The 57,488-nt window shown below is 50.1% G+C and carries 53 protein-coding genes, 1 other RNA gene and 2 pseudogenes (2 of these 56 cut by a window edge); 32 read left to right on the top strand and 24 right to left on the bottom strand.

Annotated features, from left to right (window positions below; all coding sequences use genetic code 11):
- Positions 1-1,056, top strand: the 3' portion of a protein-coding gene (locus B5F34_RS08055; RefSeq protein ID WP_087337100.1) for a nucleotide sugar dehydrogenase. 198 nt of this gene lie to the left of the window's left edge; 1,056 of the gene's 1,254 nt are visible here — the last part of the coding sequence; its start codon lies beyond the left edge, outside the window; its stop codon occupies positions 1,054-1,056.
- Between the two features lie 178 nt (positions 1,057-1,234).
- On the opposite strand, the gene B5F34_RS08060 is transcribed toward B5F34_RS08055, so the two are convergent.
- The 5 genes and pseudogenes from B5F34_RS08060 to B5F34_RS08080 form a co-directional block, all read right to left on the bottom strand.
- On the bottom strand, positions 1,235-2,383 hold the full coding sequence (locus B5F34_RS08060; protein WP_087337268.1) for a carboxymuconolactone decarboxylase family protein: 1,149 nt from the start codon (positions 2,381-2,383) through the stop codon (positions 1,235-1,237).
- A gap of 16 nt (positions 2,384-2,399) precedes the next feature.
- Positions 2,400-3,053 carry a flavodoxin family protein gene (locus B5F34_RS08065; protein WP_239448871.1) on the bottom strand — a complete coding sequence of 218 codons (654 nt, stop codon included), beginning with the start codon at positions 3,051-3,053 and terminating at the stop codon, positions 2,400-2,402.
- 12 nt (positions 3,054-3,065) lie between these two features.
- Entirely contained in the window at positions 3,066-4,073 is a 1,008-nt protein-coding gene (locus tag B5F34_RS08070) for an aldo/keto reductase (protein WP_087337103.1), read from the bottom strand.
- 33 nt (positions 4,074-4,106) lie between these two features.
- Positions 4,107-4,700: pseudogene (locus tag B5F34_RS08075) on the bottom strand (flavin reductase family protein); the annotation flags it as partial.
- 78 nt (positions 4,701-4,778) lie between these two features.
- Complete coding sequence (locus tag B5F34_RS08080; RefSeq protein WP_087337109.1) at positions 4,779-4,997, bottom strand: hypothetical protein; 219 nt, start codon at positions 4,995-4,997, stop codon at positions 4,779-4,781.
- A 158-nt stretch (positions 4,998-5,155) separates the two neighbouring features.
- Here B5F34_RS08080 and B5F34_RS08085 point away from each other — a divergent pair, with 158 nt between their 5' ends.
- Positions 5,156-6,055 (top strand): helix-turn-helix domain-containing protein, encoded by a 900-nt coding sequence (locus B5F34_RS08085; RefSeq protein ID WP_087337112.1) that lies wholly within the window; start codon positions 5,156-5,158, stop codon positions 6,053-6,055.
- Here the strand turns inward: B5F34_RS08085 and B5F34_RS17550 are convergent.
- The 5 genes from B5F34_RS17550 to B5F34_RS08110 all read right to left on the bottom strand — a co-directional run bounded on the left by B5F34_RS17550 (position 6,018) and on the right by B5F34_RS08110 (position 10,545).
- Positions 6,018-6,218, bottom strand: coding sequence for a hypothetical protein (locus tag B5F34_RS17550; RefSeq protein WP_087337115.1), 201 nt, complete (start codon positions 6,216-6,218; stop codon positions 6,018-6,020). The genes B5F34_RS08085 and B5F34_RS17550 overlap by 38 nt on opposite strands.
- An 89-nt stretch (positions 6,219-6,307) precedes the next feature.
- On the bottom strand, positions 6,308-6,673 hold the full coding sequence (locus B5F34_RS08095) for a cyclophilin-like fold protein (protein ID WP_239448873.1): 366 nt from the start codon (positions 6,671-6,673) through the stop codon (positions 6,308-6,310).
- Between the two features lie 420 nt (positions 6,674-7,093).
- Positions 7,094-8,383 carry an aldo/keto reductase gene (locus B5F34_RS08100; protein ID WP_087337118.1) on the bottom strand — a complete coding sequence of 430 codons (1,290 nt, stop codon included), beginning with the start codon at positions 8,381-8,383 and terminating at the stop codon, positions 7,094-7,096.
- Positions 8,384-8,400: 17 nt separating this feature from the next.
- On the bottom strand, positions 8,401-9,399 hold the full coding sequence (locus tag B5F34_RS08105) for a DUF6282 family protein (RefSeq protein ID WP_087337122.1): 999 nt from the start codon (positions 9,397-9,399) through the stop codon (positions 8,401-8,403).
- Positions 9,400-9,672: 273 nt separating this feature from the next.
- A complete protein-coding gene (locus tag B5F34_RS08110) occupies positions 9,673-10,545 on the bottom strand; it encodes a helix-turn-helix domain-containing protein (RefSeq protein ID WP_087337124.1) in 873 nt (290 codons plus the stop codon).
- 157 nt (positions 10,546-10,702) lie between these two features.
- On the opposite strand from B5F34_RS08110, the gene B5F34_RS08115 reads away from it, so the two are divergent.
- The 5 genes from B5F34_RS08115 to B5F34_RS08135 all read left to right on the top strand — a co-directional run bounded on the left by B5F34_RS08115 (position 10,703) and on the right by B5F34_RS08135 (position 14,279).
- Positions 10,703-11,362 carry an outer membrane beta-barrel protein gene (locus B5F34_RS08115; protein WP_087337130.1) on the top strand — a complete coding sequence of 220 codons (660 nt, stop codon included), beginning with the start codon at positions 10,703-10,705 and terminating at the stop codon, positions 11,360-11,362.
- Between the two features lie 17 nt (positions 11,363-11,379).
- Positions 11,380-12,516 (top strand): BamA/TamA family outer membrane protein, encoded by a 1,137-nt coding sequence (locus B5F34_RS08120; RefSeq protein WP_087337133.1) that lies wholly within the window; start codon positions 11,380-11,382, stop codon positions 12,514-12,516.
- 98 nt (positions 12,517-12,614) lie between these two features.
- Positions 12,615-13,622, top strand: coding sequence for a DUF6268 family outer membrane beta-barrel protein (locus B5F34_RS08125; RefSeq protein WP_087337136.1), 1,008 nt, complete (start codon positions 12,615-12,617; stop codon positions 13,620-13,622).
- A 77-nt stretch (positions 13,623-13,699) separates the two neighbouring features.
- Complete coding sequence (locus tag B5F34_RS08130) at positions 13,700-13,939, top strand: surface protein (RefSeq protein WP_087337139.1); 240 nt, start codon at positions 13,700-13,702, stop codon at positions 13,937-13,939.
- Positions 13,929-14,279, top strand: a complete 351-nt coding sequence (locus B5F34_RS08135) for a type II toxin-antitoxin system RelE/ParE family toxin (protein WP_087337143.1) — start codon at positions 13,929-13,931, stop codon at positions 14,277-14,279. The genes B5F34_RS08130 and B5F34_RS08135 overlap by 11 nt, the downstream gene beginning before the upstream one ends.
- A 63-nt stretch (positions 14,280-14,342) precedes the next feature.
- Here the strand turns inward: B5F34_RS08135 and B5F34_RS08140 are convergent, their stop codons facing one another.
- Complete coding sequence (locus B5F34_RS08140; RefSeq protein WP_087337145.1) at positions 14,343-15,497, bottom strand: iron-containing alcohol dehydrogenase; 1,155 nt, start codon at positions 15,495-15,497, stop codon at positions 14,343-14,345.
- Positions 15,498-15,787: 290 nt separating this feature from the next.
- Entirely contained in the window at positions 15,788-16,615 is an 828-nt protein-coding gene (locus B5F34_RS08145; RefSeq protein WP_087337148.1) for a hypothetical protein, read from the bottom strand.
- 88 nt (positions 16,616-16,703) lie between these two features.
- On the opposite strand from B5F34_RS08145, the gene B5F34_RS08150 reads away from it, so the two are divergent.
- The 14 genes and pseudogenes from B5F34_RS08150 (at position 16,704) to B5F34_RS08210 (ending at position 36,768) form a co-directional block, all read left to right on the top strand.
- The gene (locus tag B5F34_RS08150) at positions 16,704-18,146 is read left to right on the top strand and encodes an HD domain-containing protein (RefSeq protein WP_087337151.1); all 1,443 of its coding nucleotides are present in this window, start codon (positions 16,704-16,706) and stop codon (positions 18,144-18,146) included.
- A 148-nt stretch (positions 18,147-18,294) separates the two neighbouring features.
- Positions 18,295-20,502, top strand: coding sequence for a WD40 repeat domain-containing protein (locus B5F34_RS08155; RefSeq protein WP_087337276.1), 2,208 nt, complete (start codon positions 18,295-18,297; stop codon positions 20,500-20,502).
- Between the two features lie 194 nt (positions 20,503-20,696).
- Entirely contained in the window at positions 20,697-23,504 is a 2,808-nt protein-coding gene (locus B5F34_RS08160; protein ID WP_087337154.1) for a caspase family protein, read from the top strand.
- Between the two features lie 336 nt (positions 23,505-23,840).
- A pseudogene (locus B5F34_RS17880) lies at positions 23,841-23,954 on the top strand (pantothenate kinase); the annotation flags it as partial.
- A 33-nt stretch (positions 23,955-23,987) separates the two neighbouring features.
- Entirely contained in the window at positions 23,988-25,247 is a 1,260-nt protein-coding gene (locus B5F34_RS08165) for a hypothetical protein (RefSeq protein ID WP_087337157.1), read from the top strand.
- The gene (locus tag B5F34_RS08170; protein WP_140392982.1) at positions 25,244-25,894 is read left to right on the top strand and encodes a hypothetical protein; all 651 of its coding nucleotides are present in this window, start codon (positions 25,244-25,246) and stop codon (positions 25,892-25,894) included. The genes B5F34_RS08165 and B5F34_RS08170 overlap by 4 nt, the downstream gene beginning before the upstream one ends.
- A gap of 44 nt (positions 25,895-25,938) precedes the next feature.
- Positions 25,939-26,613, top strand: coding sequence for an LPS export ABC transporter periplasmic protein LptC (lptC, locus tag B5F34_RS08175; RefSeq protein WP_239448883.1), 675 nt, complete (start codon positions 25,939-25,941; stop codon positions 26,611-26,613).
- Positions 26,613-27,869 carry a hemolysin family protein gene (locus tag B5F34_RS08180; RefSeq protein WP_087337163.1) on the top strand — a complete coding sequence of 419 codons (1,257 nt, stop codon included), beginning with the start codon at positions 26,613-26,615 and terminating at the stop codon, positions 27,867-27,869. Before lptC ends, B5F34_RS08180 begins: the two co-directional genes overlap by 1 nt.
- A 138-nt stretch (positions 27,870-28,007) precedes the next feature.
- A complete protein-coding gene (locus tag B5F34_RS08185) occupies positions 28,008-30,146 on the top strand; it encodes a peptidylprolyl isomerase (RefSeq protein ID WP_087337166.1) in 2,139 nt (712 codons plus the stop codon).
- A gap of 454 nt (positions 30,147-30,600) precedes the next feature.
- Complete coding sequence (locus B5F34_RS08190; protein ID WP_087337282.1) at positions 30,601-31,713, top strand: isochorismate synthase; 1,113 nt, start codon at positions 30,601-30,603, stop codon at positions 31,711-31,713.
- 18 nt (positions 31,714-31,731) lie between these two features.
- The gene (gene menD, locus B5F34_RS08195) at positions 31,732-33,372 is read left to right on the top strand and encodes a 2-succinyl-5-enolpyruvyl-6-hydroxy-3-cyclohexene-1-carboxylic-acid synthase (RefSeq protein ID WP_087337169.1); all 1,641 of its coding nucleotides are present in this window, start codon (positions 31,732-31,734) and stop codon (positions 33,370-33,372) included.
- A gap of 5 nt (positions 33,373-33,377) precedes the next feature.
- A complete protein-coding gene (gene menB / locus B5F34_RS08200) occupies positions 33,378-34,202 on the top strand; it encodes a 1,4-dihydroxy-2-naphthoyl-CoA synthase (RefSeq protein ID WP_087337173.1) in 825 nt (274 codons plus the stop codon).
- A 417-nt stretch (positions 34,203-34,619) separates the two neighbouring features.
- Positions 34,620-35,696, top strand: a complete 1,077-nt coding sequence (locus tag B5F34_RS08205; RefSeq protein ID WP_087337176.1) for an o-succinylbenzoate synthase — start codon at positions 34,620-34,622, stop codon at positions 35,694-35,696.
- Positions 35,689-36,768: an AMP-binding protein gene (locus B5F34_RS08210; RefSeq protein WP_087337179.1), complete on the top strand. Its 1,080-nt coding sequence runs from the start codon at positions 35,689-35,691 to the stop codon at positions 36,766-36,768. Before B5F34_RS08205 ends, B5F34_RS08210 begins: the two co-directional genes overlap by 8 nt.
- A gap of 17 nt (positions 36,769-36,785) precedes the next feature.
- Here the strand turns inward: B5F34_RS08210 and B5F34_RS08215 are convergent, their stop codons facing one another.
- Together B5F34_RS08215 and B5F34_RS08220 are read right to left on the bottom strand one after the other, a co-directional pair.
- Positions 36,786-37,607 (bottom strand): aldo/keto reductase, encoded by an 822-nt coding sequence (locus B5F34_RS08215; protein WP_087337182.1) that lies wholly within the window; start codon positions 37,605-37,607, stop codon positions 36,786-36,788.
- A 22-nt stretch (positions 37,608-37,629) separates the two neighbouring features.
- A complete protein-coding gene (locus B5F34_RS08220; protein WP_087337185.1) occupies positions 37,630-38,166 on the bottom strand; it encodes a flavodoxin family protein in 537 nt (178 codons plus the stop codon).
- A gap of 356 nt (positions 38,167-38,522) precedes the next feature.
- Between B5F34_RS08220 and rlmN the strand changes: the two genes are divergently transcribed.
- The 9 genes from rlmN to B5F34_RS08270 all read left to right on the top strand — a co-directional run bounded on the left by rlmN (position 38,523) and on the right by B5F34_RS08270 (position 46,554).
- Positions 38,523-39,560, top strand: coding sequence for a 23S rRNA (adenine(2503)-C(2))-methyltransferase RlmN (rlmN, locus tag B5F34_RS08230; RefSeq protein ID WP_087337192.1), 1,038 nt, complete (start codon positions 38,523-38,525; stop codon positions 39,558-39,560).
- Positions 39,561-39,635: 75 nt separating this feature from the next.
- On the top strand, positions 39,636-40,664 hold the full coding sequence (locus B5F34_RS08235; protein ID WP_087337194.1) for a DUF4837 family protein: 1,029 nt from the start codon (positions 39,636-39,638) through the stop codon (positions 40,662-40,664).
- A gap of 5 nt (positions 40,665-40,669) precedes the next feature.
- Positions 40,670-41,767 (top strand): 4-hydroxythreonine-4-phosphate dehydrogenase PdxA, encoded by a 1,098-nt coding sequence (pdxA, locus tag B5F34_RS08240; protein WP_087337197.1) that lies wholly within the window; start codon positions 40,670-40,672, stop codon positions 41,765-41,767.
- A gap of 2 nt (positions 41,768-41,769) precedes the next feature.
- Positions 41,770-43,026 carry a sigma-54 dependent transcriptional regulator gene (locus B5F34_RS08245; protein WP_087337200.1) on the top strand — a complete coding sequence of 419 codons (1,257 nt, stop codon included), beginning with the start codon at positions 41,770-41,772 and terminating at the stop codon, positions 43,024-43,026.
- Positions 43,013-43,543, top strand: coding sequence for an LptE family protein (locus B5F34_RS08250; RefSeq protein WP_087337202.1), 531 nt, complete (start codon positions 43,013-43,015; stop codon positions 43,541-43,543). Before B5F34_RS08245 ends, B5F34_RS08250 begins: the two co-directional genes overlap by 14 nt.
- A gap of 8 nt (positions 43,544-43,551) precedes the next feature.
- Complete coding sequence (locus B5F34_RS08255) at positions 43,552-44,313, top strand: hypothetical protein (protein WP_087337284.1); 762 nt, start codon at positions 43,552-43,554, stop codon at positions 44,311-44,313.
- A 5-nt stretch (positions 44,314-44,318) separates the two neighbouring features.
- Positions 44,319-44,681 (top strand): preprotein translocase subunit SecG, encoded by a 363-nt coding sequence (gene secG / locus B5F34_RS08260; protein WP_087337205.1) that lies wholly within the window; start codon positions 44,319-44,321, stop codon positions 44,679-44,681.
- A 115-nt stretch (positions 44,682-44,796) separates the two neighbouring features.
- Positions 44,797-46,188, top strand: a complete 1,392-nt coding sequence (locus tag B5F34_RS08265) for an MFS transporter (protein WP_087337208.1) — start codon at positions 44,797-44,799, stop codon at positions 46,186-46,188.
- Between the two features lie 21 nt (positions 46,189-46,209).
- The gene (locus B5F34_RS08270; protein WP_087337211.1) at positions 46,210-46,554 is read left to right on the top strand and encodes a PqqD family protein; all 345 of its coding nucleotides are present in this window, start codon (positions 46,210-46,212) and stop codon (positions 46,552-46,554) included.
- A 388-nt stretch (positions 46,555-46,942) separates the two neighbouring features.
- On the opposite strand, the gene B5F34_RS08275 is transcribed toward B5F34_RS08270, so the two are convergent.
- Positions 46,943-47,992, bottom strand: a complete 1,050-nt coding sequence (locus tag B5F34_RS08275) for a DUF4831 family protein (RefSeq protein ID WP_087337287.1) — start codon at positions 47,990-47,992, stop codon at positions 46,943-46,945.
- A gap of 105 nt (positions 47,993-48,097) precedes the next feature.
- Positions 48,098-49,213, bottom strand: coding sequence for a lactonase family protein (locus B5F34_RS08280; protein ID WP_087337291.1), 1,116 nt, complete (start codon positions 49,211-49,213; stop codon positions 48,098-48,100).
- A 282-nt stretch (positions 49,214-49,495) separates the two neighbouring features.
- On the opposite strand from B5F34_RS08280, the gene ssrA reads away from it, so the two are divergent.
- Positions 49,496-49,894: a transfer-messenger RNA gene (gene ssrA, locus B5F34_RS08285) on the top strand.
- 235 nt (positions 49,895-50,129) lie between these two features.
- Here ssrA and B5F34_RS08290 read toward each other — a convergent pair.
- The 6 genes from B5F34_RS08290 to B5F34_RS08315 form a co-directional block, all read right to left on the bottom strand.
- Entirely contained in the window at positions 50,130-50,357 is a 228-nt protein-coding gene (locus B5F34_RS08290; protein ID WP_087337214.1) for a hypothetical protein, read from the bottom strand.
- Positions 50,354-50,527, bottom strand: a complete 174-nt coding sequence (locus B5F34_RS17885) for a hypothetical protein (protein ID WP_239448875.1) — start codon at positions 50,525-50,527, stop codon at positions 50,354-50,356. Before B5F34_RS17885 ends, B5F34_RS08290 begins: the two co-directional genes overlap by 4 nt.
- Positions 50,528-50,576: 49 nt before the next feature.
- Positions 50,577-51,293, bottom strand: coding sequence for a hypothetical protein (locus B5F34_RS08300; protein ID WP_239448877.1), 717 nt, complete (start codon positions 51,291-51,293; stop codon positions 50,577-50,579).
- A complete protein-coding gene (locus B5F34_RS08305; protein WP_087337220.1) occupies positions 51,294-51,839 on the bottom strand; it encodes a hypothetical protein in 546 nt (181 codons plus the stop codon).
- Positions 51,840-51,973: 134 nt separating this feature from the next.
- The gene (locus B5F34_RS08310) at positions 51,974-52,396 is read right to left on the bottom strand and encodes a DUF2442 domain-containing protein (RefSeq protein WP_239448879.1); all 423 of its coding nucleotides are present in this window, start codon (positions 52,394-52,396) and stop codon (positions 51,974-51,976) included.
- 43 nt (positions 52,397-52,439) lie between these two features.
- On the bottom strand, positions 52,440-52,676 hold the full coding sequence (locus tag B5F34_RS08315; RefSeq protein WP_087337224.1) for a DUF4160 domain-containing protein: 237 nt from the start codon (positions 52,674-52,676) through the stop codon (positions 52,440-52,442).
- A gap of 998 nt (positions 52,677-53,674) precedes the next feature.
- Here B5F34_RS08315 and B5F34_RS08325 point away from each other — a divergent pair.
- Positions 53,675-53,977, top strand: a complete 303-nt coding sequence (locus tag B5F34_RS08325; protein ID WP_140392983.1) for a hypothetical protein — start codon at positions 53,675-53,677, stop codon at positions 53,975-53,977.
- 335 nt (positions 53,978-54,312) lie between these two features.
- Here B5F34_RS08325 and B5F34_RS08330 read toward each other — a convergent pair whose 3' ends face one another.
- On the bottom strand, positions 54,313-55,293 hold the full coding sequence (locus tag B5F34_RS08330; RefSeq protein WP_087337230.1) for an HlyD family secretion protein: 981 nt from the start codon (positions 55,291-55,293) through the stop codon (positions 54,313-54,315).
- Between the two features lie 6 nt (positions 55,294-55,299).
- A protein-coding gene (locus tag B5F34_RS08335) for a peptidase domain-containing ABC transporter (protein ID WP_087337233.1) crosses the window boundary here: on the bottom strand, positions 55,300-57,488 show its 3' portion. Its footprint extends 28 nt past the window's final position; the window shows 2,189 of its 2,217 coding nt (coding positions 29-2,217); its start codon lies off the right edge, out of view; its stop codon occupies positions 55,300-55,302.

Genomic DNA, 57,488 nt, shown 5'->3' on the forward strand with positions numbered 1-57,488 from the left:
ACCGCCACATTAGACGGGGCAAAGGCTTACAGTGATGCAGATTTTGTAGTCATAGCTGCTCCTACGAACTATGACCCTGTAAAAAACTATTTCGATACGAGCCATGTGGAAGAGGTGATTGCACTGGTGAAAAGTGTCAATCCGAATGCCATTATGGTTGTCAAGAGCACTGTCCCTGTGGGATATACAGAAAGCATCCGTCAGAAAATAGGCACGGACAATGTTATTTTCTCTCCGGAATTCCTGCGTGAAAGCAAAGCCTTATACGACAACCTCTACCCCAGCCGTATCATTGTAGGTCGTCCGGAAGGGGATGCACGTTTGGACGAAGCAGCCCACGTGTTTGCCGCTTTGTTGCAGGAAGGAGCTGTCAAGGAGCATATTGACACGCTGTTTATGGGGCTGACGGAGGCAGAAGCAGTGAAACTCTTTGCCAATACCTATTTGGCTTTGCGCGTCTCTTATTTCAACGAGCTGGATACCTACGCCGAGATGAAGGGACTGAATTCCCAGGACATTATCAACGGCGTTTGTTTGGACCCCCGCATCGGTACCCACTACAACAATCCTTCATTCGGCTATGGGGGCTATTGCCTGCCCAAGGATACCAAGCAGCTGCTGGCCAATTATGCCGATGTGCCCGAAAATCTGATACAAGCCATTGTAGAAAGCAACCGTACGCGTAAGGATTTTATTGCCGACCGTGTGCTTCATAAGGCGGGATATTATGATTATTATAACCGGGGTGATTTCAATCCGCGTGATGAGCGGCATTGTGTCATTGGCGTGTACCGGCTGACCATGAAGTCGAACAGTGATAATTTCCGCCAGTCGAGCATACAAGGGGTGATGAAACGTATCAAGGCAAAAGGGGCGGAGGTAATTATCTATGAACCTACCCTGCCGGACGGCAGCACATTCTTTGGCAGTAAAATAGTGAATGACCTCGCCGAGTTCAAGCGGTTGAGCCAGGCGATTATCGCCAACCGGTATGATACCTGCCTGGATGATGTGAAAGATAGGGTTTATACGAGGGATATTTTCAAACGGGACTGAGAAGCTGCATTGAATTTACTCCTTTAAAAGGTTATTCGGCTTTTCTGAAGTCTTTTTCGGTCTTTTCCTCTTTTCTTATGCCGTCACATAGCCTGCTATGCTCCTTATAAGAAAAGAGGGGAAGGCCGAATTTGTTTTTTCAGGATATTGCCGGAATAAATTCAAAGCAGCCTTTTGCTTATTTGATTTTTAATCCCGGGATAAGCGGAGTGGTATCTATCAGCTCCAGATTTTCGACCATCTTCAGCGTGTCTTGCTTGTATTTCCGGAAGTGAGGTGTTTTCAGGTGGTTCTCGTATGCGGTACGGTCGGCATAGATTTCGAGAATAGTAATCTTGTTGGGTACCTCCTTTTCGGCCACGGCATAAAGAGTGAGTACGCCCGGTTCAATCCGCAGGGAGGCTTCAATCTCTTCTTTCAGACAAGCGTTGTAAGCTTTCAACTGGGTAGGGTCGACGGTAATCTTTGAGAGGCGCACCAGGTTGTTCTCGGCAGGGACGCTTCCTGTGTACGCCTGTTTGATGATGCGCAACGCTTTGATGGCAGCAGGGAAACCGATATAGGGCAGGCACTGGATGACTGCGGCGGTCAGCACTTCAGGGGTGTTGCCCGCATTGATGTTGCCGTAATAGTGTGACTGTAGCTGGCTTTCGGCCTCCAAGGTTGTCAGTACACAATATCCGAGCAGTTCGCGCGTTTTCAGGTCGAGCGCCCCGCGACTGTAGATTTCGCCAAAGAAATAATCCGTGAGAAACTGTTCTACGTCCTCTCCCAGATTGCCGGGAATGCCTGCCATAACCCCCGATATGCCTCCGGGATAGAGCGTGTCCTGAATGGTCTTGCCTGTCTCGTGGCGGGTTTCTTCCGTCACCATGCCCTGTTTTTCCAACGGCAGGGAAATTCCCCGTTCCTTAAATACTTCATTCACCGTGCCCACGGCATTTAACATCTTGGGGAAGCCGATGAACGGAGCAGTGAGATATATCACCTCGCGTAGTTCTTCAGGAGTGACGCCCACGTTGAGTGCAGCTCCGGCATGGGCTTTCAGCTGCGGGAGGGTCTGCATCGTAGCCAGGGTGATGCAGGTAATCATTTCGCGTTGCTTCAGGGTAAGTTCCCCGGTTTGAAACACTTCGCCGAAGATAAACTTCTGGAGGATATCCATCATCTCCGGGTCTGTTCCCTGTCCGGTAAGGGCTTCACCGCCAAACAGGGTATGATAATTCTGTTTACATACTTCAATTCTATCCATATTATGGGTTGTCTGTGCCATAGCAGACAGACTGCCTGCCAGTATGATGGCGATTATTCCGATTGCTTTTTTCATTTGTCTGATCATTGGCTTATAAACTCTTGCCCATCCGATAGGCCTGTTGCGGATAATCTGTATTGCGGACACTTCCTGCTGTCCATACTCCCGAAGCCACTACTTCGCCCACGCTTGTCCAGCCGAGATAATCCATCAGCGTATGGTAATGCACCAGCATTGGCTCCGCTTCTGTACGGGAGGTGTCGGCGTAGGTCATCAGGAAAGCTGCTTTCTTCGGTGCTCCCTTTATCTGACCGTTGATGGCATAGAAGCGGTCTATCACCCGTTTCATCTGCGCCGAGATGCCGAAGTAATACATCGGTGTGGCGAATACTACCATATCGGCTTCAATAAGATGCGGACGGAGCTTCAGGAAATCATCTTGGAATATACAAGGTCCGTTCATGCCGCAACGGTTGCAGGCGCGGCACGGCTCTACTTGGTTAAAAGCGCAGTCGAAACGGAACACTTCGTGCCCTTGCTCTTCCGCTCCTTTTATAAACTGTTCTGCCAGATACGTGGAGTTCCCGTTTTTGCGGGGGCTTCCGGTCAATACTACTATTTTCATCTTGTTCGTTTTTGATTTGTCATTGCTGATATGGTTGAAAGCCTGCATTAACCCCGTGCCTGCGATGGCAGAGCCCAGGGCGGTCCATACAGACTTACGCAGAAATTCTCGTCGTTCCATCAGGTCATCTGGTTAAAGTCCGGTCATTTTCTCCTGATCTTCAGGATAGCGCCCGCCCAAGATTTCAAGGCTGTCCAGGTGGTGACGGATGTCGGCAAGTTCTTCGGTCGTGAAACAGATGTCCGCTCCACCCATGTTTTCCTCGATACGTTCGATGCGTTTTGTTCCAGGAATAGGTACAATCCACGGTTTCTGTGCCAGCAGCCAGCCAATGGCGATGCGTGCCGGGGTGGTTCCCTTTTGCTTAGCCAATGCTTTCACATAATCCACCAATTCCATATTGTGCTTCAGATTGTCGCCCTGGAAGCGAGGGATGGCAGAGCGGAAGTCGGTCTTGTCGAACTTGGTGTCACGGTCGAAACGGCCTGTCAGCATCGCTTTGCCCAACGGGCTGAAGGGCACAAAGCCGATGCCTAATTCTTCCAGCGTGGGCAGCATCTCGGCTTCAGGGTTCCGGTACCACAAGGAGTATTCGCACTGCACGGCGGTCAGCGGGCATACGGCATGTGCCCGGCGGACGGTGGAGGGGGCGGCTTCGGACAGTCCCCAATGCAGCACTTTGCCTTCTTTAATCAGTTCGCCTATTGTCTCTGCCACGGTTTCGATAGGCACATTCGGGTCTACACGGTGCTGATAATACAAGTCGATGTGGTCGGTGCGCAGACGACGCAGCGAACCTTCTACTGCCTTGCGGATAGTTTCCGGGCGGCTGGAAAGCGATACGGGACGTGCCGATGTGGTAAGGTCGGGCATTTCTGACAAGTCGTAGCCGAATTTGGTGGCAATGACTACCTTGTCACGCACCGGCTGCAGGGCTTCGCCTATCAAGTCTTCATTCTTGCCGTAACTGTAAACTTCGGCGGTATCGAAGAATGTAATGCCCAAATCCACCGCCCTACGTAAGGTCTCTATTGCATCCTTGCGGTCGGGATAAGGTGGATAGCTTTGCGTGAATCCCATACAGCCCAGCCCCACGGCTGATACTTTCAGTCCGTCTTTTCCTAATGTTCTTGTTTTCATCTCTTATTTCTCCTTTCTGTATTCTTTCCCGAAAGAGGTGCATTTACCGATGGTTTCGCCTGTGCGCAGATAGGTATAGTTCGGCATCTCAAAGAGCACCGGTTTCAGCTTGTCATAATCGGGCTTCCCTTTCCCGTTCAGGCAGTCTTCGTCTACGTAGGTATTCGTTATCTTGCAGATGAAATTGTCGAAAGTCTCCGTTTCGTAGTTGTCCACTACTTCGCATTCCATGACCAGCGGACTTTCGTCGATGACGGGTGTTCCGGCTTCGCCCCGATGGAACACGAACACATCCGACTTGTCTGTCTTGGCACCGCTTGTACAACCCACATAGTCGGCACGTTCCAGCATCGCCTCGTTCACCATATTGACGGACACTTTGCCCGACTGCTTCACCCCTTCATTGGTGTAGTGTTTCTTGAACATACTGAGCATGATTTGGTCGTGCCCGATGATGCCCACATGGGCGACAAGCAACCAATTCACTTTTCCTTTCACTTCCGTACCCACTACCACGGCAGGGGTGGGGTACAAAGCCAATACATTTCCGATATTCTTTTTCATTGTTAAGTAAATGTGTAAGATTTGAGTGATACTAAACACAGAGTCGTTTCTTCGACAGAACATTACGGAACTTTGTGTCTCTGTGTTTCACATCAATTAAATCTGATTGATAACTTATCTTGATTTTATATCTCATTCAGTTTAATCTTTGACGGCTTCATACAGTCCTTTCAGTATTTCTATTTCATTGGATTTCAACGGTATGGTAGTCTGAACCGGCAGTTTCAAGACTTCGGTGGAAGTCTTCCCGGAAAGGAAATAATGCAAAAGCTGTTGTGGTGTGACGCTGTAACGGTCTGCTATGAAGCACACCGCCTCGTCCGCGTACAGCTCTTCTGGTAATTCTGTTTTCTGTTCCATTATCTTCTTGTTTTATCTGATGCAAAGTTACACCGGAACGATGGAGTCTTTTGTAACCATACGTAGGCAAACTGTACCATTTTTACAGAATTTGCGTATCCGCATAAGTCATTGTCCGTTAAATGCTTTATCTTTGTATCGGTTTAATGGAGAGAACGATGAGCAAGATTCTGAAAGTTAGGAATGTCAATGACTATGGCCGTTACCTCGGATGTGCCGAGCGGCATCCGCTGGTCAGCGTCATAGATTATGCCGAGGTGTCACCCATCCGCCACAGTCTGAACAATTATAGCGTGTACGGGCTGTTCCTGCGGGATGATGCCGAGGTGGAACTCGACTACGGTTGCGGCAAATACGATTACAACAAAGGCACGCTGCTTTGTGTGGCTCCGGGACAGGTGGGCGGCAAGGAGGACAACGGCGAGCGGGTGGCAATTACGGGCTGGGTGTTGCTGTTCCATCCCGACCTGCTGCACGGATTTCCGCTGGAAAGACGCATCCGGGATTATTCTTTCTTCGATTACCGCGTGAACGAAGCTTTGCACATGACCGATGAGGAACACGATATTCTTGTTTCGCTGTTCCGCCAGATACGCGAAGAGTTGGACAAGAAACCAGACGGACTTCAGAACGCCATCCTCATGAGCTACATCGAACTGACTCTCAACTTTTGCCAACGTTTCTACAACCGCCAGTTCGTTACCCGAAAGATAGAAAACTCAGACATCCTTGTCCGCTTCGACCATCTGCTTCGCGATTATTTCGAGGATAAACTTCAACTGACCCTCGGCCTGCCCACTGTGCAGTATTGTGCCGACAAGCTCTGTATGTCATCCAATTACTTTGGTGATGTCATCAAAAAGACCACGGGCGATACGGCAAGCAACCACATCCGTCGCTTCGTTATCCAGCTTGCCAAGAATTGTCTTGCCGCCGGGGAAACTGTCACCCAAGTGTCCGACCGTCTCGGTTTTGAGTACTCCCAGCATTTCAGCCGAATGTTTAAGAAACAGGAGGGCATCACTCCGTCGGAATACTGCCAAAGGCTGCATTCCTGATGAACAGACGTTCGGCATTCTTCCACAAAAACAAGTCGGCATATTGGACAAGTTCTTTATCGGAGGCGAGTGTCTGTTTCAGTCTTTGCAGGTTGGCGTTCAGTACGGCATCGGGCAGGTAAGGATAATCACTATTCGGGTACGATGATGTGGCTGTGCACATCTATCGTCTGCTGGGCTTTTGCAGAAAGTGCCAGGGCTACCAGCAGCGGGCCTGTAATCCATTGCTTCTTCATTCCCACTTCCTTTGGTTTATTTCAGTGAGAGCGTTACCTTTACATCGCCTTTGCCCAATGCAGCCTTCAGTTCTGCCTGCGTGGCGTTGTCAATCTTTCCTATACGGGTGAAATTCCAAGAATTGGTGTCGTAGTAAATGACGAGATGATTCCCCAGATAGAGGATGATGTCACCCGGACCGGTCGTAGTCTGCCGGTCGTTGCGTGGCAGACTGAATCCGAGCGATCCGACTTTTTCCATCTGGGCATAGTCTTCCATTTCCACGGTCACATTGCCTACGGCGAGCCGTTCCAGCAGGGCTTGGGTAGAAGAGTTGTTTACCAAGGTGGCAGTGAATGTCTTGCCGCCTTCAATTGTCAGTTTGATAGTGTTACTTTCCATATTTACTTTCGTTTGATTGTCTAATGCTTTTTGTTGTGCCTGAACTGTTACCGTAAAAGTGGACAGTATCAGGAAAGTGGTTATAATCAGTCTGTTCATAAATCCTTTCATTTATAGTGATGTTTTACGCCATGTTCCGTACTGAGGCCTTGTGTGTATAAGACAGCCCCTGTCAAGGGCTTCTTAAATTGTAGCCAAGCGCTAAGCAGCCTACTGCCAAGCGATAAGCAACACCTTAGTAATATATTAGAAGTAGCATGCTGGTTATCAGCGTAATATGTAATAAGCTGTTTTCAAACCGATAATTTTACATCCCTTCCAAGTAAGCGTTCTGCATCCGTATCTGTGCAGACGTCTGGATACCGAGGTGCGGCGTGTTACATTTACCTGTCCCGGCGTAGAACCGGAGCGCCCGGAGGCTTATTTGCCCATCGTTTCCTTTACTTTGGCCAATAAGTCCGGTATATCCAGATGCTGTGGGCATTTGGCTAAACATTCTCCACAGTTTACACAGGACGAGGCCGGGTCGCCACGCTGCACAGGCGACATGGAGACGGTGTAGTCTGCCATGGCCCGCTCCTTGTTTCGGTGGAGGAGGTAGTTGTTGTACACGTAGGCGAAAATGTAGCCGATGGCCACATTGTGCGGACAGGGGATGCACTGGTAGCAGCCCGTGCAGTCGATGTGCCCCGGTGCATGACGGTAGGCATATATGGCTGCTCCCAAAGCCTCCCGTTCGGCAGGTGTGAGCATATTGGGTTGGGCCTTGGTTGCATATTTCAAGTTTTCTTCCACCTCAGCCATGCTTCCCATGCCGCTGACTGCCACACTGACCTCCGGAATATCCCACAGATAGTCCAGCGCCCATTCCGCATCCGGCTTATGGATGCCGGTGGAAGCAAGGGCTTCCTTCATGCTTTGCGGCAGATGGGCAAGAAAACCTGTGCGGACGGGCTTCATGACAGCCAGTCCCATGCCATTGGCAGCAGCATATTTCGGACCGAGCGCACCGGCCTCATATTCATAATCCAGATAGTTGTGCTGGATAAGACAGAAATCCCATGCCGGTGTGTATTCTACTACCTTTTTGAAAAGCTGCAGGCTGTCGTGGAACGAGAATCCCATGAAGCGTATTTTCCCCTGTGCCTTCAGGTTCTCCATCTTTTCGATAAGCCTGTAGGGCAGTACATAGTCTTTCCAGGCCCGGTGCATAATCATGTGGATATGGTAGAAGTCTATTACGTCCGTGCCGATGGCCCGTCGGGACTGGTCGAAGAACTTCTCGAAATCGTCCGCGCTTTGCATCTCCCACCACGGCATCTTGGAGGTTACATATACCCGGTCGCGCCAGCCGCCGGCGAGGGCCTTGCCAACAGCCTGCTCGCTCTCTCCGCCGAGATAGACACGCCCCGTGTCGATGTAGTTCACTCCGCCCTCAATGGCACGGCGCACCATCGGGGTGGTCTGGTCGAAGTCAACATGCCCGTTCTTCATAGGCAGGCGCAGCAAACCGAAGCCCAATGCCGACACGTTTACCCCTGTGCGTCCCATGGGGCGGTATCGCATTTGCGGATTATAGTTGAGGATGTCTTTTGCCTGTTGTTCCTTCATCGCTCGATTCTCGGCTTCCTGCGCAATGGCTTTCGGCCCTTTTATGGCTCCTACGGCTGCGGCAAGAAGCCCACTTTTGATAAAATCCCGTCTTTCCATATTCTGAATGTTCTACCTTATTTATCCAAACCTATTAGCCATGCAGGATTGCTGCGCACCAATAAGTCAATGTCGCTTTGAGGGATGCCTTCTGCCTGCAATTTCAGGATGCAATCCCTCATGCCCTCGATGGGGTGCGGCATGACAGCCTGCCCTAAGTCGGTGGAGATGAAACTCCGCGTGGGGGCAATGCAGACCAATGAGGTAAACTTCTCAATACTTTGCCGTTCGTATTGAGGCATCTTGCTTCCTTCTCCCCAAAGACAAGGCAAGTAACAGTATTCGATGTATGCACCCAAGTCGATGCATCTCCTGATCTGGTCGGGAGTCATTGTCCATATTGATGAATTGGCGTGGGTAATGACTACTTTCTTCACGCCTACCTCTTGCGCTTTGCGTGCAAGGATAATGCTTTCTTCGGGTGATGAATGCCCGGTGGCAAAGATGATATTCGCATCGGCACATATCTCCATTACCTTCACTACTTCCGGAAGCACCCGGCCGGCATTGTCTAATACGGGAATCCCTTTTCCTTTTCGTTTCTCATATTGATATTGATAGGCGGCATCCAACGTCGGCATCCAGATGCAGCGGCACAGCCCTCCACTGGTTTCAACGGCTTTCTGTGCGGCAAACGGGTTTACCTTGTCTCCATGCACCTTGTTCATGCAGAAACTACCGAAGCACTCTGCGCCCGGCAATGCTTGTCTGATGATATACGCCCTGTCGTGGCAACTGAAATCATTGGATTTGAACATTACGCCACGGTATCCGGCACGCATCGCATCTTGCATGAAACTGTATTCGTCCACCGAACGCTCGCGTGAATCCGGGTGACAGTGTAGATGGATGTCGCACACACCCTTCAATAACCCGTCATCGGCAAGGTCTGCACCGTCCATTGAAGCTTGCAGCCGATTTATTGCTTGGGTGGGAATGGCAGTGGAAGCAAGCCATGTGCTTCCCGCTACAAAGGATGTTTTGATGAAATCTCTTCTGTTTATTTTTCCGTTCATGACAACTCCCTGTTTTTTTATGCAAAGGTAGGAGGGGTTTGCGTGAATGGGCGTAACAAATTCACGGAGATTTGTAATCCTTTTACTGATTTATTGGGGGCAGTTGCCTTGGGCGTATCATTCTGCTGTTCACCTCTGAAAGAAAACTCTTGTGCCTGTCTTTCGTCTGGTAGTAGGAGGGTGTCCGTTGGTCGCTTATTTCAGCCATTTTCTCTTGCTCATTCTCTTTCTCTTTTGCATTCGCCTTATGGAATTTATACCTTATCTTTTTCTTCAGCGTAGCTTTTCCCCCTCCCGGTATTCTTTGGGCGACAGGCCCACCAAGCGTTTGAAGTACTTTCCGAAGAACGACTGCGAGGGAAAGTTCAGTTCGTGTGCTATCTGTTGCACTGTCAAGGTAGAGGACTTCAGCAGCACTTTGGCCTCCATCACCACGAAATCGTTTATCCAGTCGGAAGGTGATTTCCCGCTGACGCGATGCACCAGGGTAGCAAGGTAACCGGTCGTGATATGCAGCCGTTCGGCGTAGTAGATAACCCTGCGTTCCTGCTTGTAGTGCGTGCGGACTTCGGCAAGGAAGCGTTGCATCAGCAACTCGTCATTGGACAAGCGGCGGCTTTCGGCCATGCTATAGAGATAGGTGCCCAATCCGTAGGCATAGGCGCAAGTGAGGTGGCGCAGCGTCTCCGCCTGGTAAGGGCGTTTCTTCTCGAGAAGGCTGCGGGTCATGTCGCAGTAGTTTCGTATGGCATTCAGTTCGCCGGGCTTCAGGGTAAGGATAGGATTTTCGCGTATGCCGATGGCCAGACTGAAGTTATAGGGCAAGCCCAGGCTGTCGACGAAGCGTTGCGTCATCACTTGGCTGATTCCGCGGAAGTCGTTGCTGACGAAGGTGCGGGTGATGAGTTGCCCCGGCACGTTGACTGCCATCATGCCGGCACGCAATTCGTAGGGCATCAGGTCGATGGTTCCTTGTGTGCTTCCCTCCAAGCAAAGGAAGAAGCCGTAGGTATCCATTTTGAACGGGCGGTCGGGCACTGTGGGATGATTGACGTCGAAAAGAAAGAAGTCGTCCTCAAAGCACAGCGCGTCGGGGCGTGCAGACTTTATCCGTTCACTTAGGCTCAGGAGTTTTACGTTTTCCATTTTATAGAGTCTATTGTATATATTGCCCACAAATATAGCCTATTTCTCATTTCCTTTGACATCGCAGTCGATAAATCGTCCAATACCGTCAAAGAAACGACCTTTCCGTGCATGAGGGCAATGCCTACTTTTGCACCCGAATACAAACTGTACATTTATGAAGAAATATTCCATTATCCTCACGGCTTTTCTGTTGGCTGTTTCTTCGGTCGTGTATGCCCAGACAGCGGATGCACCTCAGACGGAACAACGTCTTACGCTTTCGGGCGGTCCCGTACTTGAAAGTAATCTTTCCGGTTTCTTCCACTCCGGCGTAGATGGAGGCTGTAGCCGGATGCGGGCGGGTGTGTCTGCGGGCGGTTTCCTAGATTTAGGTATCCGGCCGGCCTTTTCGGTGCAGGGCACACTGCTGTTTCACGTCAAACGCAGCGACTTCGAATGGGACGGACAGACGGGCGAGTTCCGGTACGTCGGCGCTGAGTTTGCCGTCCATGCCCTCTATCACTTCCACTTGCGGAGCGGGGCACAGTTCACCGTTGGCCTCGGTCCTTACACGGAGTTCGGCTTCGATGCCACGCTGAAACGCAACGGAGTGAAAAGCAACCTGTATGAAAAGGACACAGACACGGGTCTGCCCATCCTGCGCGACTCGAACACGGGCTTCGCTGTGAAGGTAGGTTACGAGTTGGCTTGCGGCTTGCAACTGAATGCCACGTACAAGGCGAGCGTCACCAACCTGCTGGACGCCAACAGCAACACGGTCAAGATGTACCCACACGCCGTCAGCGTGGGCGTGGCTTATCGTTTTGGTAAATAATCCTTATCCGCAGAGATATGAATAAAAGAAACATCATCCTAAGCATTCTAACACTCATCATAGCCCTTCCCCTCGCGGCGCAGGCGGACTCCACGCGGACAAGCGGACTGAAACGCTATTGGAACAGCTTGGTGCATGGCAACGTAGACCGTACCTTCGAGCGGCAGATGGACTTGAGTTTCATCATCGCTCCCAGCTATACGCGTGAGGGCAGTTTCGGCATCGGTGGAGCGGCCATAGGGCTGTACCGCTTAGACCGGCGGGACTCGCTGATGCAGCCGTCGGACATCTTCCTGTCGGGCAACGCCTCGGTCAACGGCTTCTACACACTGACCGTGAAGGGCAACAACCACTTCCGGGGTAACCGTTCGCGGTTGTCGTACCGGCTGCAATTCCAGAATAAGAACCTGGACTTCTGGGGCGTATCGTATGATGCCTGCCGGGTGAATCCGGTGTCGGGTTACCGCCGCCAAATGGTGCGCTGGGAGTCGGACTACGTCTATAAGCTGACGCCAGACTTCCATGTGGGTGCCGCTCTCAACTTGAACTATACACGGGCAACGCGGCTGACACGTCCGGAATACCTCGCCGGACAACGCTCGTCGTATTTCTTTACCGGCGTGGGGTTATCCCTGCAATACGACACGCGCGACTTCATCCTCAATCCGAAGCGGGGTATCTACTTCCTTGTCCGTGAAGTGTTCTATCCCCATTGGCTGAGCAGCCACGACCGGAACATCTTTGCCACCACCCTCACTTTCGATGCCTTCGTGCCTGTCTGGCGAGGCGGTGTCCTTGCCTTCGACCTCTACGGCCAGTTGAACGGTGACGACGTGCCCTGGACACTGCGCGAAGAATTGGGCGCAGGCACCAGCCGGATGCGTGGCTATTACGCCGGACGTTACATCGACAACAACCAACTGTCTGCCCAAATGGAGTTACGCCAGCACATTTACGGTCGTGTAGGCTGTGTAGCGTGGGCAGGTGGCGGCACGGTATTCCCCAAACCGAGCGGGCTGCGCATGAAAGACGTGCTGCCCAACTATGGGTTGGGCTTGCGTGTGGAGTTCAAGCACAACGTGAATATCCGTATCGACTACGGCTTCGGCAAGGACACGGGCGGGTTTGTGTTTCAGTTTGCGGAAGCGTTTTAAATGAAGAATGAAGAACGAAGAATTTGGCTCTGTCCAGCCAAGGCAATGCCAATGTCCATAGGTGGTAAAGGCTTCGTCCGGAGATAAAAACAGAAAGAATGAAGAAGAGTGTTGTATTGACAATCCTGCTGATATTTTGCGGTGCAATGGCAAGCTATGCACAAGTCATCAGCGACTCACTGGCCAGTGATTTCCGCACGTTCATGGCGAAGAATTTTTCCCGTTACCGTACGGTCAACCTCTATTGGGAGACCAAGTGGGCGCACGACTACACGTTCAGCCTCGACGGACAGGAGGTGGAGAAGATGCGGAAGAAAAACCTGCATACCCTGAAGGCTTCTACCATGATTCCGCTGCTGAAGTTGAGAAAGGTCTCGCTCTACGCCAACCTGGCATACAGCCGCTACCAGTTTGAAGTGTACGACAAGCAGAGCGGGCAGCTGTCGGAGGTCTTCCAACAGTCTGCCTACGACTATTACGAGGGTGGGTTGAACGGCTCGTACTACTTCGGGTTGTTCAACAAACCCATGATTGTCTCGGCCGCGCTGTCCGTGGACGGGTGGAATAAAGGGTTCGGCATGTTCGATGGGACGTTTTCTGCCGTCATGCTGCTGAAGAATACCGAGCGCACCAGCTTCAGCCTGGGCGTTATGGCGCGGACGCTGTTCAGCAGTATGCCCGTCATGCCCGTTGTCACGTGGTGGCACCGCTTCCGCAATCCGCGCCTCAGCGTAGACATCACCATGCCCAGCCAGTTCTACTTGCGTTACGAACTGGAGAAACAGCGCATCTCAGCCGGAGCCTCGATGAGCAGCGAAAACTTCTACCTGCGCACCACGCTGGAAGGCGCCCCGTCCACAGCCTACTACTCCGACGCCGTGCTGAAACCTGAGATTCATTATGAGTACATCCTCAACCACCGTCTCTACTTTTCCGTCCATGCCGGCGTGTCAATGGTAATGAAAAGCGGACTGTATAAGAAGAACCGAAAGGGCATCAAGGTGAAAGATGAGGAAGGAAAGACCGAGGTGGAGCCAGTGGTGAAACAGGACCGCTCGCCAATACCGTTCTTTAATGTGGGGGTGTCATATAGCTTATTCAAGTGATTTCTCTCCTATGCACTTGGATATTGGTCACAAATCCATTATCTTTGCAAAGTCCAATCAATAAAGGAGATATAACAATGAGAGCAACTATTTCGTTAGACAGCCTTTGGCAAACCATTCAAAGTTTATCGCTCAACAATCAGGAGTGGCTGCTGGACAAACTGCAAGAAAACATCCGTGAACAAAAGGAAGAAGAAACGGAATATATCAGCAAGGAAGAAATCCTGGCAGGCATTGACGCAGGGCTGAAAGATCTGAAAGCAGGGAGAATGATACCGGCGGAAGAACTTCTTAAAGAGTTACGGCATGGAATGTAAGATTACCGCCTCCAAGTCGTTTAACAAAGAACTCAAACGGCTAGGGAAGCGTTATGCCTCCTTGGCCGATGATTATGAAACCTTACTTCATGACCTCAAGCAAAATCCTGCCCTCGGCACAGACTTGGGCAGGGGCCTCCGCAAAGTCAGGATGCGTATCTCCTCCAAAGGAAAGGGAAAGAGCGGTGGAGCACGGGTCATTACGTTCACCGTCATTGCCAGCATAGACGAGACCACCATCAACCTCCTCTATATTTACGATAAGTCCGAACGAGAAAATATCTCGCCAAAAGAAATAGATGCGTTGCTAATTGCCAACGGATTCATCGCCCAACCGTAGGCTGTTATACTTGCATTGGATGGCAAGGCAATGAATCCGTCGGCAGGTCGGAGTGAGCCTTTGTTATAGTCTTTCCCTCAGCACCTCAAACAACTCGTCCCTTGTGAACTGCTTGCAGCAGCCGGGCATCAGCAGGCAGGTGTCGGCAGCGGCACGCAGGACTGTCTCGTCCGTAATGCCCATCTTGCTCCAGCGGGTGGGCAAGCCGATTTCCCGGATAAAGGCTTCGAGGGCATCAATGCCGAGAGCGGCGGTCTGTTCCGTCGTATCACCTTTCACGTTCCACACCCGTTCTGCCATGCGTGCCAGCTTCTCCTTACCCTCGGCGAGGAGGTGGCGGTAGAGGGTGGGGTGGATGACGGCCAGTCCCTGCCCGTGGTTACAATCGGTGTAAGCTCCTACGGCATGTTCCAGCATGTGACATTGGAAATCGGTCTGCTTGCCCAGTTTCAGCAGGCTGTTTTCGGCGAGGGCAGAATCCCACATCAGTTCGCCGCGGGCAAAGTCATCGTCGGGATTGGCGATGAGGGCACGCAGGTTTTTGATGACATTGCGCATTACAGCCTCGTTGATTTCGTCGGAAAGATTGTCTCCTTGCGGACGGCCCATATACGTTTCCATGCAATGGCTCAGTGTGTCGAAGGCTCCGCTGACGACTTGCTTCATCGGCAAAGTCTTCGTCAGGTCGCTGTCGAGTATGGCGAAAGTGTGGTAAGCACCGACGAGCGGTTGTTTCAGTTTCTTCGCGGTGTGGGTGATGACCGCTCCGTTGTTCTGTTCGGCTCCCGTGCCCGATGCGGTGACTACGGCTCCCATTGGCACAAACTTCGTGGGGAACTGATGCCGTGTGTACTGCATGTCCCAGATGTCCTCGTCCAGTCGTGCCTGTGCCGATACTATCTTGCAGCAGTCGATGACCGATCCGCCGCCCACGGCCAGGATGAAGTCGATGCCGTATTTGCGCACCAGTTGCGCTCCTTCCTGCACCTTGTCGTAGGTGGGATTGGGCATAATGCCGCCGAAGTCCACCACGTTCTTGCCGCACTCGTGCAGCCATTCCATCAGCGTGTCATACAGCCTCGTGCGTTTCAGCGAGCCGCCGCCGTAGGCCAGCAACACATTCTTGCCCACAAGGGTCATTTCTTCCTTGATTGCACTCTCTGCGCACCCCTTGCCGAAGTGTTGTCGGACGGGGTATTGATAAGTGAATAGGTCCATAACATTCAGATTTTATTGATTAGGGCGCAAAGTTAGGAAGCGGATTAGTGTGTGTCTATACACGGATTACGGATTGAAGCACCAATATCAACGATGCCGAAGAAAAATCTCAGATTAGTCTGCCGACTGATGCGCACAAAGTTAAGGAGGCATCCCCTATGCGGAAAAGCCTCCTCTGCGAATTTTCTCTATACTTTTGAAGTCTGTTTCTTATACCTTGCGGACGTGCTTCTTATACTTTACAGTCCTGCTTCTTGTACCTTTGAAGTAGGACGCTGAGTGTCAGAAGGTTATTCTTTTGTCTTTCTCCGTTTCATGTTCTCTTGGATGAAACGGATTTTCTGGTTGGCCTCTTCGGTCTGTTCTTGGATGTGGGTAAGGGCAGCAAGAACTTGCGACAAAGAAGTTATCAGGCTGGCCGCCTGGCGGTCGGCACTGGTCAGGGTTGTGCTGAAGGTACGGTCGCCCAGATATTCTACTTTCAGATTCTGGTCTTTGTGCGTACTGATGAAAGCGATGACTCCTCCATCTTCGCCTTGTTTGTAGTCGGCTTTTTCTATTTTCTCCCCCAAGTCTTCGGTTTCATAGCTGTCTTTGGAGGGAGGAGTTTGGGCAAAACTGCCGTCAGGCGCAATGACTTTTACTGCCGTGTGATGGATGGAGCGGTTGCCGCAGTAGATAGATGTGAAACTGAGCCCCCCCCGTTCGTCTGTCTGGAAACGGAGAAAAGAGCGGTGAAGGTTCTTTTCAATTACTTGCGAAGGAACCAGGTAGCGGCCGGTTTGCTGGTAGGCCGTATCTTTTTCAAGTACAAAACGAGGCTTCAGCTCTTCCAACTGTTGGCTGGTGGCCTGGAAGCAGCTGTCTAAGTAGGCCAAAGTCTTCTGCTGTTCGGCCAATTCCACATCCTGCAGCAGGTAGATGCCTGCCCGTCGCGTGTCGTAGGCTTTCGGATAAAGTATTTTGATACTGTCTATATGCAGCTTGGCCTCGTTGTATAGACCGGCTTCATAGGCCTGGCGGGCCAGTTCGAGCCGCGTGGCGGCCTTTTTTTCTATATCCTGGCAGGCTGTCAGCGCGCAGCAAAGCCCTGCCAGAAGAAAGACGGACTGTTTCATAATGAGTTGTTCTTCTGTTGACGGCGGCAAAAATAGAAATAATTCCGTATCTTTGCGGTCATTTAGTGAAGAAAAAACAGAAAAATATATGCTGGAACTTACGACAGAAGAACTGAAACGGTGTTTTGAGGGCGAGATATTCCGACAGATTTCTGCCACAGCAGATGAGTTGGGATTGGAGTGTTACGTGGTAGGAGGATATGTGCGCGACATCTTCTTGCAGCGCCCTTCGAAAGATATTGATGTGGTGGTAGTGGGCAGTGGCATTGCCATGGCCGAGGCTTTGGGCAGGCGGCTTGGCAAGGGTGCCCACGTGTCGGTGTTCAAGAATTTCGGGACTGCCCAGTTGAAGTACCGGGGCACGGAAGTGGAGTTCGTAGGGGCGAGGAAAGAGTCGTATTCGCATGATTCACGGAAGCCCATTGTTGAGGATGGCACGCTGGAGGATGACCAGAACCGGCGCGACTTCACCATCAATGCCTTGGCGGTGTGCCTTAATAAAGTAAGGTATGGTGAACTGGTGGACCCGTTTGATGGCATGGGCGATTTGAAAGAACGGGTCATACGCACGCCTTTGGACCCGGATGTGACTTTCAGCGACGACCCCTTGCGCATGATGCGCTGCATACGCTTTGCTACCCAATTGAATTTTTATATCGACGACGAAACGTTTGAGGCACTGGGACGGAACCGGGAGCGCATTTCCATTATTTCGCGGGAGCGTATTGCCGACGAACTGAACAAGATTATCCTTGCTCCTGTACCCTCGAAGGGATTCATCGACTTGGACCGTTGCGGGTTGCTGGAGCTTATTTTCCCGGAGCTGGTAGCGATGCAGGGAGTGGATATGCGCAACGGCAGGGGGCATAAAGACAACTTCTACCATACGCTGGAAGTGCTGGACAATATCAGCAGGCATACAGACAACCTGTGGCTGCGCTGGGCTGCGCTGTTGCATGATATAGCCAAGCCATTGACCAAGCGTTGGGAACCCAAGGTGGGCTGGACTTTCCGCAATCATAATTTTGTAGGCTCTAAAATGGTGCCTGACATTTTCCGGAAGATGAAGCTGCCTATGAATGAGAAAATGAAATATGTGCAGAAACTGGTGAGCTTGCACATGAGACCCATCGTGATTGCCGATGAGGAGGTGACAGATTCTGCCGTGAGACGTTTGCTGTTTGAAGCCGGAGACGATATTGATGATTTAATGATGCTCTGTGAAGCAGACATAACTTCGAAGAACCGCGAGCGCAAACAGCGTTTTCTGGACAACTTCCAACTGGTGCGCCGTAAATTGAAAGACTTGGAAGAGAAAGACCGGATACGCAATTTCCAGCCGCCTGTAAGCGGGGAAGAAATCATGCGGACCTTCGGACTGCCGCCTTGCCAGCAGGTGGGAGTGTTGAAGGCATGTATCAAAGATGCCATTTTGGATGGGGTGATTCCCAATGAATATGAGGCTGCACGTGATTTAATGTTAAAGCGGGCAGAGAAAATGGGGCTGAAAAGAGTAGATAATAATGCTTAAATTTGTCCGGTTAGTCCCTTTTTTGAATGTTTTGGTCTATAAAACTGAATGGACAGTGAAAAAACGCTACTTTCTTGTTCTGTGGGTTAAGAAATAATCTTTATATTTGCGAACAGAAACAAATATGAATGATTTTATACACACGTTTATGAATGCTAAAGGATTTCGGTATCGCCTTGTCTTGGGAGGTACCTTGTTTGTTGCCTTTACCCTGATGGGTGGACAGGCATGGGCGCAGGTCAAAGAAAAGCGTAATTTTGCGTCTGACAAAGACATTGCGTCTTTTGAGAACACAACGTTCTGCACGGCCTTCTTGGACGAGCATGGTTCGTTGTACACCTTACGCGACATTGCTATCGTGGATATCAGCGACATTGACAAAATTGCCTTCAATCCGACTGGCAGCTCATTGGCTCTGATCCGTGGTGACAAGAACATTACTATTTATTCGTTCCGTCAGCGCAATCAGAGGCTCTTTGAACTGAAAGATAAACGTAAGGGACTGAAGGATAGAGAAGTGCTCGCACTGGATGTGCCGACTGACTTGTCGGAAGTTGAAGGTCCGTTGATGAACCTGACAGAACAGCAGGTGAAACAGCTAAGAAAAGGCAAACGCATGCCTTTGGCTATGTGCTATGCACCGGATGCGCGTCATTTTATGGTTTCCAACTCTTTGGGAGAAATCGTAATCTATGATACGCGTGCGTACGAACCGCAGGCCTATATTCAGGGAAAGTCCTTGGCTACGACCTTGGCGGTAAGCTCAAATAATTATTTTATTGCAGCCGGTACGGGCAAGAGTGTGGACATCTGGAATGTACGCACCGGAGAATTGCGCAAGAACCTGCCTGTGACAGGCCTGGTAGTTGGATTGGATTTCTCTGCCGATGCTTCCCAATTGGCTGTGGTCACTGATGATAATTGTTTGAGTATCTGGGACACGAAGACTTGGAATAAGGTCGCTGTTTATGACAAGTTGGGTGGCAAACTGGCTTCACCTTCGTTCCATCCGCAAGGCAAGTATGTGAGTGTGGTGAGAGATGGGAATGCCATTCTGGTGGTGAACCTGAAAAACGGTGCCGTAGAGCAGACTTTGGAAGAGAAAATGGGCGGTGTATTGAGCAGCCGTTTCTTTATCAACCGCCAAAACAGCGAGGTTTTCATGATTTCTAATCGCCCGAACAGTCTGGTGTTCTGGGATGCCAATGGCTTGAATCCTTTCTACGGCAAACTGTTGAATGACGAGGTGGATGCCCGCATGAATGAATGGGTGAAAATGATGCAGGGAGAAACCATGGAAGAATATGCTATCCGTGTGAATGACGAGACTCGTCTGAAGCAACAGCAGCTTTTCGCTCAGGAAGTGGCTACGGAATTGGCCGGTGACCGCTTGGCTATTGAAAACCCGTTCGTGGGCGATTATGATGAATCTACGAATAAGTTGAACATCGGATTCAATACGTTACCTTCTATTGCGATTGACGTGCCGGAGGGTGAGTTGGGCGACTTTAAGGACGGTAGCCTGAAGTTCAATAATGCAGTGTATGTATTGAATGACAAAGATGAATTCGAACTGGCTTACGTGGAAGTCTTGAATGAAACAACCAATAAGGTCTATATCTATGACAATATTGGCCGCACGAAACTGACGGCTCTGGAGGCAGATGAGAATTTTGTACCTTTGGAAATCATGCAGCAAGCAAGTCGGGAAGAAGTGCAGTTGCAGGAAATTAAAGAAGCCGTAGTAGAGGAAAAGAAACAGGAAAAGCTTATTACGGAAAACACTCAGATTGATGTGAAAACAGAAGTACAGGCAGATGTGGATGCTGATGGGAATAAGATTTACAATTACAAGGTAAGCTACCAGTATGAGGTTATCAATAAAGCTTATTCTGCCAAGGAAGACTTCCCGTCGGGAGGTTATGATATAGAACGCTCCAACGCTGCTATGTCGTTGATGAAAATCATCAAGAATGCCTTTGAAGGTGATTTCGCTAAATATTTGGCCGAAGGAAAGCAGGTGAAGATTATCATTACGGGTTCGGCTGATGCCAGTCCTATCCGTGGACGTATAGCCTATAGAGGTCAATATGGGGAGTTCGTGGACGAACCTTATTATAAGGATGGAAATCTGGACAACATCACTGTGACAAAGGCTTCGGGCATTACTACCAATGAGCAACTGGCTCTGTTGCGTGCGGCAGGTGTGATGGATTATGTGAAGAAAAATGTAACGACCTTGCAGAACACAGACAACCAGTATGAATTCCATGTGGAAGTAGCCAAGGAGCGCGGTGGAGAATTCCGTAAGATCAATGTGCAGTTTGTCATTGTTGATGCTTTCCCCGTGCAGTAAAATGATTCTCAGACGGTTGTTTTGAAGTGAAAATAGCAAGAGGCGTTGGCCTTTTGTATATTGGTGGAAGTTAAGTCAATATCCTCTTCGGAGTACGGTCCGTTGCGGGGCTGAATATTGGCTTAACTTCTTAACTGCTTGATAAAGGACCGACTGAACAGCAAAGAGAGAAATTCAAATTGATACTATTATATATGAAACGTAGATTCACACTGACTATTGTTATGATGTTGTTGGTGGTATGTGGAAAGGCGCTTGCACAAGATGCGGCTTCTGCTTCCCAGCATGCCAACCAACAATATGTGCTTTATGAGAGTGAGCGTGACAAAGGAGGGACTCCCGATGTGATGTATGGCTATTTGCTGGAAAGCTATCGGGAGTATCTGAAAGTTTTGTCGGCTCCGGATAATGAATCGTATCTGACAGGCACAAAGAACCGTTTGCGCAGTATTTATCCTTGTCTGTTGGATGCGGCCATTTATTATTCCAACCAAAGGGACGCTGCTAAAGGGCTGGACTTTGCTGCTGCGTATATTGAATTGCCTCAGCTGCAGATTTTCCAGAGCGAACTGTTGCCCAGGGCTTCCAACTATTCATCGGTTGTTTATTTTGCTGCCGTGGCTGCTTACGGGCAGCAGAAGTTTTCGCAAGCCATTGACTTGTTTAATGAGTATCTGAGAACCGGCGACAAAACACAGGAAAAAGACTGCTATGTGTATCTGAACCTGATTTATATGTCGCAGAAAAATTATGCAGAACAGGAGAGGGTGTTGGAAGAAGCCATCGCCAAGTATCCCGTGTCGCTGGATTTTCTGTACAATCTGGTGAACGTACACATTGCAACCAATGATATGCCGAAGTTGTTGAGCGCCATTGACCGTATTTTGCAGGTAGACCCCAACAACCAGCAAGTATTGCCCATCAAGGCACGTATCATGGAAATGCAGGGCAAGAATGAAGAAGCACTGGAGATTTACAAACGGCTGTATGCCTTGTCGCCCAACAGCTTTGAACTGCTGACGGGACTGGCCCGTGCCAATTTTAATGTGGCAACGGAGATTGTGAACAGCGGACTCAAGATTGCCAACGATGCCGAATATGCTTTGATACGGCAGCGCGCTTCCGGTTATCTGTTAGAGGCAAAAGACTTGTTCCTGAAGATATTGGAGAAAGAACCTACTTCCAAGAAGTATATGCAGGGATTGGCGGGCGTTTATCAGTATATGGATATGAAACCCGAATATGAGGTGCTGTCTAAAATTATAGCCGACGGAGCATCGTATGAAACATTCTCTTCGCGCCTGCTGGCTTATAATGAGGCAATGAAGAAGATGCCTGCTGCCGCTGCTACAGAGAATGAGCCGGTACCTGTGCCGTTGGAACCTGCACAATTGGTGATTCGTGTAGACAGCTTTATGGATGGTAACAACAATAAAGTGATTGATGCCGGCGAGAGTTTTGCTGTAGAATTCACCATCGAGAACAGAGGAAAGGGAGATGCCTATAACATCCGCCTGAGATTCTCCGAACAGCAGGGGTATGACGAGTATTTCGATGGACCGCGCGAGCTGGATGGTGGAAACATCCTGGCGGGTGCCTCGAAGACCTATACGTTCCGTTATCTGGTGAAAAAAGAGATGCCTACGGCACTGGCTAAGATTAATATCTATGCTTTTGAGGCCAATGGTTTCGATGCAGACCCGGCCGAACTCGTGGTGAATACCCAGGAATATGCCATGCCTCGTTTGCGTGTGGCCGACCACCAGTTCTTTGCGGCCGACGGTTCATCTATTACCTTGGGTAAAAACGGACGTTTGACATTGGCTTTGCAGAATTATGGCGCAAAGACCGCGCGGAATGTGAAATTGAACTTCAAACTGCCACGCAACGTATTTACGACCGATATGCCCGAAATGGTGGTAGACAGCATTGCACCGGGCGAAGTGGCTACGCTGGATTATGGATTCTTGGTGAACAAGCGTTTTGACGGTGATTCCATTGCCGTGATGGTTACTGTGACGGAAGACACGCATTCTTCTTATCTCAATGAAGCCTATAAGGTAAAGTTGGGTGAATATCTCACGGCTTCGAGTGCCATTAAGATTCAGGGCAATGTAACACCCCGCAAGGTGGTGGCCAAAGACTACCATCTGACTTTCGACAGCGAACTGCTGGAGGATATTCCCGTAGGAGCCGTGAACCCGCACCGTTATGCGTTGGTCATCGGTAACGAAGATTATAGCATGACCGGTGCCAATGCGGAGATTAACGTGCCTTATGCCGTGAATGATGCGCTGGTATTCCGTGAATATTGCGTGCGTACATTCGGTGTGCCCGACAATCAGATTCGCCTGGTGCCCAATGCCACGGCTGGTATGATGCACGAACAGTTGGACTGGCTGATGAACATGGCAAGTGCGGATCCTGAAGCTGAACTGATATTCTATTACTCCGGACACGGCAATAACGATGAGGCCACCAAGGAACCGTATCTGTTGCCGGTGGACATTACGGGTAAGAACATCCGTCTGGGCATTTCGCTGGCCGACCTTTACAAGCGTCTTTCTTCCTATCCCATCAAAGGTGCGTATGTCTTTCTGGATGCCTGCTTCAGTGGAGGCTATAAGAGCAATGCGCCCCTCATAGCGCAGAAAGGCGTGCGGGTAGTGCCCCGAATGGGTGTGCCACAGGGGCATACGTTGAGTTTTTCGTCCAGCAGCGGCGACCAGACATCGAGCGTTTATCACGACAAGAAACAAGGATATTATACTTATTTCTTGATTAAAGCCATCAAAGATGCCGGTGGCAATATTACGATGAAGCAGTTGTTCGAGAAAACAAATGCCGACGTGAAGCAGGCTACGGCACTGATTGGCAAGATGCAGGAACCGCAATATATGGTTTCTCCCACGTGGACAGAATGGGCCGACATCCAACTGATGACTCCGGCCGATAGCGGAAGCGCAGGAGCAACAGACGGACAACAGGCGGTTGCTGAATAAACCGGAAGAAACGACTGTCGTACAGGGAATTGACTCTTATATATGATGCACTTGCTGCTAATCGCTACGCAGGGTGTTTCTTATTACTTGGCAGTCCGTTTCTTATAGCTTGGCATTCGTTGCCGAAAAGATTGTCGGCATTGTCGGTGTTAAGTCGGTCGGTCGGAGAAGAAGAATCGGACAGGAAAAGAAGGCTTTTCAGAAGACCTGTTCGTAGGTTTGTTTGAAATGGAAAAATGGATTCCGGAGATTCCGCAAGAGGGCTCTGGAGTCCATTTTTTTAAGGAATCAGACTCGTTTTTTTCTCGTAGATACGAGCCTTGGCAGTCGTTGCAAGTCAGTGCTTAGAAACATAAATAACTTGAAGTTTTATTTTTTTTAACGAGTATAGTAGATTTTTCTTTTGATACCAGCCGAAAAAGTGTCATCTTTGCAGGCAGTTTTCTATAACTGGAGAAATTAAATTGATATTTTATTAAAAGAATGATTAAGTTCAGACACACGCTTTTGGCACTCTTGCTCACGATGTTATCCGGAGTGGCGGTGGCCCAGAACAATACAAATTCGCCATACACAAGGTATGGATATGGACAGTTGGCAGACCCGGGTTCGGCAAACAGCAAGGCCATGGGAGGCGTTGCGTATGCTTTGCGCGACAAGTCGCAGGTCAATTTTGCGAATCCAGCTTCTTATTCGTCGGTAGATTCGCTGACTTTCATCTTCGATGGGGGCATCTCCCTTCAGAATACAAACTTCAGTAATGGTACAACGAAACTGAATGCCCGAAATTCCAGTTTTGATTACGTGACCATGCAGTTTCGTGCAGCCAAATGGGCGGGTATCAGTCTGGGATTGCTGCCTTATGCCAATGTGGGTTATAACCTGAGCGAGTTCCGTGAGAATGAAGAGTCGCAGACAGCGTCCAGTATAGTGCAATATGACGGCGACGGAGGAATACATCTGCTCTATCTGGGTGCGGGATTCAAACTGTGGAAGAATTTGTCGGTGGGGGCCAATGTGTCTTACTTGTGGGGAGGGGTGACAAGAACCCGTACCTTGAGTTTCCCTTACGACAGCGAGATATTTGCTTCGGTTGTAACTTCCATGGTAGATGTGAAGAGCTATAAGCTGGACTTCGGCTTGCAATACACCCAAGATTTTGGAAAGAAACATGCTTTGACGTTGGGAGTAGTCTTTTCGCCGGGACATAACTTAAATGCTACTGCCACGGAGTATCGCCAGACCGGTACCGACGAAAATGCTACGGTGAGCGAAACAGACCTGCCCAGCGGTTTCGGTATCCCTACCACGTGGGGAGGCGGTCTGGCCTATGTGTATGACAGACGCTTGACGTTAGCTGCCGATGTCATGCTACAGAATTGGCAAGACGTGTCCTATCTGGGCGAGAAGAATGTATTCTGTAAGCGTGGTAAAATATCATTGGGTGCCGAATTCATACCGAGTTTCTTCAGCCGGAGCTTTTTCGGACATGTCAAGTACAGGGCAGGTTTTTACTATTCCCGGCCTTATTATAAAATAAACGACATGCGTGCTGCCAAGGAGTTCGGTGTGACAGCCGGCTTTGGCTTCCCGGTTCCCCGCACGCGTTCGCTGGTCAGCGTGTCGGCACAATACGTGCGTACCAAAGGTACTACGGCCTCGTTCTTGGATGAGAATACTCTGCGTCTCTGCATCGGCATTACTTTTAATGAACGGTGGTTCTTCAAGAATAGAGTGGATTGATGAAGGAAGGCGAGCATAAGAAGTACGGACCGGATAGAAACTTCAGACGCCGATTGCTGTTGTTTCTTGGGGGAGTGCTTGGTGGATGGACCGGCATGGCTGCCCAAAGTGCGTGCTTGGTAGAGTCTTCGGCGGATTTTCAAGCTGCTGCGCTTCAAGAGGAAAGGTCATTTCTGGATACATTGTCCGTAAGGCTGGAAAAAGGAGACGTGGCAGGTGCCGTGAATTACGGGAATTTTGTGTTGCAACAGGATAGTACGGAAGCCGGAAAGGCGGTAAAGGCTTATGAAATCGCTGTAGAGTTAGGACAGAAAGATGCTTATGTCGAGGCTGCTTCGTTCTGTAAGAAAGCTTTGTCGTATGATATTTTTTTGGGCAAGGCACATCTTCTGCTCGCACGGCTTTATGCTGCCCATCCTTGCTGGACGGAAGAACGGGCGCTGAACCAATGTACTTATTACCTGGTACTTGATAATTTGATAAGGGCCAAGCAGTTGGATGTTGCACTGGAAAAAGAGTCTGATGAGCTGCTGGCTTTGTATTCCAAGAAGCTACCAACCCGTAAAGACTTGTTCATGCTGGGTTATACAACGGGCGACAGGGTGCACATAGGCGGATGGATAGGAGAATCGATTATTATTCGATGAAATGTGTCATGGATAAGGCTATCTTGATAAAGGAGGACCGCGTGATGGTCGGGTTTGCTATGGTGATGGCATGGATGACTTCGCTGCTGTTGCTTTGCTCGTGTTCCGGCGGTGACAAACAGTTGGGCGAGGCCATTACCGAACGCGATTCGATACCGGTGATGGACACACGCGGTGTGACAACCCTGGTGTCGGATTCGGGTCTGATACGCTATCGTATAGAAACGGAAGAATGGTTGGTCTTTGACCGCAAGGATCCTCCGTATTGGGCTTTTGAGAAAGGAGTGTATCTGGAGAAATTCGATACCTTGTTTAACGTGGAGGCAAACATCAAGGCTGATACCGCTTATTTTTATAATAAACAAGAATTGTGGAAACTCGTGGGGAACGTGCATGTACAGAACCTGAAGGGCGATAAGTTCGATACGGATTTGCTCTATTGGGACCAGCGGAAACAACGGGTTTATTCAGATAGATATATCCGCATCGAACAGCCCGACTTCGACCGTGTTATCTGGGGCTGGGGGTTCCGTTCCAACCAGCAGATGACGAAATACACCATATTGAAAACAGGTGGAACCTTTTATTTCGACGAAGAAGCAACAGCTCCCGCAGACAGCTTGCAGGACGACAGTTTGTCATCCGTACAGGCAGATAGCCTGAAGCCGATACCTACTGATACTTTGCGGGTACGGACAAGACCAATACCGAAGAGATAATGGATACAGTGGGATATTTACTGATTGCTGTGGCGCTTTCTGCGTTTTTTTCGGGGATGGCGGTGTCATTTGCTTCGATGGATAAGGTGCGCTTTGAGATGGTAGGGAAGTCGCAATGGAATGCGCGGATTGTTGCGCTTCTTTTGCATCACTCTGCCAGCTTCCGTTCTTCTATGCTGGTAGGAAGCCATATAGCATTGGTAGCCTACGGATTGTTGGCTGCGCGTCTTTTGGAGGAAATCTTGCCGGTAGGTGCTATCTCCAATGATTTGTTTATGTTGCTGGTGCAGATTGTGGTAGCTGTGTCTGTCATTCTGTTGACGGCTGAGTTCTTGCCTCGTAATTTATTCAAACTGCATCCCAATCGCACCCTGAGGCTGTGTGCCATCCCTTTGCTGGTGTGTTATGTCGTATTGTGTCCTGTCTCCTGGCTTCTTTCTGGATTGTCACGGGGATTCCTCCGTTTAGTAGGCGTGAAGGTTAATAAGAAAGATACAGACCGCGCTTTCAGCAAGGTTGACTTGGATCGTTTTGTGCAGAAAAGCCTGGCGGAAGTAAGCGATGAGGAAGAGTTGGATGAGGAGGTCCGGATTTTCCAGAATGCGCTTGATTTTTCAAATGTCAAGATACGCGATTGCATGGTGCCCCGTCCGGAAGTCGTGGCTGTGGATGTGACCGATACACTGGAAACTTTGCGCAATTTGTTTGTGGAGTCGGGGCTTTCAAAAATCATTGTTTACGATGGCAATATAGATAATGTGACGGGCTATATCCATTCCTCTGAAATGTTCCGCAATCCGGCAGATTGGCACAAAAGTGTGAAGGCCATCCCTATCGTGCCCGAAACCATGCCGGCTCACAAACTGATGCAATTGTTTATGCAGCAGAAGAAAACGATTGCTGTGGTGGTGGATGAATTTGGCGGAACATCAGGCATCGTGTCATTGGAAGATTTGGTAGAGGAAATCTTTGGAGAGATTGAAGACGAGCACGACAATACTTCCTATATTTGCAAAAAGGTGAATGAGCATGAATATGTGCTTTCCGCCCGGCTGGAGATAGAAAAAGTAAACGAAATGTTTGGCTTGGAACTGCCTGAGTCCGACGATTACCAGACTGTGGGCGGTCTGATTTTGAACCGTTATCAGAATTTTCCCAAGCTGCATGAAGTAGTTAGTGTGGGTAAGTATCATTTCAAAATATTGCGTCTGACGGCTACTAAAATCGAGCTTGTACGCTTGAAAGTCACGGAATGAGGCCTTTAAATGCATTTTTTTGATGAATAAGTAGACGCTTATTCGCATTTTTTGTATCTTCGTGCGCTCAAATAAAACGTAAGGAAAGAACGTAAGGAAAAAGAATAAGTAAAAACAAATAAATCGTATTAATTAAAAATGGCAACATTACAAAAGATTCGGTCTAAAGGACCATTGGTTGTGATTGTGGTCGGGCTGGCGCTGTTTGCTTTCATTGCAGGTGATGCCTGGCAGGTGATGCGCCCGCATCAGTCGCAAGATATTGGTGAAGTGAACGGTGAGAGTCTTTCCGCTCAGGATTATCAGTCGTTGGTGGAAGAATACACGGAAGTGGTGAAGTTTACCCGTAACGTGAATTCTTTGTCGGAGGAAGAAGTTAATAGACTGCAGGACGAAGTATGGCAGTCGTATGTAGAGAACAAGCTGATTGAAAATGAGGCTAAGAAAATTGGTTTACAGGTTTCTGATGCCGAGTTGCAGGCCATTATTAATGCCGGGGTGCATCCTTTGCTGCAGAACACTCCTTTCCGCAATCCCCAGACCGGTATGTTCGACAAAGATATGTTGAATAAGTTTCTGGTAGACTATTCTAAGATGAACATGGCCCAGATGCCTGCGGAATATGCAGAGTATTATCAGAAGACATATAATTATTGGTCGTTTATTGAGAAGACGCTGGTACAGACCCGTTTACGCGAGAAATACATGTCTCTCATCAGCAACGCGCTGATTTCGAATCCGGTGGAAGCACAGAATTCGTTTGATGCACGGGTGAACCAGACAGACTTGATGCTGGCGGCTGTTCCTTATACTTCGGTGCCCGATTCGACAATAACGGTATCAGAAGAAGAACTGAGAGCTGCTTATGAAGAGAAGAAGGAGCAGTACAAGCAATATGTAGAGACACGTAACATCCGCTTTATTGATGTGCAGGTAACTGCCAGTGATGAGGATAAGGCTGCGTTGCGCAAGGAGATGGATGAATATACTGCCCAGTTGGCTGGTAACATGACAGACTATACAACGTTTGTCCGTTCTACGGGTTCGGATGTGCCTTATGTAGACTTGTATTACACGACCCGTGCATTGCCGAGCGATGTAGTGGCCCGCCTGGATTCTGTATCGACAGGTGACGTGTTCGGTCCTTATTATAATGCTGCAGACAACACATTGAATATCTTTAAGAAATTGAGTGAGGCTTCTATGGCCGATTCTATTGAGTTCCGCCAGATTCAAGTTATGGCAGAAACGCCTGACAAGACCAAAACTTTGGCCGACAGCATTTACAATGCCATCAAGGGTGGAGCAGATTTTGCGGAAGTGGCTCAGAAGTATGGGCAAACCGGCGAATCGGCATGGATTTCTTCTGTAAACTACGAAGGAGCCCAGATTGACGGCGATAACTTGAAGTACATTACCGCTATTACAACGGGCAATAAGAATGAACTTCAGAATCTGGCATTGGCGCAGGCTAATGTGATTCTACAGGTGACTGATAAAAAAGCGGTGAAAGACAAATATAAAGTGGCTGTCATCAAGCGTCCGGTTGAGTTCAGCAAAGAAACTTACAGCAAGGCTTACAATGACTTTAGCCAGTTTATTGCTACCAACAACACCTTGGAGAAAATGGTGGCTAATGCAGAAGATGCCGGCTACAGACTGTTGGAGAGAAATGATTTGAGCAGTGCCGAGCACGGCATTGGCAGCGTTAAGGATACCAAGGAAGCTTTGCGCTGGGCTTTCAATGCCAAACCCGGCGAAGTCTCTGGCTTGTTTGAGTGTGGAGATAATGACCACATGCTGGTGGTTGGTTTGGAAAGCATTGTTCCCGAAGGTTACCGCCCGTTGTCGCTGGTACAGTATCAGTTGCGTTTTGAACTGATTCGCGACAAGAAGGCTGAGAAGATTATGGCTGATATGAAGGCTGCCGGTGCCACGACGATGGAACAGTATAAAGGTTTGACTGATGCAGTGAGTGATTCTGTAAAGCATGTCACATTTGCTGCTCCGGCCTATGTGGCTGCCTTGCGTAGCAGTGAGCCGTTGGTAAGTGCTTATGCCTCTGTGGCAGAAGTGAATCAGTTGAGCCAGCCTATCAAGGGCAATGGCGGCGTGTTCGTGCTGCAGCCTTATGCGGAAGAAAAACTGGATCAGGAGTTTAATGCTGAGACTGAACAGAACACGCAGGCTTCCATGCATGCGCGTATGGCTATGCAGTTCATCAACGACCTTTATTTGAAGGCTGGGGTGAAGGATATGCGTTATTTGTTCTTTTGATTAGGATATAAGAGACATAGAGTCTATTTCTTATTGATAGAGGGCGTATCGGCAACGATGCGACCTCTGTCTGTTTCGATAACCTTTCACTTTAGCGTCGTAACCCTTCACTTTAGCGTCGTAACCCTTCATTTTAGCGGCGTAACTCTTCATTTTAGCGGCGTCATCCTTTATGTTGGCAGAGTTTCTGGGGGAGGGTACCGATATTTTGCCTCTATTCTGTGCCTTTGACTTTCGGATGGGGAAGGAGCCACATCCTTATACCTTGGCAGCATACTTCTAATACCTTGGCAGTCTATTTCTAATGCCTTGGCAGTCGGCTTCATCCGTATAAGAAGGGAATCTTGAAATTCATGTAGATGCTCTGTCGTGTCAGTGGCTTTTTGGTTGGAAAGTCTCACATATTTCCCTTCAAAGCATCGGCCTTTCTTGGGAAATGTGTAATTTTGTGGCCATGAATTTACCAGATAAAAAATTGTGTGAGCTGATAGATGAGCTGGAACAGAGTTCTGTCAGTTTTGCTCTTTACCGTCTGCCGTGGGAGAAAGAGCCTGTATTGGTGCTGCAGCGTGAAGGAGTGCTTCATACGTGTGCCCATTTGCAAGGGCTGAACGGAAAAACCGGCTTTGTATTGGCGCCATTCTGTCCCTCTGAACAGCATCCGGTGGTGATTATCCGCGCAGACCGTAAGGCAGAAGGCTGGGCAGAGATTGCCGATGCTTTGGCGAGCATAGGGATGGCTAAGCCTGTTAAGGACAGGTTGATATCTGATAGGCATGTGCCTGCCTACACACGCCGGGATTACGGAGAGGCTTTCGGCCGTTTCATTCAACCGTTGCGGGAAGGAGTCTTCCAAAAGTTGGTGCTTTCGCGTTGTGAGACAGCTTCTTTGCCCGATACCTTTTCTCCGTTGGCTACCTTCGTCAATGCATGCACCAGTTATCCGCGCATGATGATATCGTTGGTTCATACCCCGGTGACGGGCACGTGGATAGGTTCTACGCCCGAAATTATTCTGAGTGCGGAACGGGGACGTTGGCACACGGTGTCGTTGGCGGGCACCATGCCGATGAACGGTGAGCAGATGCCGGAAGGATGGAGCTTGAAGAACCGGGAAGAGCAGATGTTGGTCAGTGCCTACTTGCGTGAGGTTATCGGAAGAATAGGGTTTAACCTGACCGAAGAGGGACCTTACACAGCCCGTGCAGGGCAGGTGGTGCACCTGAAGACTGATTTCTTTTTCAACCTGGAGCAGACGGATAATTTGGGAGACGTGCTGAACGAACTTCATCCTACCCCGGCAGTGTGCGGATTGCCCCGGCAGAAAGCCTACGATTTTATTGAATCCAACGAAGGATATGACCGTAGTTACTACACCGGTATCATCGGTTGGCTGGATTCTTGGGGGGAACGTACTTCGCTCTACGTCAATTTGCGCTGCATGCAGCTGTCGGGCAAGCAAGCCGTCTTCTATGCCGGTGGAGGTATCTTGCCTTCGTCTGCTGAAGAGACCGAATGGGAAGAAACCCGGCATAAGATGGATACGATGAAAAGAATCATAAACTGATTCTCCGATAGAAATAATATGTATACGGATAAGAAAAGTATTTTGCAGTTGGCCGTACTGTTGGCTGCCCATGGTGTGCGGAAAGTTGTGTTATGTCCCGGTAGCCGGGACATTCCTTTGGTGCATACGTTTTCATCCATGCCCGAATTCACTTGTTATCAGGTGACGGATGAGCGCAGTGCCGGTTTCTTTGCCTTGGGATTGGCGTTGCATGATGGGAGGCCGGCTGCTGTCTGTTGCACATCAGGTTCGGCGCTACTCAATCTGCATCCTGCTGTGGCAGAGGCTTTTTACAGACAGGTGCCCTTGGTGGTTATTTCGGCCGACCGCCCCATGGCCTGGATAGGACAGATGGACGGGCAGACATTGCCGCAAGCTGGCGTGTTTGGCACCTTGGTGAAGAAGTCGGTACATCTGCCCGAAGTATCTTCGGCAGAAGACGAATGGTATTGCAACCGTCTTATTAATGAAGCCCTGCTGGCTGTAGACCATCACGGCAGAGGTCCCGTACACATCAACGTGCCTGTCTCCGAACCTTTTTTTGACTGTCCGGTCGGCAGTTTGCCGCAGGCGCGTGTCATAACCCGCTGCTCCGGCAGTTTTTCTTCTTTGCTGGAGGACCTGAACCGTTATCCGCGGCGTATGTTGGTCATCGGGCAGGAAGACCCGATGTTTCAGGACGGACTGGACAGGCTTGCTGATGTAGACCGTTACTTTGTGTGCGTGGCCGAACATCTTGCCAACTACCACGGAACGGCTGTCCGGAACATTGATGCTGTGCTGTATTTTCAAGATAAAGAAGCTCGGTTGGGATTGAGTCCTGATTTGCTGATTACTTGCGGCGGTCACATTATTTCCAAACGGCTCAAACAACTGTTGCGGAGTTGTCCGCCCCAAGCGCATTGGCACATCACTCCTACAGGTGAAGTGGCAGATTTGTTTCAGTCGCTTACCACCTTGATCGAAGCCAGACCGACAGAGTTCTTATCACAGGTGCTGCCGCAATGTGTAGAGGCCGACGGGGGGTATAGGGAACGTTGGCAGCAGCTTTCGGCTAAGCTGCCACGACCGGATTTTCCCTATTCGGAAATGGGAGTTATCGGCAAGGTCATGCAACACCTGCCGCAGACTTGTTCGTTGCATCTTGCCAACAGTTCGGTGGTGCGTTATGCCCAGTTGTTTCCTCTGCCTGCCAGTGTGAAGGTGCTGTCCAATCGCGGTATGAATGGTATCGAAGGTTCCCTGTCGGCTGCGGTGGGATATGCCGCGGCTTCCGGTGAGCTGAATTTTGCATTCATCGGCGACCTGAGTTTCTTCTACGACATGAATGCCTTATGGAACCATTGTTACGGCCCGAACTTGCGTATTTTGCTGCTTAACAATCGAGGGGGAGAAATCTTCCATGCCTTGCCCGGCTTGAATCTTGCCGGTGATACCCATCGTTTCGTGGTTGGCACGCATCAGACAACGGCTCGCGGTTGGGCAGAGACTTGCGGGTTTGAGTATCTTCCGGTATATGACGAGGCCGATTTGGCGAAGACATTGCCCCGTTTTGTGCAGCCGGCGGTTACCGGTCGTCCGATGTTGCTGGAAGCTTTTACCGACCCAACCACTGATGTGCAGCTTTTGAAAAACTATTATCATTCGATAAAATCATAAAAACAATTAGTACTATGAGAGAATGGAAAACTATTAAAGAATACGGAGATATTCTTTTCGACTTCTACAACGGCATAGCCAAGATAACCATCAACCGTCCGCGTTATCGGAATGCCTTTACGCCCCAAACGACGTCTGAAATCAGTGATGCGCTTTATTATTGCCGCGAGTGCCAGGACATCAATGTAGTGGTGTTGACCGGTGCCGGCGACAAAGCTTTCTGTTCTGGCGGTGATATGCATGTGAAGGGGCACGGTGGCTATGTGGGTACCGACGGTGTGCCGCGGCTGAATGTGCTGGACGTACAGAAGCAGATTCGTTCCCTGCCGAAGCCGGTGATTGCCATGGTCAATGGTTATGCTATCGGTGGCGGACATGTGCTGCATGTCGTGTGCGATTTGACCATTGCTTCCGAAAATGCCATCTTCGGACAGACCGGTCCGCGTGTTGGCAGTTTTGATGCCGGATTTGGTTCTTCTTATCTGGCCCGGGTGGTAGGACAGAAGAAAGCCCGCGAGATATGGTTCCTTTGTCGGCAGTATTCAGCACAAGAAGCTCTGGAGATGGGGCTGGTCAACAAAGTGGTGCCTTTCGACCGCCTCGAAGATGAAGTAGTGGAGTGGGCCGAGACCATGATGCAGCACAGCCCCCTGGCATTGCGTATGATTAAGGCTGGTCTGAACGCCGAATTGGACGGACAAGCTGGCATTCAGGAACTGGCAGGCGATGCTACCATGCTTTACTACATGACGGAAGAGGCACAAGAGGGTGGCCGTGCCTTCTTGGAGAAACGCAAGCCGGATTGGTCCAAATATCCGAAATTCCCTTAAGCGTATACAAAAAGAGATTTATACAATGAAATGGTCTGGACTTTCCGATTGCTGTACGGCATAACAGGTACCTTGCTGATAATCAGCATGCTGCTTCTTATATATAACGAGCTTGCTGCTTATTGCTTGGAAGCAGGCTGCTTATCGCTTGGCTGTTTCCTGTAAAGAGCTTATCAGAAATGCCACCCGTATGTACACAAGACCTTCGGAGGAGTGCTAAAAAGTTTAAGAGTCTGTTTAGATTTTGTTCAGCCTTATGTTGAGTACTGTTTCCGAGGATATTTTCCGGTGTACTGAGGAGCGTAGCGGGCTACGTGACGAAGTCTGCCCGGAAACGGGACCGGAAAGAGGCTTGAAGGAGGCCGCTATAAATCTTAAAGAGGAAAATTTAAACAGGCGATAAATTACTTCAGTGAAATGAACTATCACATACAAATCATTCCCCGCACACTGCATTTCAGGCAACCGGCAGGCACTTCGCGGGGCGTTTATCACACCCGGCGAGTCTGGTATCTTCTTCTGACAGCCGATGGAACGAACAGCTTCGGAGTAGGCGAATGCGCCCCTCTGCCCGACCTGAGTTGCGATGCGTTGCCCGATTATGAAGAGATACTGACCCGTTTCTGCCATCGTTTTGAGGCAGAGGGACGTATTGATTACGAGGCATTGGCCCCTTATCCTTCCATTTTGTTTGGGTTGGAAACGGCTCTTTTGCATTTTCAGGCTGGTGGAGTCCGTTTTTTCCATACTCCTTTCTCTGAGGGACACGAAGGCATTCCTATCAACGGCCTCATCTGGATGGGCAATTTTGAGGAAATGTCACAGCGGTTGGAGGAAAAAATGCGCCTCGGATTCCGTTGCATCAAGGTGAAAATTGGAGCCATAGACTTTGAACGGGAGTTGGAATTGCTTGACCGCATCCGCCGACGTTTCACTCCGCAACAGATAGAACTGCGTGTAGATGCCAACGGTGCTTTCTTGCCGGAAGACGCTCCGCAGAAGCTGGAGGCTTTAAGCCGGTTCGGCCTGCACTCCATTGAGCAGCCGGTGCGTGCCGGGCAGTGGGAAGTGATGGCTCGCCTTTGTGCCTCGGCTCCTTTCCCTATTGCGCTGGATGAAGAACTTATCGGCATCAACGAGCGAGCCAGGAAGATAGCACTGTTGGATACGATACGGCCTCAATACATTATCCTGAAACCTTCGCTTCACGGAGGGTTGCATGGTGCGGCAGAGTGGATAAAGCTGGCGGCAGAACGTGGCATCGGCTCGTGGGTGACTTCGGCTTTGGAGTCGAATGTAGGCTTGAATGCCATTGCCCAATGGTGTGCAACCCTGCATCCGCAGATGCCGCAAGGATTGGGCACGGGGCTGCTCTTTACGGATAATGTAGATTATCCGTTGCACATAGAGGGCGATTGCCTGTGGTGTCAAGGTGACAATACGGAACCTGAACTATGGAGTTATCTGAAAGGAGACGGAGGGACAGATGACTGATATAGAACGCCAGATGATCACCATTGACGGGGTGACTTATACCGCTGAAGATTGCCGTACCCGGCTGCGTGCTGAGTTCAGCCACCAATATGGCGAGGACAGCTTCCAGGTGCAGCTGGCAGGTTTCTTGCAGGAGTGGTTCGATGGCTCAGATACCTTGTCGGTACATACATCCGGTTCGACGGGAGTGCCCAAGGAACTCCGGGTTGAAAAAGAGCGTATGATGAACTCTGCCCGGATGACGGTAGATTTCTTAGGCCTTCAGGCTGGTGATACCGCTTTGCTCTGTATGCCGCTGCCCTATATTGCCGGGAAAATGGTGGTAGTCCGTACCCTGGTTGCTGGGTTGAACCTGATTCCTGTGCACCCATCCGGGCATCCGTTGGCTGGGTTGTCGGAAGCTCCGGTTTTTGCTGCAATGATTCCGATGCAGGTGTTCAATGCTTTGCAGGTGCCAGGCGAATGTGAAATACTGCAGCAGGTACGCCAGCTGATTATTGGCGGAGGGGCGGTGGACGATGCGCTGGCTTCGGTGCTGAAGACTTTTCCCCAGTCTGTGTGGAGCACCTACGGTATGACCGAAACCCTTTCGCACATAGCCATGCGCCGGTTGAGCGGAGGGAAAGCTTCGGAGTGGTACACACTTTTCGAGGGTGTAACCGTGTCGGTCAGCCCGGAAGGCACGCTTGTCATCTATGCTCCTGCCGTGAATCCCGACCGTCTGGAGACGAATGACCTGGTAGAACTCGATGCCCAGGGACGATTCCGTGTGTTGGGTCGCAGAGACAATACCATCAATACAGGTGGTGTAAAAGTACAGATAGAACAGGTGGAAGCTGCTTTGCATCCTCACTTGCCATTCCCTTTTGTCATTACATCAGCTCCCGATGCCAAGTTTGGCGAACGGGTAGTGATGCTGGTGGAGGGAGTTGCTGAAGACCATCCCCGCATAGCATCGGCCATAGCTGCCCTGCCTCCTTACTGGCGCCCCAAGCAGATTATAGGTGTAGCTTCCCTGCCAAAGACCGGAACCGGCAAACCCGACCGGGCAGCGGCCAAGCGGATGGTGTAAGGAGGAGCACGAAACGACTACCAACCGGCCAGAGGTATCTTTTGAATCGGTGCCGGGAAGGCTGCATCTATCTCGCGCAGGTCTTCTGCCGTTAGCGTGAGGTCGAGGCTGCGGGTGTTTTCTTCTACATGGGCGACGCTTCCTGCCTTGGGGATGGCTATGATGCCCGGAGTGCGCATTGTCCATGCCAACATGATTTGTGTAGGAGTGGCATGGTGTCTCTCGGCTATCCTCACCAGGGTTTCATGGTGGCGCAATCTGCCTTCGCCAAGTGGCGTATAAGCCATGAGAGGCATTGTGTGACGTTCGCTCCATGGGATAAGGTCGTACTCAATTCCCCGGTCCTGCAGGTTGTATAACACCTGATTGGTTGCGCAGTCTGTGCCGTGCGGCAGGGCAAGGATGCGTTCCATGTCTGCCACGTCAAGATTGCTCATTCCCCATTGGCGTATCTTGCCTTCCTGCTGCAGCTCGGCGAAGGCGCGTACGGTTTCGGAGAACGGGTGATGTCCTATCCAATGCAGCAGGTAGAGGTCTATGTAATCTGTACCAAGTCTGCGCAGGCTTTGTTCACAAGCCCGTTTGGTACCTTCATAGCTGGCATGGGAAGGCAGGACTTTGCTGACAAGGAACACCTCGTCTCGGCAATGGCGCACCGCCTCGCCCACCAGGTCTTCTGTGCCATACATTTCGGCTGTATCTATCAGTGTCAGTCCCAGGCTGATGCCTCGGCGCAAGGCCTGTATCTCTTCGCTGCGCCGCCTGCCCATTTGGTAAGTGCCCTGTCCGAGCGGGCAGACCTGCTGCCCGTTTCGGAAAATGATGAGTGGTTGCTTCATCTTTTTATCTCTTCATTCTGCATCAGACAGCTTTCCCCATTTCGTACGCTTGCTTCAAAGCCGCATGTCCTTCGATTTCTCCGGGGGAGTTTACTCCTCCTGCAAAGACAGTCCCTGCCAAGTGTGCCTCTTCGAAGCAGGCTATCCATCCTTCCAACCCGTTGACGGCGCGTTGAGGAACGTATGTCTCGTCTTCGGCGGCAGAAGTCAGCAGGTAGATGTCGCGAAAATGATAATCGGTCGTAAACAGAGGATTGGAGCGGTCGAGCAACGTCTTCAGCTGTCCGCTCAGTTCGTAATAATAGATAGGTGTGGCAAATGCCATGACATCGGCCGCATACATTTTCTGTACGATAGCGGGGGCATCGTCTGCAATGACACACTTCTGTGTGGTCTGGCAGGCCAGACAGCCTTTGCAGAAATGCACTTCCTTGTCTTTCAGCGTGATGGTCTCCACTTCGTTTCCTGCCTCGGATGCTCCCCGGGCAAAGGCTTCAGCCAGAGCGTCCGAATTGCTTCTGTGCCTCAGGCTGGAGGTAATGATCAATACTTTTTTCATTGTTCCTGATATGGGTTGTTGATTATTAAAGTTTGTTGTGTAACTTGTTGATAAACAGTAGTCTGTTTCCAAGCGCCCGGAAGTCGGCTCCTTAGCGCGTGGGAGTTCGCTTCTTAGCGCGTGGAAGTTTACTTCCGAAGGCTGCCTCCCGTTCGGGCATGTACTGTTTACGGAAACAAAGATATGCGGATTCTTCCACAATGATATTGCTGTAAAGTTCAAAATGTATGTCTGAAAAGTTCAAATAAAAAATCTTTCCGGAAAGCAGAATGAACAACTCCTGCCTCCAACAGTTGGCTGTATGCGTCTTTATTCATACCTTTGTAGCCTGTTAAATAGGTGAGATACGAATGAATATGCAGAAACATGCTCTTTTGGGTTTGACACTTCCTGAGTTGCAGGCGGTGGTGCAGGAGTTGGGCATGCCCGGCTTTGCTGCTAAACAGATAGCTTCGTGGCTGTATGATAAAAAGGTGACGTCGATTGACGAGATGACCAATCTGTCGCTGAAGCATCGTGAGCGACTGAAAGAGGAATATGAAGTGGGAGCCGAACCACCCGTAGAGGCCATGCGCTCTGTGGACGGGACGGTGAAGTACCTTTACCGTGCAGGTGGCGGGCATTTTGTGGAAGCCGTCTATATCCCCGATGGCGACCGTGCCACACTGTGCGTCTCTTCGCAGGTAGGCTGCAAGATGCATTGCCGTTTCTGTATGACCGGTCGCCAAGGCTTTTCAGCCAATCTGACTGCCGGGCAAATCATCAATCAGATAAACTCCCTGCCTGAGCGCGACAAACTGACCAATGTTGTCATGATGGGCATGGGCGAACCCTTGGACAATCTGGATGAAGTGCTCAAGGCATTGGACATCATGACTGCTCCCTATGGCTATGGGTGGAGCCCGAAGCGTGTTACGCTTTCTACCGTGGGGCTGCGCAAAGGACTGCAACGCTATCTGGAAGAGACCGACTGCCACCTGGCTGTCAGCCTGCACTCGCCGGTGCCCCAGCAGCGTGCGCAACTGATGCCTGCCGAGAAAGCCTTTTCCATTGTAGACATAGTGGAGAATCTCCATCGGTATGACTTCAGCAAACAGCGCCGTCTGTCGTTTGAATACATCATGTTCAAAGGAGTAAACGACTCGCAGGTGCACGCCAAAGAATTGCTGAAACTGTTGCGGGGGCTGGATTGCCGGGTCAATCTGATACGTTTCCATGCTATTCCCGGTTCGGAACTGGAAGGATGCGATGCGGAGCAGATGACTGCTTTCCGCGATTATCTGACCTCGCACGGCTTGTTTACGACCATACGTGCTTCGCGCGGTGAGGATATATTCGCGGCTTGCGGCATGTTGTCGACGGCGAGGATGGAAGAGAACAAAAACGTGAATTAATGTGAATAATCCGCCTCTTTGTGGCATATATACCACTTTCTTCGTAGCTTTGTGAAGATAAAAAATAAGCCTGTCATGAAAAGACACTTGTCGATGCTGCTTCTTTGTGCATGGACTGTCAGTCTGCTGGTATCGTGCGGTAAAGGAAGGAAAGGACTGCTGACGTCCGTTTCGACGGGGCGTCCTTACGAGGTGCTGGTGGTAGCAGAAACAAACTTTTGGGACAGGCCGGCAGGCAAGGCGCTGTATCGGGTGCTCGATACTGATGTGCCGGGGCTGCCGCAGTCGGAGCGTTCTTTCCGCCTGATGCGTACGTCGCCTGATGGCTTTGATGCTACGTTGAGGCTGGTGCGAAACATAATCGTGGTGGAGGTAGATGCTGCAAAGTATTCGCAGGCAGCCTTCCGTTATGCAAAAGATGTGTATGCCTCCCCGCAGGTGATATTGACCTTGCAGGCACCGGACGAAGTTTCGTTGGCAGCATTCGTGGAGGCACACGGGGCTTCGCTGGTCCGCTTTCTTACGCAGGTGGAGATGAACCGTAGCATACGCGCTTTGTCGGAGGAGCACAACATGTATGTATCTGCCGCAGTGCAACGTCTGTTCGGCGGTGATATCTGGTTGCCTGCCGAGCTGGTAGCTTCGAAGGAAGGAACCGGTTTCTTCTGGGCGGGTACCAATGCGGCGACAGACGACCGTAATTTTGTCATGTACAGCTATCCGTATGCAGGGGGCGAGGCACTGACAAAAGCTGGATTTGTCTGTAAGCGTGATTCGGTGATGAAAGTTAATATCCCCGGTGCGCGTCCCGGTATGTATATGGCTACCGATTCGCTGATGACCGATGTGCGTCTGTTGCAGTTGCGCGGCAGGCAAGTGATGGAGGTCCGTGGGCTATGGTATATGAAAGGAGACTTTATGGGTGGCCCTTTTGTGGCACATGTGTGGGTGGATGAAGCCCGTCGGCGTGTGGTGGTGGCTGAAGTCTTTGTCTATGCCCCCGGTCGGCTGAAACGCGACCTGATGCGTGGCATGGAGGCTTCGCTCTATACATGGCGGCTGTCCGGAGAAACAGAAAATGAAATAATTAACCATAAGGAATAGAGAAAATGGAAGAATATAAGATAAAAATTGGCATCACGCAGGGAGACATCAACGGCGTGGGTTATGAAGTGATTCTGAAGACATTTGCCGAACCGATGATGCTGGAGTTGTGTACTCCCGTCATTTACGGCTCTCCTAAAGTGGCGGCCTATCACCGCAAGTCGCTCGATTTGCCTACTAATTTCAGTATCATTAATTCTGCTTCCGAAGCAGCCGACGGGCGCCTCAGTGTGGTGAACTGTACTGACGATGAAGTGAAGGTAGAGTTCGGCAAAGCCGATGTCGAAGCAGGAAAAGCAGCTCTCGGTGCGTTGGAGAAAGCCATGGAAGAGTATCAGAGCGGCCTGATTGATGCCATCGTGACGGCTCCTATCAACAAACATACCATTCATTCGGAACAGTTTAATTTTCCCGGACATACTGAGTACATCGAGCAGCGCTTGGGGGAAGGGCAGAAGGCGCTGATGATTCTTATGAAAGGCGACTTCCGGGTAGCATTGGTGACAGGGCACATACCGGTCAGCCAGATAGCCCCGACTCTTACCAAAGAACTGATAGAAGAGAAACTGGACATCTTCAACCGCTCGCTGAAGCAGGATTTTGGCATAAGTGCCCCTCGCATTGCTGTTTTCTCTCTTAATCCTCATGCCGGTGACGGCGGCTTGTTGGGGACGGAAGAAGAAAAAATCATTATTCCCGCTCTTAAAGAAATGGCAGCCAAGGGAGTATTATGTTATGGACCTTACCCGGCCGATGGCTTTATGGGGTCGGGCAATTTCAGACATTTCGATGGCATCCTGGCTATGTATCACGACCAAGGTCTGGCTCCGTTCAAGGCATTGGCCATGGATGAGGGGGTAAACTTTACGGCAGGACTCCCGGTGGTGCGAACCTCTCCCGCTCACGGAACAGCTTACGATATAGCCGGCAAAGGACTGGCTTCGGAGGATTCTTTCCGCCAGGCGGTTTATGTGGCCATTGATGTTTTCCGCAACCGTCAGCAGGAGAAAGAGGCACGTTCCAACCCCTTGCGTAAGCAGTATTATGAGAAACGTGACGACAGCGACAAACTGAAACTCGATACGGTGGAAGAGGAGTTATAAATATGACAAAAGCTGAGATACAACAGGTCAAACTTCGTTTTGGCATCATCGGCAACAATGAAACTCTGATGCGTGCCATTGACATAGCCATTCAGGTGGCACCTACGGATTTGTCTGTGCTGATTACCGGTGAAAGCGGGGTGGGTAAGGAAAGCTTTCCGCAGATTATCCACCAGTATAGTCGCCGCAAGCATGGGCAGTATATTGCTGTCAACTGTGGAGCCATCCCCGAGGGAACCATCGATTCTGAGTTGTTCGGTCATGAGAAGGGTGCCTTTACGGGAGCTATCGGTGAACGTAAGGGATATTTCGGCGAAGCCAACGGAGGTACAATCTTTCTGGATGAGGTGGGCGAACTGCCTATGCCTACACAGGCGCGCCTTCTGCGTGTGCTGGAAAGCGGGGAGTTTATCAAGGTGGGCTCTTCGAAGGTGGAAAAGACAGATGTCCGCATTGTGGCCGCTACCAATGTCAACCTGAGGCAGGCTATCGCCGATGGGCGTTTTCGGGAGGATTTATATTATCGCCTGAATACGGTACCTATACAGATACCTCCCTTACGTGAGCGGGGCGAGGACGTGGTGTTGCTTTTCCGAAAGTTTGCTTCTGACTTTGCAGAGAAATACCACATGCCTGCCATACAACTGACCGATGAGGCCAAGCAGATGCTGCTGACTTATTCGTGGCCAGGCAATGTGCGCCAGTTGAAGAATATCACGGAGCAGATTTCCATTATAGAAACCAACCGTGACATTACAGCTGCCATCCTGAAAAACTACCTGCCCGAGCAGGAAGCTGCCCGGAATCTGCCGGCCGTTGCAGGGAGGCATGAGAAAAGCTTTGAAAGCGAACGTGAGATACTTTATCAGGTATTGTTTGATATGCGTCAGGATGTGACTGAGTTGAAGAAGTTGGTGCATGAGATTATGACTGAACGCAATGCTGCCGGAACAGCCCCTATCGGTAATAAAGGGGAATATTACGCACCTGCGCATCCGGCAGTGGTGACTCCGGCTGTTGGGACTAACGTGCCGACTATCATCAGTCAGCCCGTGAAGCCGGTGACGCATTCGGTGAACCCGGATATTCAAGATACGGAGGAATATGTGGAAGAATCTTTGTCGCTGGACGATGTAGAGAAAGAAATGATACGTAAAGCACTTGAGAAGCATCATGGCAAGCGGAAAAGTGCTGCCCAGGATTTGAATATTTCAGAGCGCACTCTATATAGAAAAATAAAAGAATATGGTTTGGATTAAGAAAATACTATTGCCGGTTATCGCCTTATGCGCGTTGCCGTTTCTGGTAACTTCCTGCAAGGTTCAGATAGGATTGGCTCCTATCAGTTCTATTGACTATTCGAAGGTGAAGACTATTTCGATTGCCGAGTTCCAGAACCAGGCAGATTATGTCTATGCACCGCTGGCTATTGAATTCAATCAGCGTCTGAAGGATATGTTTATCCAGCAGACACGCTTGAAACTGGTTAATTCGGGAGGTGACTTGGAGTTGAGCGGTGCCATTACCGGTTACAATCAGTACAACCAGGGTGTGGATGCCAGCGGTTATTCTTCGGAAGTGAAGCTGACCCTGACCGTAAGCGTGACTTATGTCAATAATACCAATCATGAGGAGGATTTTGATAATCAACAGTTCTCAGCCTTTCAGACGTACGAATCCACTCAGCTGCTGACGGCCGTGCAAGATGAACTGATTACTCTGATGGTGAGAGATATAACAGAACAGATTTTTAACTCGACGGTAGCAAACTGGTAATTGGGATGATGACTTCCGCACTTTTGCAACAATGGATAGAACATCCTGAGTTATTGGACGGTAATTCGCTGGAGGAACTTCGCAGATTAGTGGACCGTTTTCCGTATTTCCAGTCTGCCCGTTTGCTTTATCTGAGAAATCTTTCGCTACTGAATGATGGAGGTTTGGGTGAAGAACTGCGACGGACCGCTCCGTTTGTAGCCGACCGCCGCGTGTTATTCCATCTCATCAAAGGTTATCCTGTCGTTGACAGTACAAGGCTTTCTGTATCGGTAGAGGAAGAGCCAAGTATGGACCGGACCTTGTCGTTGATTGACGATTTCCTGGCTCAGGCACCGGAGGAGGCGACGGCAGAACAGTCTGTAGGGTTGGATTATGCAATGGACTATACGTCTTTTTTACTTCAGGAAAATGAGTCGGCAGATCGGGAGGAAGAGGCAAATACCGTGCCGCCATTGCGTGGGCAGGATTTGATTGACGGTTTTATCCGTGAGCAAGAATCGGCCAGGACAGAACAGCCGCAAGTGCCTCTGCCTGATGAACCGTTGCCGGAAAGGTCGGCTTCTGGTCCCGATTTGGCAGGTGAAAATGAACTTGATGAAAGTTGTTTTACGGAAACTTTGGCCAAAATCTACATTAAACAGCACCGATATGAGAAGGCGTTGGAAATTATTAAAAAGTTAAGCTTGAAATATCCAAAAAAAAATGCTTACTTTGCAGACCAAATCCGATTTCTGGAAAAATTGATTATTAACGCTAATTCAAAATAACAAAAATGTACTACTTATTAGTTATCTTTATGGTGATAGCAGCTTTGCTGATGTGTTTTATTGTGCTGATACAAAACTCTAAGGGGGGTGGTTTGGCTTCGAGCTTTTCTTCATCCAATCAGATTATGGGTGTGCGCAAAACCACGGATTTTCTGGAGAAGACAACCTGGACGCTGGCCGCTGCTATGGTAGTGATTAGTATTGCTTCGGCCTATGTATTGCCTACCAGTACGGGAAAGAGCGATGTAATTCTGGAACAGGCTCAGAAGGAAGAAAGCACCAACCCGTATAACTTGCCTATGGGCACGAATGCACCGCAGACTGAAGCACCGGCAGAGAATGCCGCACCGGCCGATACTGCCAAATAATAAAGGGTGTGTCGTCCTTCGTTATTTTTATAAAAATTGAAAGGGAGGGTTGATGGCCGCCAACGGCATCAACCCTTTTTTGCATGCTGAATAATAAAACACTTATACTTTTACAATGACTGAACAATTGATACGTAAGTTGAATGATTCCAAAGCTGTCCGTTGGGGGGCGTTGGGCATTGTTGCCTTTACCATGATGGCAGCTTATTATGTGAATGATGTTATGGCACCTTTGAAGTCGATGTTGGAAACAGACTTGAGGTGGTCGAGTTCTGATTTTGGTTTCTATACCGGTGGATACAGTTTCCTGAATGTGTTTTTCCTGATGCTGATATGGGGAGGACTGATTCTGGACCGTTTCGGCATTCGCTTTACCGGAAAGCTGGCTACTGTTCTGATGGTAGGCGGCACGGCATTGGAATATTATGCCATGACTACCTTGGCCGGTGCCGATGCGGAAATGTTTGGCTGCCGGGAGTTGTTCGGCTATAAAATAGGTGTCTTTATGGCCTTTGCCGGCTATTCCATTTTCGGTGTGGGTGCCGAGGTGGCCGGTATTACGGTGACGAAAATCATAGCCAAATGGTTTCAGGGTAAAGAGTTGGCAACAGCCATGGGAGTACAGGTGGCATTGGCGCGTATTGGCTCGCAAGCTGGTTATGCGGTAGCAATACCCTTGGCCCGTGCCTATAACATCACGACACCTGTACTGTTGGGCTTGATTCTGCTTATCGGCGGGTTGGTGGCATTTTTCGTTTTTGCCGTAATGGACCGCAAACTCGACAGGCAGATGGAAGCAGCCAAAATGGAATCGGGTGCGGAAGGGGAGAGCGAGAAATTCTCTTTCAAGGATGTAAAGAACGTGTTGTGCAATCCCGGATTCTGGCTGATAGCCTTGTTGTGTGTACTGTTCTATTCGTGTGTGTTCCCTTTCCAAAAGTTTGCTTCGGAGTTTATGATATTGAAATATGGCATTGATGAGAGCGTGGCTGGCACGTTTGCCGGATTGCCTGCGTTGGGTGCCTTGATTCTTACTCCGATATTCGGTGGTTACATCGACAAGCGTGGCAAGGCAGCGTCTATTATGGCGTTGGGTTCGGCCATGCTGATAGGTGTGCATTTCATCTATGCCATTCCGGGCATCCATTATTGGCTGGTAGCTATTGTGCTGATGATTATTCTGGGCATTGCCTTTTCGCTGGTGCCGTCGGCTATGTGGCCGGCTGTGGCCAAGATTTTTCCTGTCAGCCAGTTGGGTACGGCGTATGCCATGATATTCTTTATTCAAAATATCGGTTTATGGGGCATCCCGACCCTGATAGGCAAGGTGCTTGATGTCTATTGCATTGTAGGGCAGGACGAGAGCGGAACCACTCTGTATGATTATACACTTCCGATGTGTATTTTCACCGGCATTGCCTGCCTGTCGCTGGTGGTGGCTGTTCTGTTGAAGCGGGCAGACCGGAAATACGGTTATCATTTGGAAGAACCTAATATTCGCGGCTAATATTTCGGAGGGGCAGAAGGCATGAAGAAGAAGGTCAAGTTCAATCTGCTGGATACGGTTCCTGTACGTAGTGAGCGTATTACCACGGAGTGGGAAGGGGACTGTGCTGTTCTGGCATATCCCCGTTTCCGGTTGGCATGGATGAGACGTTTTTTTCTGCCCAAAACGATGTCGCCTTATATTCACGTCCGTTTGGAGGAACATGGGACAGCTGTATGGAATCTGATAGACGGGCAACGTACGGTTCGTGAAATCATAGAGCAGTTGGCTTCTCATTTTGAAGGAGAAGGGGATTATGCCTCTCGTGTCACAGCCTACCTGATGCAAATGAGGAAAGACGGTTTCATCCGTTTGTGTGTCAGATGATTTTCATGGTGATGGGCAATGGGGAGTGAAGGCCGGTGATATTCATGCAGAGCGACTTTTTCTTCCCAACAGGGAATAAGTGACGTTGCCTGTATCGTATTTTTCTGATAAGCAGATAAATGCTTCTTATAGATAACGGGTGGACTTCTAATACTTGGGCAGTCCGCCCGTTATTGGTTAGCAGTTTGCTTCTTATAGGTTGGAGGTTTGTCCTGAAGGGGGGCGGGCGTAATCGTCATTCCAGGTTCTTTTGTTGCCAAACAGCCGGACTTTTTTATGCTGTGAATATATGCTGAGAGCCGACAGCAAACCAAGAGTACTTGTGGTCTGCTGCCGGCTCTTCTTGTACTGTTATGAATAGGCTCTCTGCGGTGGCAGTGCCTTTTTCCTACTGTTCTCTGTCCACTTTGATAAGTCCACCCGTGGCAGTGTCAAATAGCACTTTGGTAGTGGAGTTTTTGTTAAACAGCACCGGAGCCAAATATTCCCGTGTGCCGAATTGCGTGACGGGAAGTTCGGTTTCCGTCAGCGTGCGGTTGCCTTGCATCAGCACGATACGGGCCCGTCCCGGTACATTGTATGCCACTCCTTCCAATTCCTTCTTTTTGTCCTCTTCTGTAGCTGCTGGGATGGCAGGTGTCTGCAGGTTGGTGATACTGAGGTAATAGGGTTCACCCGCCAGGTCGTCTTTGTCCAGCAGGCCTAACTTCTGAGAAAAGCGGAATACGACTCTGTCTTTCATCTCTTCGGGTGTGATGCGGAGACGTATTGTTTGCGTGTCTTTTTCAGCCTTTCCTTTAAACATTTCCGTTAATACTTCATCCTGTAGTTGCAGGTTGTCGAGCATGAGTTTCAGCTGGTTTCCGTCCTGTGGGGGTGTATCAGTTTCTCCACGCAGCAAGGCATTGCGGCTTTCGCGTATGTTGTAGATTTCTTTGGCCACCAGTTCTGCCATCTTGGCGGTGGAACTGGCCATCAGAATATCTTCTGTCAGGAATTGGCTTGGGTCGGGTTGTGATTTCTTGCGCGTATTGGCCTCCGTGTCGGGTCGGGTTGTTTTACGTCCGCTGAAAGGCATGTTGATAGAGTAGACAATGCCGTCTTCGGTCAGTTCCATGAGGGGAGCTACGGTTTTGTCTTTCAGTTTGACAAAATAGACATTCTCCCTGTCGGGTATGCCTACGGTGTTCATCTGGATATTGTCCAATGTCCAGTGGGTTTCCGGTTCGCCTGAAACGTTGTTCAGTTGCAGGTAGCGGGATGCGTACTGGCAGAAGCGTCCGGGTGTATAGCTGTGTTTCGTGATTTGCAGAGATATTTCTATTTCTGTTTTTGGCAGCATATAGGTTACACCGTAGTCTTTGCCCCGCATTACGCCTGCGGTGACTTCTGTCTGTGCGGCAGCGTTTAATGAGGTCAGTAGGAGAAGGGTAGCCATCAGCCTTTGGGGCTTGCTTATCATTGTCATTGTTTTTTTCATAATACTTCTATCTTAGCTAAGCAGAACAAAGTTAATCAACTTCTTCTATATGAGGAAGTCTGTTTATGGTTTATTAACAAACTGGATGCATACAGGCTGGTCTGTTTGTATGTCTTGGTTCGTGTCAGTCAGCAGACCGGTTTGTATGTCACGTTTATAAACCTGGATTATGTGGCTGTCCCGGCAGGCTACCAGCAAGTATTTTCCGTTGGGGGTGAGGTTGAAGTTTCGCGGATGAATGCCCGTCGTCTGGTAACCTACAGGTGTGAGCGTGCCGTTTTCCGGGTGAATGGCGAAGATAGCCAGTCCGTCGTTTTTAAGGCGGTTGCTGGCATAGAGGAAGCGTCCGTCGGGGCTGATGCGTATGTCGGCGCTTCCACGTGCGCCGGTTGTATCAGCTGCCAGGGTTTGTATAGGTATGAGCTTTCCCTTATGGTAGTCGAAAGCAGTAATCTGACCGGAAAGTTCACCTATGACGTAGGCATGTTGTCCGTCCGGAGCAAAGATCAGATGGCGTGGGCCGGTGCCAGGAGTGAGCTGCACGGAAGTAGAGTCTGACGAGGGGGTAATGCTGTCTGTGAAAAGGTCGAATCTTATCAGGCGGTCGGCGCTGAAATCTGTAGCAAACACGTAGAGACTGTCGGGTGTAAAGGCAGCACAATGTACGTGCGGGGTACTTTGCCGCACAGAGTCAGGTCCTGTTGCCTTTCCAGGGAAAAGTCCGCTCAAAGGTTCGGCAATGCCGTCATCATTCAGAGGGAATGCCGACAGATTGCCTCCGCTGTAGTTGGCTGTAAGCACTAAGCGTCCGTTAGTTGCTACATAACAAGGATCGGCACCGTATGTCAGTTGTCGGTTCAGCAGTTGCAGAGAGCCTGTTGCTGCATCAAAATCCAAGGTGCTGAGCGAGGCTGTGCTGTCATTCATTTCGTTGACGGCATAGACACGTTTTGCATCGGCCGATACCGTCAAGTAAGAAGGATTGGGCAGGATGGCAGAATCGAGCAGCAGGCTGTGTCCCGTTTCTTCATTGAACCGGAAGCTGTAGATGCCTGTGCTGTTGCCGCTGGTATAAGTACCTACCAGCAAGGTCAGTTCGCCGACATTGTTGCTTGCCTGACGGGAGGCACAGGAACCCAGGCAGAGAGCAGCCAGGATAGGAGTAAACAAGGATTTCATAGACATGGAGTTTTCTATTTTATTCGTTCAACTCCGCAAAGGTAATGATTTTCTGTGCAATCTTCATCATTTTCTTGAGATGCAGGCAGGTAAACTCATGTTATTGGAGTGGGAGAGTGGTATTCCTTTGTTCTTTTGTGTCAGGCAGGCATGAAAAGTGGCAAAGAAGCAAAGAATGTGTTGGAATCAGGTATAAAAATACTTAAAATTAGGAGAATTCAGAAAAATGTATTACCTTTGTCCACCAAATCATATATCGTCTGTTGTTGACGATTCCATCAAGGGGTTGACTGGATTTGACAGCGGGCAGAAATGGTAGGTAAGCATGCAGTGCTTCGTTGGCTGGCACTTAAATCTCAGTCCTCAAAAATTTATCTGGCGAAAACAACTACGCTCTCGCTGCGTAATCGAAGTATAGTAGATTAGAGCTTAATTCCGGCACCAGGTGCTGGAACGAGACATCACTCGGAAGCTGTTGCTCCGAAGCATTCCGGCAGAGTGGTGCAGTCATATCGGAGATAGTCGGCGTCGGCCTTGCGGCGCAGATGAAGTTTTAGAGGATAAGGTTACGGTTGATGGCTTTGGTTCTGCCGTAGCACGAAAATTTAGGCAAAGATAAGCATGTAGAAAGCTTATGATTTCCTCGTTTGGACGAGGGTTCGACTCCCTCCAGCTCCACATAATGAATTAAAATCCGCTGAAAATCAGCGGATTTTTCTTTTAAGTCTCTTCGTATTCCCCTTTTTATTCCCCCTTTCTTTTATGCTCATTTAACGGGCTTGCCTTAATAATTGTAAACCCTCACCTTTTTTATTTCCGTCCCTAATCCCCCGAAAGCCCTATCTATGAAGGAAAAGGAACAGTGAAGAGCTGAGTCAGAGCGAGGAGTTCTGATAACGGCTCTTTTTTTGTTTTCTCATTCATCTATACATCGCAGTTTCTCCTGATTCTTCTTATCATACGCTTCCCCCCTTGGCAGCAGATATTCAAACATCACCACATCGTTTTCAATATGGACATGTAAAGTAAAGAATGCCTGGTAATTGCCGATGCGTATGCGATAAACAAAATCATAGCCAGCCAGTTTCTTGCCGGATAATTTCCTGACTGCTTTCACAAACGTCTTAGAATATTCTACCTTCATTTCCTTTCAATGCCCAGCCAGTTCTCAAAATCCCGTTTTTCTTTTTCCCCTGCCCTGACATGGCCATCTGGTTCATTTCTTGAAAGCCACTGATATGCCTCATTATTATCCATACCAGCTACCATGTCCTCCACATCTTTTGCAAGAAGTCCTTCAATATACTTTTTCAAGTTGGTGCCTTGCATGGCAACTTTGACTGACAGATACCGAAAAATATCTTCAGGGATGTCTATGACTTTTCTCCGGGAAGTTGATGCGGATGGCATCGTTCACCGCCTCCAGCGCGATGTCCTCGGCAATCTGCGTGTCCGCCCCGTAGAAGATTTTCAGCGCGTAGAGCATCTGGCTGCCGTTGTCGCTCTTGCCGTCGATTATGATGTTGGCCAGGGCAGGGCTGAGACCGAAGCCGCTGGTGATCGAACTGTTCGCGATGCGGGAAATCTTGGCCTGCGCCTCGATGTACTTGTCGATGTTCATCTCGATGGGTTCAATCTTCCACGACTGGGCATGGCCGTAATCGTCCGTGAAGTCCACGCAGCTGAAGAACTTGCCCGCGTTGTTCTTGCCCGCCATCACGTCTGCAATCTGCTGCGTCAGCCGGTCCTTCAGCCTGTCTATCTCCTTTTTCACCTGCTCTTCCGTCCAGTCCGGGTGCACCTCCAGCACCTGTTTCCGGATGTCTTTCCAGTATTGGCTCGGCGCATGGACCACGTAGGCCGCGGCAATCATGTTATCGTTCAGGTCGCGGATGGCGTGCGGCAGGTTGTTGTCCTTGCCCCAGGGCACCACCCGTTCACCGGCCACGCTCACCGGGTCATCGTCCCAGTTCCGCCCGCCGAGGTCGAACAGTTGCGACATCGAGCTGCTCCAGTCCATGTGCAGGGCATACTGGCCTGCGGCAGTGTCTACGAAGCTGAATTTTCCTATCTTTTTCATTTATCGGTTGATTAATATGTGTGAGGTGTTGATGAAGAGGTCGCCGCAATAGTCAATCACAATCTGCTGCAACGTCTCGATATGGTTCTCGATGACCGGGTCGAACCACGGTTGGGGTTTGCGGATCATGTCCCGGTTGTGCTGCTTGGTCACCACTACCGTACCGTCTTCACGGTTGTAGCCGCGTCCCACGCCGAGGTGGACATACAATCCTGCTTCCTCGAAAGAAAATCCGATGGAAGTGATTTCCTGTCCGGCCTGCGGTGTCCTGCCCCAGTGGCGGTAGTTCGTCTTGAGCGAGGCGGACAGCGTGTTGTCCTCGGCAATATGGTCGGCGATGCTGTATTGCAAGGCATCGTTCACCTTCGTCCCCCAGGCACGCACCCGGTGGTTGAAGGTAGCCACCGCCTTCCGGTCCTGCTGGCGTTCCCATTGTTGCGTGATGCCGGTGTCCCCCTCGATATATACCTCGATGGGATACCCCTCGCCCTTGCGGCTGCGGTTCCTATTGCCGTACCCGGCCATCCGTTCTGCATGTGCTCCCATATTCCTGTTATTTGCTTGTCGCAAAGGTAGAAGTCAGCCGTTGCCGGGAAAAGGACACAAAAAAAAACCGGGCACCCCGAAAGGTGTCCGGCAGGATGGGTAGAAAAGCTGTCAAACAATAACTACACCATTCTTTATAATTCCACTGCCACCAGCTCACGTCCTATCTGGTGCAGCGTGTCTTGAATAAGTTTGCGCCTTTCGGGCGAGGGGTTCTTGGTGCCTTTGATGTAACTGGCCAGCAGGCTCTGCTGGATGCCCATCCGGCGCGCCACGGCAGAGATGTTCAGTTCCGGGTGCGACAGGAAAGCATCCTGGATGCCGGATTGCACCTGTTTCGTTTCATCGTAGTAGAAGCTCTCATAACTCATGTCTTCGTCAATGGCGTCCCAGAGGATGCCATATTCCCACAACTCATAAGCCTGCCGCTGCTCATCGGTGGCTGTCAGCAGACGTGGATAGAATTTCAGCGACTGGAACAGGGTTTCTCCCTTGTCTGTGGTCACATAGATGCGACCGTCTGCGAACCATAGTTTCTTAATTTTCATTTCATTCATAGTGTCCTCCTTTCGCTCCTGATATTGGGTAAAAGGGGAGTCCTTAAAACTCCCCGTGGATTCTTTTCCAAGCCTCCCGGATGTTTTCCAGATTCTCTTCCAGCACATACTCAGCCAATTTCTGTTCCTTGGGCTTCAGCGTGCTTTCCACGCACTCCACTTTGTCTTTGATGATGAATTTGGCCGCCCCGTTGCTGCTCTTCACATGGCAGTGCGGTGGCTGGCGGTCTGCCGTGAAGATGATGAATTTCAATCCGAATAAATCTAATACTGTAGGCATATCGTAATGTTTTCTGATTACGGTACAAAGATAGCATATATTTTTATATTCTACAAGGGAAAAGGATATTATTTTATATCCTAACGAAAATCCCCGACCATCCATCACGGACAGCCGGGGCAAAAAAATCATAGCCAACCAGTTTCTTACAATCGGTTATTTCATCAATATATCGAGCTTCTATGACTTCCTGTATGGCATTTCTAACGGAATCAAGCATTTTGCCAGATAATTTCCTGACTGCTTTCACAAACGCCTTAGAATATTCTACCTTTATTTCCTTTCAATGCCCAGCCAGTTCTCAAAATTTAATAGCAGTATCCATAACGTCATTTTTTAGATTCACAAAGATATATTTTCCCTCTACCATCCCCTGAAAGCCTTATTAATGAGAATAAGTAATCAATCAATTTAGTTTATATCAGACGCAGAGATACAAAGTACCGTAACTTTCTGTCGGAAAATGATGAGAGGAGGACACGGAGTCCGCGGTTTCGCTACACACGAAAGCGGGGAATAACTCTGTGACTCTATGGAGATATGTTTAACGAAAAACAAAAGCTCTGCGTCTCTGTGTTCCACCAAGTAAGAACACTGCTCTTCACCAAAGTCAGAGTTACGCCGCTAAAATGCCATTTTACGCTGCTAAAGTGCCATTTTACGCTGCCCGGATGCAGGTCGGCATTTCTCCGGCGGCTGGCAGCGTAGTTTCCAATCCCGGTAGAAAGAAGGCAGTGCTTTCTGTTTTTTCGGATGATTCAGATGTTCGTTCGCGGTGTATGATGTCGCGTTCATGCCTTTGCATCCGATGTTTCACACTCCCCATACTGATTTTCCTGTTCCTCCCTTCACGCCTTCACGCCATTTTAATTGACTGTATGTCTGCGTGTTATTGTGAAATATAGTACCTTCACGCATCCTTCACAGCTTTCATTTGCAGTTGGTGCAACCTCGCGCCCAGAGACAAGATTTCCGGCGGGAAGAAGCTGTCCAGCAAGATGCCCAGGAGGGTGAACCGGGTGGGGCTGATATTGCGTAACTGCGCCATGACGCTGGCCCAACACAAAGGCGTGTTTGGGCAGTTCTACCGCAGAATGAAATCACGGGGAGGGGGCAAGTACGCCGTATGTGCCACGGCGCACAAATTGGCCAAAATCATTTATACTATGGTGAGGAACAAGAGCAATTACGAAGCATCGAAAGTTAGCATCTCCGATGAAAAATGGCTGGAACGAAGAAAGCTGTGGCTCACGAAAGAACTTGCAAAAGTCGACTATAAACTGACTGCTACAATCGGCTAAATCTCTTGAGATTGTCATTTGAGTCCTATAGTAGGTTGCCGGCGAAGTTGCGGACTCTGTGCCCTCCCGTCATTTTTTCCGACAGACAGTTACAGAATTTTGTGTCTCTGTGTTTGATATAAACTAATTCTGATTAAGTAGCCGTTCATAATTAGTTTATACTATAATGGAGAATGGGATGTCTGTCATTCTGAGCGAAGCCCGTAGGGCGTAGTCGAAGAATCTCATTACATGCACTATCCAAGGGAATCGTGTCTTTCGGGAGATGTTTCGACTTCGCTGCGCTCAACAAGACAGATACACGTCATATAAACTAAATATCAATAACTACTTACTTACTCCCCTGCATTTTGCAACAGTCTCTGCAGCAGACTGCGTTCTTGGGTAATGATGTCAGCCGTCCCGGTCATCATTTTCATCACCGGCAATTCTTTCCTGTAGTGGGTCATCAGCCCCTTGGGAAGCTCTATCTCTACCACAAAATTGCCTTCTTCGTCGGGGACAGGCGAAATGGAAGCCACCCTGCCTTCCAGGAAACCGAATTCCTGCTCTGAGAAACCTTCTATCCGGATGACTGCACGCTGCCCCACACGCACCTTGCCGGCACCCTGCATGGGCAGCAAAGCCTTGCCTACAGGCTCCGAAGCTCCCGGAGGTATCACGACAAACATCGTTTCGCCCTGTTCCACCGGCAAGTTCTCTTTCCATAACTGCATGAAAGCCACTGTCCCGTCTGTGGGGGCAGACAGCAGGTAGTTGCTTTTCCATTCGCTCAGAGAGGTATTCAGCAATGCCACGGCATTCAGCAGTTCCGTTTCGTATGCCCGCCCCTCCTGCATGTGTTGCAGATAGTTGCTCCAAGCCAGCAGGCAAGACGAATACGCCGACTGCACATCGCCCAGACGGGGCATATAGCGGGTAAACAACACATCGACCTGTTCAGACCTCGCCCCCTGCCGTTCCCAGGCTTCCATCCGCTCACACAGATAGAGAATGTCTTCCGTCTGTGCCGTATTGGCCAGCACCGCCAGATAATCGCCCGCCCGCACTTCCTGCCCGTTGGACACATAAAGCCGTTCCAACCGCCCTCCCGCCTTGGCGGGCACATAGGCAGGAGGATTCTGCGAGGTCAGGGTAAACTCGGTGGTCACTTTGTCCGGATAACTGAACAGGGCACTCCCGCCCAACAGTAACAGCACGATAACCAGCAAGACCGTGATGCCATAACGCTGGATGGCAGGCGGTATCTGTCCCATCACATCCTGCACTTCCTCGCTGCGCAGTTCGATGTCCTTGTATTTATTTTCTTCGTCCATATATTGTCAGTTCCCCAATTCCAGCTGGTTCTTCACCAACCTGTAATACAGTCCTTTCCGTTCCGTCAGTTCGCGGTGCGTCCCTTCTTCGGCAATCTTTCCCTGGTCCAGCACCACAATCTTGTCCGCATCGCGCACCGTGCTGAGGCGGTGAGCCACGATAACCACCGTCTTACCCCGGTAAAACTCCTGCAAATGCTCCATGATTTCGCGCTCGTTGTTGGCATCCAGCGCATTGGTTGCCTCATCGAAGAACAGGAATTCCGGGTTCTTGTAGACAGCGCGGGCAATCAGCAGCCGCTGTTTCTGCCCCTGGCTGATGCCGTTGCCTTCCATGCCTATCTTGGTGTTGTAGCCCAATGGCAGCGAATCGATAAAGCCGCGGATATTGGCCACCTCCACGGCACGGCGCAGGCGCTCCCTGTCGACGTGTTCCTCGCCCACGGCAATGTTGTTGGCTATCGTGTCCGAGAAGATAAAACCGTCCTGCATCACCGAACCGCACTTCGCCCGCCACACGTGCGGATTGAGCAGGGACACAGGGGTGTCGCCTATGCGTATGTTCCCCCGGTTCGGCTCATAGAATCCCAGTATCAGCTTCAGCAGGGTAGTCTTGCCGCTCCCGCTGGCACCCACAATGGCAGTCACTTTCTTTTCGGGAATGTTCAGGCAGATATCGTCCAGCACATAGTCGCGGTCGGCACCGTCGTAGCTGAACGACACATGGTCCACCACGATGTCCCGCCGTTCCGGCAAGGCCTGCAGCTTGCTGCCTATATCCTGTTCCTCATCCTCGCGGTTATGCACCTCGTTCAGGCGTTCCAGACTGATTTTGGCATCCTGCAACTGCTGTGCGAAACCGATAAAGGCATTGATCGGCCCGTTCAGTTGCCCGATGATATAGGTCAGCGACATCATCATACCCAGTGTCATGTCGCCCTCCACCACGGCCTTGGCGGCAATGAACGATATCAGTATGTTGGTGGTCTGGTTGAAAAACACCGACCCCGCCTGCTGCGTCTGCCCCAGTGCCAGCCCCTTCACGCTTATCTTGAACAGCTTCACCTGGATGCGTTCCCACTGCCAGCGTTTCTGTTTCTCGCAGTTGTTCAGTTTGATTTCCTGCATGCCCGTCACCATCTGAATCAGGTTGCTCTGTTCGCCCGCGGCCTGTGCAAAACGGCGGATGTCCAGTTCGCGGCGGTACTTCATGAAGCCCACCACCCAAAGGATGTACAGCGAATTGCCTGCCACGAACAGCAGCAGGATGCGCCAGTCATAATACGCCAGTATGCCGCCGAAGATAAAGAAGTTGACAAACGAAAATAGTGTGTTGATGGACGAACCGGTCAGGAAAGCCTCTATGCGGTTGTGGTCGCCGATGCGCTGCATGATGTCGCCCACCATTTTGGTGTCGAAGAAGCGCAGGGGCAGCTTCATCAGCTTGGACAAGAAGTCGGAGATGAGGGCGATGTTGATGCGCGTGTTGACATGCAGCAATATCCAGCTGCGGATGAACTCCACGGCAATCTGCGACACCGAAACTGTGAGTTGGGCAATCAGCACCAGGGTGATGAAACCCAGGTTGCCGTCGCGGATGCCGACATCCACCAGCGACTGGGTGAGAAACGGGAATATCAGCTGCAACAGGCTCACCGCCAACATGCTCAACACCAGCTGTACCAATTGCTGCCGGTAGGGTGAGAGGTATTTGAAGAAAAAGCGCAGCCCCCGCTGCCGTCCCTCTTCCGCTTCTCCCTCCTGCTCGTAGAAAGCCGGCTCTGGCACCAAGGCCAGCGCCGCTCCCTTCTCTTCGCCCCCCACGCGGGTAGCCAGCCAGCACTTGCCAAACTCCGTTTCCGTATAGTCCACCAGTTGGCTGGCAGGGTCGGCTATGCGGTATATCCGTCCTTTCCGCGTTCGGCAGATGTCGTAACACACCACAAAATGGTTCTGGTTCCAGTGCAGGATGCAGGGCAACGGCATGTCCTCCTGCAACTGCTTCAGCGTGATGCGCACGCCCATGGTGCGGAAGCCGATGCTCTCTGCCGCATCGCTGATGCCCAGCATGGACACCCCTTCCCGGGTGATGAACGAGCGTTCCCGCAGGGTCTGCAGGGAATAGGACTTGCCGTAATACCGGGCAATCATGCGCAGACAGGTGGGACCGCAGTCCATGGAGTCAAGCTGGCGAT

It is taken from the genome of Mediterranea sp. An20 (genome assembly GCF_002160055.1).
Lineage (GTDB): Bacteria > Bacteroidota > Bacteroidia > Bacteroidales > Bacteroidaceae > Bacteroides > Bacteroides avicola.

What these genes read in the sequence shown, in the direction of transcription:
- B5F34_RS08060 (WP_087337268.1), bottom strand. Translation starts at nt 2,383, where the DNA reads ATGAAAAAAGCAATCGGAATAATCGCCATCATACTGGCAGGCAGTCTG.
- B5F34_RS08065 (WP_239448871.1), bottom strand. Translation starts at nt 3,053, where the DNA reads ATGGAACGACGAGAATTTCTGCGTAAGTCTGTATGGACCGCCCTGGGC.
- B5F34_RS08070 (WP_087337103.1), bottom strand. Translation starts at nt 4,073, where the DNA reads ATGAAAACAAGAACATTAGGAAAAGACGGACTGAAAGTATCAGCCGTG.
- B5F34_RS08080 (WP_087337109.1), bottom strand. Translation starts at nt 4,997, where the DNA reads ATGGAACAGAAAACAGAATTACCAGAAGAGCTGTACGCGGACGAGGCG.
- B5F34_RS08085 (WP_087337112.1), top strand. Translation starts at nt 5,156, where the DNA reads ATGAGCAAGATTCTGAAAGTTAGGAATGTCAATGACTATGGCCGTTAC.
- B5F34_RS17550 (WP_087337115.1), bottom strand. Translation starts at nt 6,218, where the DNA reads ATGTGCACAGCCACATCATCGTACCCGAATAGTGATTATCCTTACCTG.
- B5F34_RS08095 (WP_239448873.1), bottom strand. Translation starts at nt 6,673, where the DNA reads ATGGAAAGTAACACTATCAAACTGACAATTGAAGGCGGCAAGACATTC.
- B5F34_RS08100 (WP_087337118.1), bottom strand. Translation starts at nt 8,383, where the DNA reads ATGGAAAGACGGGATTTTATCAAAAGTGGGCTTCTTGCCGCAGCCGTA.
- B5F34_RS08105 (WP_087337122.1), bottom strand. Translation starts at nt 9,399, where the DNA reads ATGAACGGAAAAATAAACAGAAGAGATTTCATCAAAACATCCTTTGTA.
- B5F34_RS08110 (WP_087337124.1), bottom strand. Translation starts at nt 10,545, where the DNA reads ATGGAAAACGTAAAACTCCTGAGCCTAAGTGAACGGATAAAGTCTGCA.
- B5F34_RS08115 (WP_087337130.1), top strand. Translation starts at nt 10,703, where the DNA reads ATGAAGAAATATTCCATTATCCTCACGGCTTTTCTGTTGGCTGTTTCT.
- B5F34_RS08120 (WP_087337133.1), top strand. Translation starts at nt 11,380, where the DNA reads ATGAATAAAAGAAACATCATCCTAAGCATTCTAACACTCATCATAGCC.
- B5F34_RS08125 (WP_087337136.1), top strand. Translation starts at nt 12,615, where the DNA reads ATGAAGAAGAGTGTTGTATTGACAATCCTGCTGATATTTTGCGGTGCA.
- B5F34_RS08130 (WP_087337139.1), top strand. Translation starts at nt 13,700, where the DNA reads ATGAGAGCAACTATTTCGTTAGACAGCCTTTGGCAAACCATTCAAAGT.
- B5F34_RS08135 (WP_087337143.1), top strand. Translation starts at nt 13,929, where the DNA reads ATGGAATGTAAGATTACCGCCTCCAAGTCGTTTAACAAAGAACTCAAA.
- B5F34_RS08140 (WP_087337145.1), bottom strand. Translation starts at nt 15,497, where the DNA reads ATGGACCTATTCACTTATCAATACCCCGTCCGACAACACTTCGGCAAG.
- B5F34_RS08145 (WP_087337148.1), bottom strand. Translation starts at nt 16,615, where the DNA reads ATGAAACAGTCCGTCTTTCTTCTGGCAGGGCTTTGCTGCGCGCTGACA.
- B5F34_RS08150 (WP_087337151.1), top strand. Translation starts at nt 16,704, where the DNA reads ATGCTGGAACTTACGACAGAAGAACTGAAACGGTGTTTTGAGGGCGAG.
- B5F34_RS08155 (WP_087337276.1), top strand. Translation starts at nt 18,295, where the DNA reads ATGAATGCTAAAGGATTTCGGTATCGCCTTGTCTTGGGAGGTACCTTG.
- B5F34_RS08160 (WP_087337154.1), top strand. Translation starts at nt 20,697, where the DNA reads ATGAAACGTAGATTCACACTGACTATTGTTATGATGTTGTTGGTGGTA.
- B5F34_RS08165 (WP_087337157.1), top strand. Translation starts at nt 23,988, where the DNA reads ATGATTAAGTTCAGACACACGCTTTTGGCACTCTTGCTCACGATGTTA.
- lptC (WP_239448883.1), top strand. Translation starts at nt 25,939, where the DNA reads ATGGTCGGGTTTGCTATGGTGATGGCATGGATGACTTCGCTGCTGTTG.
- B5F34_RS08180 (WP_087337163.1), top strand. Translation starts at nt 26,613, where the DNA reads ATGGATACAGTGGGATATTTACTGATTGCTGTGGCGCTTTCTGCGTTT.
- B5F34_RS08185 (WP_087337166.1), top strand. Translation starts at nt 28,008, where the DNA reads ATGGCAACATTACAAAAGATTCGGTCTAAAGGACCATTGGTTGTGATT.
- B5F34_RS08190 (WP_087337282.1), top strand. Translation starts at nt 30,601, where the DNA reads ATGAATTTACCAGATAAAAAATTGTGTGAGCTGATAGATGAGCTGGAA.
- menD (WP_087337169.1), top strand. Translation starts at nt 31,732, where the DNA reads ATGTATACGGATAAGAAAAGTATTTTGCAGTTGGCCGTACTGTTGGCT.
- B5F34_RS08205 (WP_087337176.1), top strand. Translation starts at nt 34,620, where the DNA reads ATGAACTATCACATACAAATCATTCCCCGCACACTGCATTTCAGGCAA.
- B5F34_RS08210 (WP_087337179.1), top strand. Translation starts at nt 35,689, where the DNA reads ATGACTGATATAGAACGCCAGATGATCACCATTGACGGGGTGACTTAT.
- B5F34_RS08215 (WP_087337182.1), bottom strand. Translation starts at nt 37,607, where the DNA reads ATGAAGCAACCACTCATCATTTTCCGAAACGGGCAGCAGGTCTGCCCG.
- B5F34_RS08220 (WP_087337185.1), bottom strand. Translation starts at nt 38,166, where the DNA reads ATGAAAAAAGTATTGATCATTACCTCCAGCCTGAGGCACAGAAGCAAT.
- rlmN (WP_087337192.1), top strand. Translation starts at nt 38,523, where the DNA reads ATGCAGAAACATGCTCTTTTGGGTTTGACACTTCCTGAGTTGCAGGCG.
- B5F34_RS08235 (WP_087337194.1), top strand. Translation starts at nt 39,636, where the DNA reads ATGAAAAGACACTTGTCGATGCTGCTTCTTTGTGCATGGACTGTCAGT.
- pdxA (WP_087337197.1), top strand. Translation starts at nt 40,670, where the DNA reads ATGGAAGAATATAAGATAAAAATTGGCATCACGCAGGGAGACATCAAC.
- B5F34_RS08245 (WP_087337200.1), top strand. Translation starts at nt 41,770, where the DNA reads ATGACAAAAGCTGAGATACAACAGGTCAAACTTCGTTTTGGCATCATC.
- B5F34_RS08250 (WP_087337202.1), top strand. Translation starts at nt 43,013, where the DNA reads ATGGTTTGGATTAAGAAAATACTATTGCCGGTTATCGCCTTATGCGCG.
- B5F34_RS08255 (WP_087337284.1), top strand. Translation starts at nt 43,552, where the DNA reads ATGACTTCCGCACTTTTGCAACAATGGATAGAACATCCTGAGTTATTG.
- secG (WP_087337205.1), top strand. Translation starts at nt 44,319, where the DNA reads ATGTACTACTTATTAGTTATCTTTATGGTGATAGCAGCTTTGCTGATG.
- B5F34_RS08265 (WP_087337208.1), top strand. Translation starts at nt 44,797, where the DNA reads ATGACTGAACAATTGATACGTAAGTTGAATGATTCCAAAGCTGTCCGT.
- B5F34_RS08270 (WP_087337211.1), top strand. Translation starts at nt 46,210, where the DNA reads ATGAAGAAGAAGGTCAAGTTCAATCTGCTGGATACGGTTCCTGTACGT.
- B5F34_RS08275 (WP_087337287.1), bottom strand. Translation starts at nt 47,992, where the DNA reads ATGGCTACCCTTCTCCTACTGACCTCATTAAACGCTGCCGCACAGACA.
- B5F34_RS08280 (WP_087337291.1), bottom strand. Translation starts at nt 49,213, where the DNA reads ATGAAATCCTTGTTTACTCCTATCCTGGCTGCTCTCTGCCTGGGTTCC.
- B5F34_RS08290 (WP_087337214.1), bottom strand. Translation starts at nt 50,357, where the DNA reads ATGAAGGTAGAATATTCTAAGACGTTTGTGAAAGCAGTCAGGAAATTA.
- B5F34_RS08300 (WP_239448877.1), bottom strand. Translation starts at nt 51,293, where the DNA reads ATGAAAAAGATAGGAAAATTCAGCTTCGTAGACACTGCCGCAGGCCAG.
- B5F34_RS08305 (WP_087337220.1), bottom strand. Translation starts at nt 51,839, where the DNA reads ATGGGAGCACATGCAGAACGGATGGCCGGGTACGGCAATAGGAACCGC.
- B5F34_RS08310 (WP_239448879.1), bottom strand. Translation starts at nt 52,396, where the DNA reads ATGAATGAAATGAAAATTAAGAAACTATGGTTCGCAGACGGTCGCATC.
- B5F34_RS08315 (WP_087337224.1), bottom strand. Translation starts at nt 52,676, where the DNA reads ATGCCTACAGTATTAGATTTATTCGGATTGAAATTCATCATCTTCACG.
- B5F34_RS08325 (WP_140392983.1), top strand. Translation starts at nt 53,675, where the DNA reads ATGCCCAGGAGGGTGAACCGGGTGGGGCTGATATTGCGTAACTGCGCC.
- B5F34_RS08330 (WP_087337230.1), bottom strand. Translation starts at nt 55,293, where the DNA reads ATGGACGAAGAAAATAAATACAAGGACATCGAACTGCGCAGCGAGGAA.